Origin of the sequence: Azospirillum sp. TSH20, from assembly GCF_003115935.1 — a bacterium.
GTDB lineage: Bacteria > Pseudomonadota > Alphaproteobacteria > Azospirillales > Azospirillaceae > Azospirillum.
Genome location: NZ_LGQU01000001.1, coordinates 56858 through 112867, shown reverse-complemented (window position 1 = coordinate 112867; position 56010 = coordinate 56858). Strand labels below are relative to the sequence as shown.

Annotated in this window: 55 protein-coding genes and 6 pseudogenes (2 of these 61 only partly in view); 31 read left to right on the top strand and 30 right to left on the bottom strand. The window is 66.0% G+C overall.

The genetic code is table 11. The features are described from left to right. The 4 genes and pseudogenes from TSH20_RS00575 to TSH20_RS00560 all read right to left on the bottom strand — a co-directional run. Positions 1-1750 carry the 5' portion of a pre-peptidase C-terminal domain-containing protein gene (locus tag TSH20_RS00575; protein WP_158281928.1) on the bottom strand. The gene continues 518 nt to the left of window position 1, outside the view, so only the first 1750 of its 2268 coding nucleotides appear in the window; it begins with the start codon at positions 1748-1750; the stop codon falls past the left edge of the window. A 612-nt stretch (positions 1751-2362) separates the two neighbouring features. Beyond that, a pseudogene (locus TSH20_RS00570) lies at positions 2363-3268 on the bottom strand (IS5 family transposase); the annotation flags it as partial. Positions 3269-3331: 63 nt separating this feature from the next. Next, a complete protein-coding gene (locus TSH20_RS00565) occupies positions 3332-3511 on the bottom strand; it encodes a hypothetical protein (RefSeq protein ID WP_199231975.1) in 180 nt (59 codons plus the stop codon). A gap of 334 nt (positions 3512-3845) precedes the next feature. Further along, positions 3846-4229, bottom strand: a complete 384-nt coding sequence (locus TSH20_RS00560) for a DUF1801 domain-containing protein (protein ID WP_247871338.1) — start codon at positions 4227-4229, stop codon at positions 3846-3848. Between the two features lie 677 nt (positions 4230-4906). On the opposite strand from TSH20_RS00560, the gene TSH20_RS00550 reads away from it, so the two are divergent. The 4 genes from TSH20_RS00550 to TSH20_RS00535 all read left to right on the top strand — a co-directional run bounded on the left by TSH20_RS00550 (position 4907) and on the right by TSH20_RS00535 (position 6776). After that, positions 4907-5188, top strand: coding sequence for a hypothetical protein (locus tag TSH20_RS00550; RefSeq protein ID WP_109072878.1), 282 nt, complete (start codon positions 4907-4909; stop codon positions 5186-5188). A 183-nt stretch (positions 5189-5371) separates the two neighbouring features. Further along, on the top strand, positions 5372-5887 hold the full coding sequence (locus TSH20_RS00545; protein WP_109072877.1) for a Fic family protein: 516 nt from the start codon (positions 5372-5374) through the stop codon (positions 5885-5887). Further along, positions 5821-6072, top strand: coding sequence for a hypothetical protein (locus TSH20_RS00540; RefSeq protein WP_146205380.1), 252 nt, complete (start codon positions 5821-5823; stop codon positions 6070-6072). Before TSH20_RS00545 ends, TSH20_RS00540 begins: the two co-directional genes overlap by 67 nt. A 398-nt stretch (positions 6073-6470) precedes the next feature. Continuing rightward, positions 6471-6776: a DUF4282 domain-containing protein gene (locus TSH20_RS00535; RefSeq protein ID WP_109072875.1), complete on the top strand. Its 306-nt coding sequence runs from the start codon at positions 6471-6473 to the stop codon at positions 6774-6776. Between the two features lie 107 nt (positions 6777-6883). Here the strand turns inward: TSH20_RS00535 and TSH20_RS00530 are convergent. Both TSH20_RS00530 and TSH20_RS00525 read right to left on the bottom strand, forming a co-directional pair. Further along, a pseudogene (locus TSH20_RS00530) lies at positions 6884-7378 on the bottom strand (DDE-type integrase/transposase/recombinase); the annotation flags it as partial. A 179-nt stretch (positions 7379-7557) separates the two neighbouring features. Next, positions 7558-8025, bottom strand: a complete 468-nt coding sequence (locus tag TSH20_RS00525; protein ID WP_158281927.1) for a transposase — start codon at positions 8023-8025, stop codon at positions 7558-7560. Positions 8026-8153: 128 nt separating this feature from the next. On the opposite strand from TSH20_RS00525, the gene TSH20_RS00520 reads away from it, so the two are divergent. After that, entirely contained in the window at positions 8154-10313 is a 2160-nt protein-coding gene (locus TSH20_RS00520) for a M48 family metallopeptidase (protein ID WP_199231974.1), read from the top strand. A 207-nt stretch (positions 10314-10520) separates the two neighbouring features. Here TSH20_RS00520 and TSH20_RS00515 read toward each other — a convergent pair whose 3' ends face one another. The 7 genes from TSH20_RS00515 to TSH20_RS00485 are packed head-to-tail and all read right to left on the bottom strand — an operon-like array spanning position 10521 to position 18195. Beyond that, positions 10521-11285 (bottom strand): Asp/Glu racemase, encoded by a 765-nt coding sequence (locus tag TSH20_RS00515; protein WP_109072872.1) that lies wholly within the window; start codon positions 11283-11285, stop codon positions 10521-10523. 12 nt (positions 11286-11297) lie between these two features. Further along, positions 11298-12668: an MFS transporter gene (locus TSH20_RS00510; RefSeq protein WP_109072871.1), complete on the bottom strand. Its 1371-nt coding sequence runs from the start codon at positions 12666-12668 to the stop codon at positions 11298-11300. Beyond that, positions 12665-13819, bottom strand: coding sequence for an FAD-dependent monooxygenase (locus TSH20_RS00505; RefSeq protein ID WP_109072870.1), 1155 nt, complete (start codon positions 13817-13819; stop codon positions 12665-12667). The genes TSH20_RS00510 and TSH20_RS00505 overlap by 4 nt, the downstream gene beginning before the upstream one ends. Beyond that, positions 13816-14298 (bottom strand): thioesterase family protein, encoded by a 483-nt coding sequence (locus TSH20_RS00500; protein ID WP_109072869.1) that lies wholly within the window; start codon positions 14296-14298, stop codon positions 13816-13818. The genes TSH20_RS00505 and TSH20_RS00500 overlap by 4 nt, the downstream gene beginning before the upstream one ends. After that, positions 14295-15965 (bottom strand): AMP-binding protein, encoded by a 1671-nt coding sequence (locus TSH20_RS00495; protein WP_109072868.1) that lies wholly within the window; start codon positions 15963-15965, stop codon positions 14295-14297. Before TSH20_RS00495 ends, TSH20_RS00500 begins: the two co-directional genes overlap by 4 nt. A gap of 39 nt (positions 15966-16004) precedes the next feature. After that, positions 16005-16880 (bottom strand): VOC family protein, encoded by an 876-nt coding sequence (locus tag TSH20_RS00490; protein ID WP_109072867.1) that lies wholly within the window; start codon positions 16878-16880, stop codon positions 16005-16007. Positions 16881-16914: 34 nt separating this feature from the next. Beyond that, positions 16915-18195, bottom strand: coding sequence for an alpha/beta hydrolase (locus TSH20_RS00485; RefSeq protein ID WP_109072939.1), 1281 nt, complete (start codon positions 18193-18195; stop codon positions 16915-16917). Between the two features lie 323 nt (positions 18196-18518). On the opposite strand from TSH20_RS00485, the gene TSH20_RS00480 reads away from it, so the two are divergent. Further along, positions 18519-19232 (top strand): TetR/AcrR family transcriptional regulator, encoded by a 714-nt coding sequence (locus TSH20_RS00480; RefSeq protein WP_109072866.1) that lies wholly within the window; start codon positions 18519-18521, stop codon positions 19230-19232. A gap of 67 nt (positions 19233-19299) precedes the next feature. Here the strand turns inward: TSH20_RS00480 and TSH20_RS00475 are convergent, their stop codons facing one another. Then, positions 19300-19692 (bottom strand): DDE-type integrase/transposase/recombinase, encoded by a 393-nt coding sequence (locus tag TSH20_RS00475; protein WP_158281926.1) that lies wholly within the window; start codon positions 19690-19692, stop codon positions 19300-19302. A 229-nt stretch (positions 19693-19921) separates the two neighbouring features. On the opposite strand from TSH20_RS00475, the gene TSH20_RS00470 reads away from it, so the two are divergent. Together TSH20_RS00470 and TSH20_RS35515 are read left to right on the top strand one after the other, a co-directional pair. Continuing rightward, positions 19922-20344 carry a transposase gene (locus TSH20_RS00470; RefSeq protein WP_109072864.1) on the top strand — a complete coding sequence of 141 codons (423 nt, stop codon included), beginning with the start codon at positions 19922-19924 and terminating at the stop codon, positions 20342-20344. A 40-nt stretch (positions 20345-20384) separates the two neighbouring features. After that, a pseudogene (locus TSH20_RS35515) lies at positions 20385-20517 on the top strand (IS3 family transposase); the annotation flags it as partial. Positions 20518-20560: 43 nt separating this feature from the next. On the opposite strand, the gene TSH20_RS00465 reads toward TSH20_RS35515, so the two are convergent. Both TSH20_RS00465 and TSH20_RS00460 read right to left on the bottom strand, forming a co-directional pair. Then, positions 20561-21049 carry a hypothetical protein gene (locus TSH20_RS00465; RefSeq protein ID WP_109072863.1) on the bottom strand — a complete coding sequence of 163 codons (489 nt, stop codon included), beginning with the start codon at positions 21047-21049 and terminating at the stop codon, positions 20561-20563. Between the two features lie 137 nt (positions 21050-21186). Further along, on the bottom strand, positions 21187-21765 hold the full coding sequence (locus TSH20_RS00460) for a TetR/AcrR family transcriptional regulator (RefSeq protein WP_109072862.1): 579 nt from the start codon (positions 21763-21765) through the stop codon (positions 21187-21189). Between the two features lie 144 nt (positions 21766-21909). On the opposite strand from TSH20_RS00460, the pseudogene TSH20_RS35510 reads away from it, so the two are divergent. Next, positions 21910-22000 (top strand): annotated as a pseudogene (locus TSH20_RS35510) (IS6 family transposase); the annotation flags it as partial. Between the two features lie 82 nt (positions 22001-22082). Continuing rightward, positions 22083-22226 (top strand): annotated as a pseudogene (locus tag TSH20_RS00450) (IS5/IS1182 family transposase); the annotation flags it as partial. Here the strand turns inward: TSH20_RS00450 and TSH20_RS00445 are convergent. From TSH20_RS00445 to TSH20_RS00435, 3 genes are all read right to left on the bottom strand, one after another. After that, positions 22226-22417, bottom strand: coding sequence for a hypothetical protein (locus tag TSH20_RS00445; protein ID WP_109072861.1), 192 nt, complete (start codon positions 22415-22417; stop codon positions 22226-22228). The pseudogene TSH20_RS00450 and the gene TSH20_RS00445 overlap by 1 nt on opposite strands. A 403-nt stretch (positions 22418-22820) precedes the next feature. Then, positions 22821-23213 carry a transposase DNA-binding-containing protein gene (locus TSH20_RS35205; protein ID WP_169054890.1) on the bottom strand — a complete coding sequence of 131 codons (393 nt, stop codon included), beginning with the start codon at positions 23211-23213 and terminating at the stop codon, positions 22821-22823. A 25-nt stretch (positions 23214-23238) separates the two neighbouring features. Then, entirely contained in the window at positions 23239-24102 is an 864-nt protein-coding gene (locus TSH20_RS00435) for a LysR family transcriptional regulator (RefSeq protein WP_247871335.1), read from the bottom strand. A gap of 285 nt (positions 24103-24387) precedes the next feature. Between TSH20_RS00435 and TSH20_RS00430 the strand changes: the two genes are divergently transcribed. The 6 genes and pseudogenes from TSH20_RS00430 to TSH20_RS00405 all read left to right on the top strand — a co-directional run bounded on the left by TSH20_RS00430 (position 24388) and on the right by TSH20_RS00405 (position 29162). Further along, a complete protein-coding gene (locus TSH20_RS00430) occupies positions 24388-24666 on the top strand; it encodes an EthD family reductase (protein ID WP_247871334.1) in 279 nt (92 codons plus the stop codon). Positions 24667-24737: 71 nt separating this feature from the next. Then, on the top strand, positions 24738-25781 hold the full coding sequence (locus tag TSH20_RS00425) for an NAD(P)-dependent oxidoreductase (protein ID WP_247871333.1): 1044 nt from the start codon (positions 24738-24740) through the stop codon (positions 25779-25781). Further along, entirely contained in the window at positions 25778-26551 is a 774-nt protein-coding gene (locus TSH20_RS00420) for an SDR family NAD(P)-dependent oxidoreductase (RefSeq protein WP_109072859.1), read from the top strand. The genes TSH20_RS00425 and TSH20_RS00420 overlap by 4 nt, the downstream gene beginning before the upstream one ends. A gap of 50 nt (positions 26552-26601) precedes the next feature. After that, entirely contained in the window at positions 26602-27450 is an 849-nt protein-coding gene (locus TSH20_RS00415) for an alpha/beta hydrolase (protein ID WP_109072858.1), read from the top strand. A gap of 101 nt (positions 27451-27551) precedes the next feature. Next, on the top strand, positions 27552-28082 hold the full coding sequence (locus tag TSH20_RS00410; RefSeq protein WP_109072857.1) for a VOC family protein: 531 nt from the start codon (positions 27552-27554) through the stop codon (positions 28080-28082). A gap of 110 nt (positions 28083-28192) precedes the next feature. After that, a pseudogene (locus TSH20_RS00405) lies at positions 28193-29162 on the top strand (IS5 family transposase). A gap of 119 nt (positions 29163-29281) precedes the next feature. On the opposite strand, the gene TSH20_RS00400 reads toward TSH20_RS00405, so the two are convergent. The 5 genes from TSH20_RS00400 to TSH20_RS00380 all read right to left on the bottom strand — a co-directional run bounded on the left by TSH20_RS00400 (position 29282) and on the right by TSH20_RS00380 (position 34258). Continuing rightward, positions 29282-30013 carry a GntR family transcriptional regulator gene (locus TSH20_RS00400; protein WP_109072856.1) on the bottom strand — a complete coding sequence of 244 codons (732 nt, stop codon included), beginning with the start codon at positions 30011-30013 and terminating at the stop codon, positions 29282-29284. 109 nt (positions 30014-30122) lie between these two features. Continuing rightward, a complete protein-coding gene (locus TSH20_RS00395; protein WP_109072855.1) occupies positions 30123-31406 on the bottom strand; it encodes an ABC transporter substrate-binding protein in 1284 nt (427 codons plus the stop codon). Between the two features lie 104 nt (positions 31407-31510). Beyond that, positions 31511-32314, bottom strand: coding sequence for an enoyl-CoA hydratase-related protein (locus tag TSH20_RS00390; RefSeq protein ID WP_109072854.1), 804 nt, complete (start codon positions 32312-32314; stop codon positions 31511-31513). Beyond that, positions 32307-33422: an alcohol dehydrogenase catalytic domain-containing protein gene (locus TSH20_RS00385; RefSeq protein WP_109072853.1), complete on the bottom strand. Its 1116-nt coding sequence runs from the start codon at positions 33420-33422 to the stop codon at positions 32307-32309. Before TSH20_RS00385 ends, TSH20_RS00390 begins: the two co-directional genes overlap by 8 nt. 5 nt (positions 33423-33427) lie before the next feature. Continuing rightward, positions 33428-34258 (bottom strand): phytanoyl-CoA dioxygenase family protein, encoded by an 831-nt coding sequence (locus TSH20_RS00380; protein WP_109072852.1) that lies wholly within the window; start codon positions 34256-34258, stop codon positions 33428-33430. Between the two features lie 208 nt (positions 34259-34466). On the opposite strand from TSH20_RS00380, the gene TSH20_RS00375 reads away from it, so the two are divergent. Both TSH20_RS00375 and TSH20_RS00370 read left to right on the top strand, forming a co-directional pair. Then, positions 34467-35633, top strand: a complete 1167-nt coding sequence (locus TSH20_RS00375) for an acyl-CoA dehydrogenase family protein (protein ID WP_109072851.1) — start codon at positions 34467-34469, stop codon at positions 35631-35633. After that, positions 35630-37120 (top strand): AMP-binding protein, encoded by a 1491-nt coding sequence (locus tag TSH20_RS00370; protein WP_109072850.1) that lies wholly within the window; start codon positions 35630-35632, stop codon positions 37118-37120. The genes TSH20_RS00375 and TSH20_RS00370 overlap by 4 nt, the downstream gene beginning before the upstream one ends. 7 nt (positions 37121-37127) lie before the next feature. Here the strand turns inward: TSH20_RS00370 and prpR are convergent, their stop codons facing one another. Further along, positions 37128-39116, bottom strand: a complete 1989-nt coding sequence (gene prpR, locus TSH20_RS00365) for a propionate catabolism operon regulatory protein PrpR (protein WP_109072849.1) — start codon at positions 39114-39116, stop codon at positions 37128-37130. Between the two features lie 285 nt (positions 39117-39401). Here prpR and TSH20_RS00360 point away from each other — a divergent pair, with 285 nt between their 5' ends. The 13 genes from TSH20_RS00360 (at position 39402) to TSH20_RS00300 (ending at position 52212) form a co-directional block, all read left to right on the top strand. Then, positions 39402-40616 carry a CoA transferase gene (locus TSH20_RS00360; RefSeq protein WP_109072848.1) on the top strand — a complete coding sequence of 405 codons (1215 nt, stop codon included), beginning with the start codon at positions 39402-39404 and terminating at the stop codon, positions 40614-40616. A gap of 3 nt (positions 40617-40619) precedes the next feature. Beyond that, positions 40620-41537, top strand: coding sequence for a hydroxymethylglutaryl-CoA lyase (locus tag TSH20_RS00355; protein ID WP_109072847.1), 918 nt, complete (start codon positions 40620-40622; stop codon positions 41535-41537). Between the two features lie 103 nt (positions 41538-41640). Further along, on the top strand, positions 41641-43230 hold the full coding sequence (locus tag TSH20_RS00350) for an AMP-binding protein (protein WP_199231973.1): 1590 nt from the start codon (positions 41641-41643) through the stop codon (positions 43228-43230). Then, positions 43227-44408, top strand: a complete 1182-nt coding sequence (locus TSH20_RS00345; RefSeq protein ID WP_109072845.1) for an acyl-CoA dehydrogenase — start codon at positions 43227-43229, stop codon at positions 44406-44408. The genes TSH20_RS00350 and TSH20_RS00345 overlap by 4 nt, the downstream gene beginning before the upstream one ends. A 12-nt stretch (positions 44409-44420) precedes the next feature. Continuing rightward, entirely contained in the window at positions 44421-45302 is an 882-nt protein-coding gene (locus TSH20_RS00340) for a branched-chain amino acid ABC transporter permease (RefSeq protein WP_109072844.1), read from the top strand. Beyond that, complete coding sequence (locus TSH20_RS00335) at positions 45299-46267, top strand: branched-chain amino acid ABC transporter permease (protein ID WP_109072843.1); 969 nt, start codon at positions 45299-45301, stop codon at positions 46265-46267. The genes TSH20_RS00340 and TSH20_RS00335 overlap by 4 nt, the downstream gene beginning before the upstream one ends. Continuing rightward, the gene (locus tag TSH20_RS00330) at positions 46260-47042 is read left to right on the top strand and encodes an ABC transporter ATP-binding protein (RefSeq protein WP_109072842.1); all 783 of its coding nucleotides are present in this window, start codon (positions 46260-46262) and stop codon (positions 47040-47042) included. Before TSH20_RS00335 ends, TSH20_RS00330 begins: the two co-directional genes overlap by 8 nt. Continuing rightward, entirely contained in the window at positions 47039-47761 is a 723-nt protein-coding gene (locus TSH20_RS00325) for an ABC transporter ATP-binding protein (protein WP_109072841.1), read from the top strand. Before TSH20_RS00330 ends, TSH20_RS00325 begins: the two co-directional genes overlap by 4 nt. A gap of 24 nt (positions 47762-47785) precedes the next feature. Next, positions 47786-48949 carry a thiolase family protein gene (locus TSH20_RS00320; protein ID WP_109072840.1) on the top strand — a complete coding sequence of 388 codons (1164 nt, stop codon included), beginning with the start codon at positions 47786-47788 and terminating at the stop codon, positions 48947-48949. Then, positions 48949-49365, top strand: coding sequence for a Zn-ribbon domain-containing OB-fold protein (locus tag TSH20_RS00315; RefSeq protein WP_109072839.1), 417 nt, complete (start codon positions 48949-48951; stop codon positions 49363-49365). Before TSH20_RS00320 ends, TSH20_RS00315 begins: the two co-directional genes overlap by 1 nt. A 52-nt stretch (positions 49366-49417) precedes the next feature. After that, entirely contained in the window at positions 49418-50617 is a 1200-nt protein-coding gene (locus tag TSH20_RS00310; protein ID WP_109072838.1) for an amino acid ABC transporter substrate-binding protein, read from the top strand. A gap of 1 nt (position 50618) precedes the next feature. Next, entirely contained in the window at positions 50619-51404 is a 786-nt protein-coding gene (locus TSH20_RS00305) for an enoyl-CoA hydratase/isomerase family protein (RefSeq protein WP_109072837.1), read from the top strand. After that, positions 51397-52212 (top strand): amidohydrolase family protein, encoded by an 816-nt coding sequence (locus TSH20_RS00300; RefSeq protein WP_109072836.1) that lies wholly within the window; start codon positions 51397-51399, stop codon positions 52210-52212. Before TSH20_RS00305 ends, TSH20_RS00300 begins: the two co-directional genes overlap by 8 nt. 48 nt (positions 52213-52260) lie before the next feature. Here the strand turns inward: TSH20_RS00300 and TSH20_RS00295 are convergent, their stop codons facing one another. The 5 genes in view from TSH20_RS00295 to TSH20_RS00275 are tightly spaced (at most 46 nt apart) and all read right to left on the bottom strand, a layout consistent with a single transcriptional unit that may run on beyond the window. After that, on the bottom strand, positions 52261-53157 hold the full coding sequence (locus tag TSH20_RS00295; RefSeq protein ID WP_109072835.1) for a TauD/TfdA family dioxygenase: 897 nt from the start codon (positions 53155-53157) through the stop codon (positions 52261-52263). Positions 53158-53190: 33 nt separating this feature from the next. Next, positions 53191-53889 (bottom strand): ThuA domain-containing protein, encoded by a 699-nt coding sequence (locus TSH20_RS00290; RefSeq protein ID WP_109072834.1) that lies wholly within the window; start codon positions 53887-53889, stop codon positions 53191-53193. After that, positions 53886-54674 carry an SDR family NAD(P)-dependent oxidoreductase gene (locus TSH20_RS00285; protein ID WP_109072833.1) on the bottom strand — a complete coding sequence of 263 codons (789 nt, stop codon included), beginning with the start codon at positions 54672-54674 and terminating at the stop codon, positions 53886-53888. The genes TSH20_RS00290 and TSH20_RS00285 overlap by 4 nt, the downstream gene beginning before the upstream one ends. A 46-nt stretch (positions 54675-54720) precedes the next feature. After that, the gene (locus TSH20_RS00280) at positions 54721-55509 is read right to left on the bottom strand and encodes an SDR family oxidoreductase (RefSeq protein WP_109072832.1); all 789 of its coding nucleotides are present in this window, start codon (positions 55507-55509) and stop codon (positions 54721-54723) included. A 36-nt stretch (positions 55510-55545) separates the two neighbouring features. Then, a protein-coding gene (locus TSH20_RS00275; RefSeq protein WP_109072831.1) for a hypothetical protein crosses the window boundary here: on the bottom strand, positions 55546-56010 show its 3' portion. It continues 96 nt past the right edge of the window; 465 of the gene's 561 nt are visible here — the last part of the coding sequence; its start codon lies beyond the right edge, outside the window; the stop codon is at positions 55546-55548.

Sequence of the window (56010 nt, the reverse complement as noted above, 5' to 3'; positions counted from 1 at the left end):
CGTTCCCAGCACCGCCGAGCACCGTAATGGACCCGTCGAACAAATTGATGACGTCGTCCCCCGCCGTTCCAAATACCCGATCCGTTCGGCCCTGATTGAGGGCCTCGACATTCAGGACATAGCGCCCCACACCGAAGCCGGCAGAACCGCTGCCCTCAATGTTTGGATCGTAGTTGGAGTTCGCGAAACCACTGACGCCGACGATGTAGGTTCCCTGTTCCGGCGCAGTAAATGTAATTCGCGAGTCCAGCCCATCTGAATCGTCGTTGTAGGCGAGTTGATTGCCTTGATCGTCGAATATGCGCAGGATCGTGTCCAGATTGGACACTCCGGCATTGACCGCATCCGTATCGATCATGACCTGCTGTCCCGGTGCAAGCCGGAACTTCACCAAGTCAACCTCATTGGGCCTGCTCTCCACGCCAGCATTGTCGCCAAGGAAACCCTTCAACGAGAGTTTTCTTTCCTGTCGGAGTTCGGCAGTAAAGTCCCCCGCCTGCTGGATTGTATCATTGGGTTCCATGACATCGACTGTCTGGGACGGAATCAAGGCCGGGCGCAGAGTAGGATCCCCCTGCATGGTCATCCCGTAGAACCAGTCGACTTTCCAATCATCCGATGGGGCGTCAGTTGGCGCGAGGTTCGCGTTGAACCAGTCTTTGAATGCCTGCCCCATATTGGCAAGACTGCTTTGGGGAGAATAGAAATCCGCAAAATTCAGCATGCCGCCGGTCTTGGTACTGCCAACGGCATTGACGACATTGCCCTGCCCAAACACGTAGGCGCCGATCAGGTTGTCTGCCGTCGTATAGTCGGCACTGGAACAATTAAACATATTCAGGAAGCCAAAGCGTTTATCGATTTGAGCAACCTCTTGGCTTGTCAAAATCCCGCCGTCGACACCACTCACCGAATGGCCTGCTGACCAGCTGTGGATCTGCTCGATCACAGTTTCGGCATTCTCACCGAGCGCCTGAATATAACGGGGCAGCGTTGTCTCGCTGGGGTTCCGGATGTCTGTGACCTGACTATAAAGCGATGCCAAGCTTTGCAGGTCTCCGACATAGGGAGACCAGTCGTCATCGGCAAACCAGATCGCACGATCCTCATACTGAAGAGCGCCCGTGCGGACGTTGTGGACCTTCTGGAAGTACGAATTGATGAGGTCTGCCTCGCTTCCGGCAATGATTCCCTGAAGGTTATCCGCCGACAGCCGTGACACGTAGATCTCGCAATCGACATCGCCGGTGTGGCTGTCCAGCCCCTGCTCGTTCAAAATATAGGTGCCGTCGAGGTCCATGAAGTACAAGTCGTGGGGATAGGTTGATTGGGACGCTCCACCCCAATTGTCCTCGCTGGTGAAATCGACATGGGGAATGTTGCCGACAAACAAAGCGCCTTCCAGCCCGGACTGCTCCCATTGCGTATGCAACTCGTCACGTAGTTCCATAGCGGAACCGTTCCAAGGCCGGATAGAGACGTCATAGCCCTCGGCAGCTAGGTCCGCCGCGTAGACGTCCAGTGATCCCGCGATCTGTGGCATCAAGGAGGCTTCGACAAAAACGTCAAAGGTACCGGTGGCCAAAGCCACTGAAGGTGCTTGGCGGCTTTCCGCATCGGACAGGTTCCCATTGAGAATGCCGGCATTAACGAGGCTCTCCAGCGAATTGGGCCCGTTGCCCTTGATCGACTGAATGGAGCGGTCAATGGAAGCCTTATCGTAAAGCTCGCACTCTTGTGCTCCAGCCATTGTTTCTTCTCCGCTTGTGATACTCTGTACTGTCCAGCATAATCTTGGCATCCCACGATATGCTGCACCTGCCGGGCAACGAGTCCACCATCTGAACGGTCCCGCAATCTGCGGCCCCCAGGTCTTCACGTCGTTTGAGAGATGATTTGCCTTACAATCTTATAGCACGCATGGTGAGGATTGCGGGGCTAGGCAATGGGAGATGAGAGTTATCGGAGGGAGGTTTCGCGTATTGAAGTTGTGCATGTACTATTTTTCTCTCTGGTATTGACGAATACTACATATGGGTCGCGTCCGAAGCCATTCCCTGTACAGGTGTGACAAGATACCGCCCTTTTGTAAGACGACATGTCTCCTTCGAGAGCTGGAAGTGAATTTTTGCGAGCAAATCGGTGCCGTCGGAGGAGAGCGCGATAGGTATTCGCTGAACAACGCCAAGGATAAGCTGAACCGGGTCAGGCATCCGTACCGGGCGTTCCTTTAGCCGGGAAAATTCATGAGGTTTGGCGGAGCCTTGTTGCAGCGAGGTGAATTCGGCCGCAGGAACCCCTTTCCCGGCACTTTGGTGCAGAACTCGGCCTGCAGACGGATTTCGCCCAGAGACGATGGAGATCAGGCGACCTTCCCGGTGGTTGGCATGCCGAGTTTGGTCATGGGATTGATGACGGCGCAGGCGACCTTGGCTTCGGCATTTTGTGCGGGCAGAGTTCAGGCGCGCAGGCTGCGTCCGATTGGCACCTTGTACCGAAGCATCGCCAACTCGACCAACGATCTCCTGCCGTCTTGGACGGCTCGCTGCCAGCCCAGCCGACCACGCTCCTTGATCGTCTGGATGTGGCGGTCGCGCTGGGTGGGGGCGCTCTCGGCGGTGTCGCTCACCACCGCGGTCGCGCGCGGCGGGATGATCACCTCGGCGTCCGGCGCACGCTCGGCGACAGCGCGATAGACGGGCTCGCCGTCGTAGGCGCCGTCCGCCAGCACCGCGCCGATCGGGCGCTTGATCTGGTCGAGCAGTGGGCCGACCAGCGAGGCGTCTCCCTCTTCGTTGGACGTCGACGCCGAGGCCAGGATCTCGCCGGTGGCGGGATCGACGGCCAGGTGCAGGTTGCGCCAGCATCGGTGCGCTGTGCCGCCGCGCTTTTCCAGGTGCCACTCGCCCCGGCCGAACACCTTCAGCCCGGTGGAATCGATGACCACGGTGACCGGCCCGTCCGTCCTGGCCAGCACCGGCGCGACGGCCAGACCGGTGCTGCGCCGGGAAAACGTCGAATGATCGGGAACCGGGAGGTCCAGGCCAAGCAGGCGCATGAACGAGCCCAGCAAACCCTCGGACTGGCGCCACGGCCGACCGAACGCCAGCCGCAGCACCAGCCAGGTCTCAATGGCGATATCGGAGTAACGCGCTGGCCGGCCGCCTCGGCCCGTGGTGGGCGGCGTCCGCGCGGCGATCGCCTCCGGCGTCACCCAGATCGTCAGATCTCCCCGCCGGCGCCGCGCCGCATCGTAGGCCGCCCGGTGGTGTTGTCAAGTTGCTGGCGGGGAGTGGAATTGCGGTCAGCTGACCTGCATTCGCCTCCCATGTCAGCTGACCTCGGCAGCGCCGGTGGCCTCGCGCCATGTGGTGAAGGCGCGGGTACGGGCGGCGCGGTACTCGGAAGTGGGGATGAGGTGGCGGCGCAGTTGAAAATGGGTGTGGATCGGGCCGTGGGTGGAAAGAAGCCGGGTCTCCCAGTCGCGCACCGCCTCATGGGAGAAGACCAAGCCACGCAGGAGCAGGATTTAGGCGAGATCGCGCAGGCTCAGCTTGAATCAAAGCCGCCACAGCACGATTAGGAAACGACGTTGGAGGGCAGCTGCAGAGGTTCAGCATCGAGCTGGTACGCTCGTTGAAACCGCGCCCAGACTCCCGGCAGCGGAAACGGCGGTAGCGGTGGGCCGTCCAATCCGAACGCTCTGTCGTCGCGGTTGAAGAGCAGTGTGGGCAGCGCATCGGTCACCAACGGAGAGATGATCTTCTACGTCAGCCCCGCGCCGTCAAACAAGTTGGCGCGAAGGCTGACAGAACCCTCAAAAACATCCACTGCGAACATCTTCGTCAACGGGCGCGCGCGACAGCCGAGTTCATAGTCGCAGCCTCCCGAATGAGATCTTGTAAAGCTCTTTCATCAAAATCATCTCCTTCCATGAGATCGACCGCACGCCTTACCCCCGTGAAACTAGCGTTGAAGAGCCTGTGCTTATCCTGGAGCATGCTTCCTTTGGGGAATGTAAGCTTGACCTTGTCTTTGTATGTCTCACCCGTGCAGATGATGCCGGCATGCGACCATGTGGGCACACCGAGGGGGTTAGTCGGCTTGCGCCACTTCACATCCTCAACGACGTCCGGGACGGCGTCCCTAATCAGCTGACGGATGCGGGTGAGGAGTGCCCCACGCCAATCGGGAAGGCTGGCGATCTTTGCGTCGATGGCTTCTGACATTTTGGTCATCCTTACGGTTGAGGCGGACGTGGTTTGCACCAAGTGCGGTCCTGGTGCCGCGCCAGCATACAGTAGCCGATGACGCTTGAGCCGATGTGGTGGACGGCCCTTCCATTTTCCTGAAACGATGGCAAGCTAAAGCCTCAGGCGGAAATACCAAGCAGAACAAGGCGGTTGACGTTGTAGACGACGCCTCTGAGCAACGCCTGAGATCGTTGCGTGAGGTCTGTGCGGGCAGATAGAGCCTCGCCCCACCTCCGCTTTGCGACGGACATGACGGTTTCCACCAGCCACCTCAGCGCGTACCAGTTCACCATGTCGGTCGAGGATCAGCTCTGGCAGCAGCATGGTCACCAGTCGTCCGACAGCTTTTACAAGTCGATCCCATTCATCCACCCGAACAGCCCGCGGCATAGGATCGGGATGGCCGCGGACAGACTGCGCTGTCCAGGGCTGGGCCAGCGTGAAGGTTTTTGAGGACGACGTTCGATTCTTGAAGTTTTCGCAGGATCGTGAAGATTTCCGCAGGCGGCCGGCCGGTCGCGAAGCCTTTTGCGATCCCAGGAACCCAGCATGCCAGACACCTTGCGCGAAGGTGAGCGAGCCGAACGGGACCTTTGCCCGGCGCGCCTGGTTCTTCCACGAGTGGCTCACCGGCGTGCAGTTCGATCTCCCCGATGCCGGCGCCGTCGCGCTATACGCCCGCGCTGCTGCCGGACAAGCACATCGTGCTACCGGGCGGGCCTTCGCGGCGCCACCGCGTCACCGACAACCTACTCGGCACCCCCTCCCTCTGCCCGGTGATCCGCCGGACGCCGCAGATCGAGGCGCTGCTCCGGTCGGGCATCCGGGAGGAAGCCGCAGTTCTGGTCCGCGGCTGCGACCCACAGATCCTGGCCCGCGCGATCAACTATCTCTACACCAAGGAAACCAAGGAGACCTTCGCCGTCGAGGGTTAAACCGCAAGTGGCAAAAAGTCATAGCTCTTCATCTAAGTATTGCGGATGGTCCGCAACTTCGATCCGGCCAGCGAGAGGGACCAGACCCGGTTGCAAAACGTCATCGTCGATCACCGCTATGCGGCGGCCGGGTGACGCGATTTCCAGAACTTCGTCGGCGAATCCTCGACGGAGCACCGGGAGATCATCCACTTCATCTGCCCCAAGCCTGAAGACGTGCGCTCCCTCATGGCAGGCTTTGCGGGGCTGGTCGCGCGGCTGAAGGGGGCTGAGATCGACCCCGTCCTGGCCGCCGCCGCGATCGCCTTTGCCTTCGTGTTCACCCACCCGTTTGAAGACGGTAACGGACGCATCCACCGCTACCTGATCCACCACACGCTGGACGAAGCCGGCTTCACCCCGCCAGGCATCCTGTTCCCAGTCTCGGCGGCCATCGTGCGCAACCAAGCGGCCTACAACGCGTCGCTAGAGCGATTCTCACGTGCGATCACACGCACATCGACTGGGAGTGGGGGGCCAGCGCATCCGAGGACGGTCCGGCCATCGTCGCCCAGAACCGGACCGACCACCTCTACCGCTACTTCGATGCCACGCCGCAGGCCGAGTATCTGTACGGCTGTGTCATCGATACCGTGCGGCGCGACCTCAAGGAGGAGGTCCTCTTCGTCGAGGTCTTCGACCGCGCGATGCAGGGGGTGATGGACCGTATCGACATGCCGAACCGGAAGGCGGCGCAACTGGTGCGGCTGGTGATGCAGAACAACCGGATTGGCAAGGAGAAGAGGCTCAAGCTCTTCTCAGAGCTGTCGGATGCGGAGATTGATGATCTGGAGCGGATCGTGCGCGTCGCCAGCGCCCTGCCCTCCGACAAGGACGACGCCTGAACGCCCATCAAGCCGCCGGTCTGGAGCTGGAGTCCGGACGTCCGAGGTCGAGCATCTGGTTCGGTTCCGTTGCAATGTTTGACGGTCGGCGCGGAGAGTCGTGGCGTCGGCGTCGTCAGGCGGCCACACCGAACAGACGGGCGATGAAGGTCGTCTCGGCGGCCATGTTGCTGGTGGGAATGGCGGCGACATGCCCCTTGCGCACCATCGCCAGGACGCCGGTCCACACGTCTACCGGAGAGCAGAAGGTAGTCAAGCGGACTGCGACATAATGTCTATATTGCACCGATGATTATCTCGTCCAGACTAACCTCGGAACTGACGACTTACTGAATAATAACAAGTTTTTCCGCAAACCCTTCACCAAAAAAACTGGCTTTTTAACAGGAGATCTAAAGGTGATCAAGATTTTCTCCAGTCTTCTTTCTTTTGATCGCATGATCGCAATTCCAGTTATTAAGGTTCTCTACTGGATTGGCCTGATTGGAGGCGCCGTTGGGGGCGTTGTTTCGGCTATCGGTGGACTCGGCATGATGCGTTGGGATGCGGCGGCAGGAGTTGGCACCTTCATCGTCACCTTGGCCGGAACCGCTTTCGGTTTGCTGATGTGGCGCGTTGCCTGCGAAGGCATGATCGTCGTTTTCGGTATTCACGAACGGCTGGGCCACGTGAAGGACGCGCTGAGCCGGCAGGCGTCTGCGTAAAATGGCAATGCCTAGAGCGGTTTGACAGGCATCTGAATCGAGGGATTCCCACAAACGTCAGCCGGTCGCGGGTGATACCCTGCTTGCGTACCGTCTGGCGGATCAGCCGCTCGGGCCAGTGCCGCGCTTTCCCGGTAGGCCACTATCCAGCCCACCACGGCGCGGCTGTAGATGTCGAGGATGACGTATAGGCACAGCCAGGTGCCCTTGACCGGCCCCTTCAGCTTTGTGATGTCCCAGCTCCACACTTGGTTGGGGCCGGTGGCAAGCAGTTCGGGCTTGGCATAGGCCGGGTGCCGGCACTGTTGGCGACCCTCGCGCACTTCATCATCGTTGGCGGCGAGCAGGCGGTACATGGTGCGCACCGAGCACAGATACTGCCCTTCATCAAGCAGCGTGGCGTAGACCTGGGCCGGGGCGGCATCGACGAAGCGTTCGCCATGCAGCAAGTCAAGCACGCGATCCCGCTCACCGCCGCTCAGCGCGCGTGATGGAGAGGGCCGATGGCGGGATGGCGGTGGTGGACCGACCCGGCGCTGCCGGTCACGATGACGATAGAAGCTGGCGCGCGGCACGCCAAGCATCGGACAGGCGGTGGAGACGTCCACCCTTGCAGCCGCCTTCTCAATGGCAGCCATCACTTGCGCTCGCCGCGATCCGTCGAGGCGGGCAAAGTCTCCAGCAATTGCGCCACTTTCCTAAGAAACTCCCACGGCTTCGGGACTGGCATGGGCCTCCGTAAGAACATAGCCGAGCGCTTTGGCCCGCCTCTGGAGATTGGTCAGAACGCGCTGATGGTAACGTTCCTTGTAGTAGGAAGCCCCCCCAGCGCCGCCTCGGTGCGCCCGACGGTGATGGCGGCCAACCGCAGCAGCGAGGCCGCCCGGTTGCCGGAACGGCGGGTTCGTGAAGCCAGCACTTTTCCGCCGGGAATCATTTTATGCGGAGCCAACGACAACCAAGAGGTGAAGTGTTTGGCGTTCGGCCGGGCCAAAAGGTCGGTTCCACCTTTTGCAACCAGCTTGAGCACAAGATATGGACCCAACCCGTGGATTTGCGTCAGATCGACGCCAAGCATCGCGTGAAGATCCTTGTGCACATCGAAGGCTGGAGCGTTGACACCCCGCCTCTTGTTGCGCGGGGAAGAAAGCGGCTTGGCCGGTTCTGGAGCCGCCGCCTTCAACCGGTCAAGGACTTGCTTGATCCGCCGACCGCAGTCCGCCACCTTTGTTTGATAGGTGTCGTACAATTCAACGGACTGGGTGAGGGGGTGGATGACAGAATGACGTGAAATCGCTACCCCTTCCGGGTGGCTGGCCCCGCTTCGCGCATTGCGCGATCCTCCCGCACGATGCATCGATAAATGGGGGATTGGGCGTGGCGGACACAATCGCTTCCGGTGGGACGGCTGGCACCGCCCGGCGTGCTTTTCGTTTTCCTCTATGGGCTCTTCGCGCCGTCTGGCTTCTGATCGTTCCTCTGATGTTTGTGGCGCTCGGGATCAAGCAGGAGCAGCGGGCCGCCGCGACGCTTACCGAGTACCGGCAAGCCGGACAGGAATTGCCGGAGGCGCTTGCCCAACTCCAGCGGATCGAAACGAACAATCCGTCGGCCTTCGTGACCATGGGCGGACCGGACGGCCGCCGCATGCCGGTCTCGATGGCCATCGCCGGGGTCCGCAACGCCATCGACACAACGGACGATGGCACCGAGGTTTCACTGATCCGCTACCCGTTGAGCTGGGGCACGATGGCCGGCGGCCTGCTGGCTTTCCTTGCCGGGCTCACCGGGTTGCTGGCGGCACGGGTCGCGGCGCTGCGGGCGCAGCAGTCGCGCGACGCCCTGGTCCGGAACTTCGACCGCTTGAGGCGGGGCCTGCCCTTCGCGCTCGCCGCCGTGCTCGTCGGCCTCAGCATTGCCAGTGTTTCGGCTTCGCTGTTCGAAGCGGCGAGCTTGTGGTTCTGGGACCATTTGTCGACCGGCAGCATGAAACTCTTCGCCGCTGCCGTGACGCTCGCGGCACTCGCCGCCTACAGTGCCGTGATGGCGGTGATCGCACTGCGCCGGGTCTTCGACCTCTACACCATGCAGCCGCTCGACATCCGTGGGTTGGTGGTGAGCCGGGACGAGGCACCCGGCCTCTGGCGTTTCGTCGAGGACTTGGCGGTCCGGCACGAGGCGCTGATGCCGGACAGCATCCTGATCGGCCTGACCGAAGGCTTCTTCGTTACCGAGGCGCCGGTCCGGCCGCTCGGCGGAGCCCTGGTATTGCAGGGCCGTACCCTTCATTTGCCGGCTCCTTGCCTGCCGCTGCTCGGCGAGACCGAACTCGCAGCGGTCATCGGGCATGAACTCGCCCATTTCTCGGGCGGGGATACCACCTACAGCCGCCGCTTCGCCCCGATCCATGCCGGATTGTGGCGGACCCTGACCGCGCTCGGCGAGCGTTCCGGCACCGGCGGTTTCGTGCTCACCCCTGCTCTGCATCTCGGCTTCCACACGCTGGAGAGTTTCGACCTCGCGGTCGCCCAACACAGGCGGCAGCGCGAGCTGGAGGCTGACCGCCGGGCCAGTCTGGTCAGTGGTCGGGAGAGCGTTCCCCTTGCGCTGATTCGCAGCGCGGCACTGGCGCCGGCCATCGTTGGGACGCTGAATGATGCCTTCTCCGCCCCGGAAACGTCCGGGCCAGATCTGATGGCCGAAATCCAGCGGCGCGTCGAAGGCGGTCTCCCCGATCCCGCTGCGCATCTGGAAGAGTGCCAGCCTCATCCGACCGACAGCCACCCGCCGACCGCCCTGCGGATCAGCACCCTTGGCGTCCAGCTCGACGAGCGCCTGCTGGCACGCGCTGCCCGCGGACCGGTTGCGGAAGACACCAGCCTGCCGCATCGGCTGTTCGCCGACTGGAGCGGGATTTGTCAGGCTCTGACGGCGGCGTTCCTCGACGAGGCGCGGGAGGCACATCGGCTGGACCGGGCGGAGCTGGAGGCTGCCGCCGCCGCCGTTCCGGAGGAGCACACGGTGCTCTACGAGAACGGCAGGCCGATCATCTGGGCCATGGCGTTCATCGCGGCAATGTTCGTCGCCTTTGCCATCGGCAGCATCTTCTTCGGGCAGTCACTCGGCATCGGCAACGATCCGGGGACGACGGCATTCGTTGGAGCGGTGACGGCCCTCGGTGTCTGCATCGCTTTGGCCCACGCGGCCTGGGTCCGCCACAAGACGAAGGCGCCACTGATGACCTTGACCCCCGACGCGCTGGTGTCGGCCCGGCTGCGGGAGGCAATCGCCTGGACCGATGTGGCCAGGATGCAGGTGACGACATCGCGCCGGCTGACGCTGGTGCTGGCTCTGCATGAGGAGGCGCCTCTGCCCAACCGGATCGGCTTTTCCATTTACAACAAGGTGAACCGTCGCAAGCGGATCGTGGTGCTCGAGGCGATGGGAATCCGCGGGATGAAGGCCGCCGACTTCGAGGCGCTGGTGAGCCGCTACCTCACCGCCGCCTATGCCCGCCGCCGGCTCGCCGGCGATTGATGCGGTGAGTGGCATCTTTCGACGAGCGGGCAGAAAGTGCGTGCGCCGCCTGCCGGTAAGCTTTGCAACAGAGCCGTATCGATCACCTCCAGAGTGGACGTTATCCTCTACGTCCGCCCTGCGTCGCCGAACAGGATGACGCGAAGGCTGACAGAACATTCAGTCGGAATCTACACAGTATCAACAAATTGACGTTGCCCTTGGCAGTCAGCTCGGGACCGATCCGCCTTCCTCCAGCAACGCCCCGGCGCCAGGAACTGCGGGAATTAGACCCAGGCGGGTGAGCATGCCGTACACGGTGCAGACCGCCGTGGAGACTGTCGGGATGCCCAGCATCTCCTCGATGGGGCGGATTGCCGGAAGGGACGGCATCTGCACGCAGGCCGAGGCGACGACGACGTCCGCCCCAGCCGTCTTCAGCGAACGCACGTCCTCGACCAGCCGCATGGGATCTCGGCGGCCGACCTCCAGGTTGTCGGCGATCTCGAAACAGCGCCAGTCGATCACCTCGATCCCTTCATGCTCGATGTAAGCCACCACCAGTTCGGTCAGGGGACGGGTGTAGGGTGCCATCAGGGCGATGCGGCGCGCGCCGAGCGCCTTCAGCCCCTCGACCAGCGCGCCGGCCGAGGTCATCACCGGCGCCGCGCATTGGTTCGCGCGGGCGACTTCGGCCAGTTCCTGCTCCACAGTGCGGTGGTGGCCGAAGCCCATCGCCATGATGGCGACGAGGCAGGCCGTGCTCATCACGTCGACGCGGGCGTCGGCAAGTTCGGCGGCACAGCGCAGGCCTTCACGATTCATCGCCTCCAACTCCTCCTTCACCACCCGGTGCATGCGCATCCGGCTGGAATGGAAGGTGAAGCGCTCCGGCAGCACCGCTTCGCGGGCGCGCAGCATGGCCGGGATCTCGGTTTCCATGGTCGTGTTGGAACTGGGCACGATCTGCCCGATGCGGTAGGTCCGGGTCATGGTGCGGGCTCCTCAGGTGCGAGATCGGGCAGGTTGCGGGGGAAGCGCGCCGGCAGTGCTGCCGGCCGTGCGCGGCAGCCGGCCAAGCGCCCAGAGCAGCAGGTTGCCGGCCAGTGCGATCAGGCACGGAATGGCGGCCACCACCAGAAGGTCCGCGGTGGACCAGTTCAGCCGCATCAGTTCCCCGCCGATGACCGGCCCAAAGATCGACCCGAGCCGGCCGATGCCAAGCGCCCAGCCCGCACCGGTCGAGCGAACCGGTGTCGGGTAGAAGGCGGCGGCGAGCGCGTTCAGCGCGGACTGTCCCCCCAGGATGCAGAAGCCGGCCACCGCGATTACCACGCCCGCAACTCCCAGTGAACCAGAGACCTGCCCGATCAGCGCCACGCCGAGTGCGCCGGCCAGCAGATTGATCGCCAGCGTCGGGCCGAAGCCGTGCCGGTCGACCAGCCAACCGAGCAGCAGGTTGCCGACCAGTCCGCCGACCCAGAAGATCGTTCCCACCAGCACTGCTGCCGAAGCGGGATGGCCGGCCTCCGTCATGATCACGGGCAGCCAGTTGGCGAGGAAATAGGCGGCAAGCAGGTTCATGAAGTTCAACAGCCACAGCAGCGGCGTCGCCACCGCCATCGCGCCGCGGAACAGCTCCAGGATCGGCGCACCGCGCGCCGGACGGTCGGCCGCAGCCAGGATCGTGTCGTCGCGCATGGCCAGGCCCGGCTCGATCCGGGCAAGCCAGCGTCGCACCTGCTCCAGGTTCCGCCCCCTCACCGTCAGGTATTGAAGCGATTCCGGCAGCAGGGCGAGCATCGCCACGCCCAACAGCAGCGGGGCGGCTGCACCGGCGAGGAACACCGCATGCCAGCCATAGGCCGGGATGAGCAGGCCGGCGACGACCCCGCCCACGGCTCCGCCGAGGATGAAGCCGGATGAGGCGACCATCATCAGGGTGATGCGCACCCGCACCGGGCTGAACTCCCCGGCCAGCGCCACGGCGTTCGGCACGATCGCACCCATGCACAGGCCCGTCAGGAAGCGCATCCATCGCAACTCCTCGACGCTGGCGGCCTGCGCGGTCGCGAAGCTGGTGAGTGCCAGACACAGCATGGCGGCGATCAGCACCGGGCGGCGACCGAACCGGTCGGCGATCATGCCCATGACCAGAGCACCCAGGGTCATGCCCAGCAACGCCGCGCCGAATACGGTGCCGAGGTCCGCCTTCTGGATGCCCCAGTCGCCGATGATCGCCGGCGCCACGTAGCCCATGGCCTGGACGTCGAAGCCGTCGACGATCATGCACAAGGCGCAGAGCGCGACGACGCGCAATTGCAGGCCGCCCAGCCGGCTGCGCCCGATGACGTCGGAGACGCTGACCGTGTTCATGCCGTCCTCCCCAGGGGTTCGTCGTTGTTCTGCGCCTCGTAGGCGGCAGTGAAGTACGGATCGCGGCGGCGCAAGTCCTCGTGGCTGACCTGTCCGGTACGCCGCATGTAGTCGTAGGCGAAGTCGACGGGGTCGAGGTGGAGCTTGCCGGCCACCGTCTCGTACCAGTCCAGGCTGCGCGCCGCGGCTCCCTGGAAGCTGGAGGAGGACCGGCGGCGCTGCGCTTCGAACGCGGCGAAGGCGGCGGGCAGGTCGTCGGGGTGGTCGACGATCCCACGGTGCAGCGCGATGGCGTCCTGCATGGCCATGCGGGTGCCGGACCCCAGCGAGAAGTGCACGGTGCGCAGCGCGTCGCCCAGAAGCACGACGTTTCCGTGGTGCCAGTGCTCGTTGCGCACGACGTTCGCCTCGAACCAGTGCGACCGGTTGGTCAGCAATGGGTTGCTGCCAAGGTCGGCACGGAATATTTCGGCGCAGGCGCGGCTGCTCTCCTCCTCGCTCATCCGGTCAAAGCCGGCGCGCAGCCACGTCTCCGGAGCGACCTCGACCAGAAAGGTGCTGAACTCCGGGCTGTACTGGTAGCTGTGAGCGATGAAAACGCCCGCCGCGGTTTCGCGGAAGATCAGCGAGACGGGATGGAAGCGCTGGCGTGTACCGTACCAGGCGAACTTGTTTCGTCGCCGTTCGAAGCTGGGGCGGAACTGTTCGGCGTAGTACAGGCGCACCGCGCTGTTGGCGCCGTCGGCCCCGACCAGCAGGTCGGCGTCACGCGCCAGCGCATCGATGTCCGTGATGCGCTCGCCGTGGCGGATCTCCACCCCCACCCGCCGGCAGGCGTGCTCTAGCGTTTCCAGCATGGCGAGCCGGGCGGTGCGGGAGAAGTGATTGCCCTGGATCTGCACGCGGGTATCGCGGTGGACGATCTCCATATAGTCGCAGCACTCGTGCCCGGCGGTGAATTCGGCGAAGAAGTCCGGGTCCGCTTCCTTCAGAAAGGAAAGGCCGACGTCGGAAAACACCACACCCCAGCCGTAGGTGGCGCCTCGCGGGTTCTGCTCGAAGATTTGGATGTCGTGCGCCGGGTCGTGCTTCTTCGCGAGCAGGGCGAAATAGAGGCCGGCTGGGCCGCCCCCGATGATGGTGATCTTCATGCCGGGCCTCCTTCCGCCGCGCAGGCGGCGCGGTAGCGTTCCAACGCCTGCCGGAATGCCGGGGAGATGTCGATGGAGCGGCGTTCGCCGCGGGCGACGCAGACCGGGGTCAGATGCGCCAGGAACGCGATGTCGCCATCGAGTGTGCGGGCGCAGATCCGCAGCACGTAGGTCCGGTTCCGGATCTCGGCGACCGTGACGGTCATCTCGAACACCTCGTCCGGCCGCAACGACCGGCGGAAGTCGAAGTCGAGCGCGCGGGTGGGAGTGCCGAACCCCTGCTCGTCCTTGGCGCGCTGCGGGGTGGTGCCGAACAGGCTGCCGTAGAACAGCTCCGCGGCCGAGATGACATATTCACTGAAGGTGACCGTGTAGACGACTCCGGCCGGATCGCACTCCCCCCATTTGACGCGGCGGCGGATCACCAGCGGGGTGGTGCCGACGATGTATTCCGTTGCTGTGAAATCGTTGGGAGTCATGCCGCACCTGCCGTGGTTTCAGCCGCCAACTTGTCGGCGATCAGTGTCTTCAGCGCCGGCTTGTCCAGCTTGCCGACGCGGGTGAGGGGGAACTCGTCCAGCACTTCGACGCGCTCCGGGCATTTGTATTTCGCAAGCCCGCAACCGGTCAGGAAGGCGCCCAACTCCTGCACGTTCGGAGCCGGCATGCCTGGTCGCGTGATGATGAAGATGCAGCCCTTCTCGCCGTAGAGCGGATCGGGCATGGCGACCAGCTTGGCGTCGGCGACGCTGGGATGGCGGCTGACATAGGCCTCCACCTCCTCGCAGCCGATCTTCTCGCCACCGCGGTTGATGTTGTCGCGCAGGCGCCCTTCGAAGGCGTAGCAGGTCTGCCCATTCACGACATGCGCCGTCATGATGTCGCCCGTGCGGTAAAAGCCGTCGGATGTGAAGGCCGTAGCGTTGGCCGCCGGGTTGCCGAGGTAGCCGCGCAGGCTGGACGGGCCGCGAAAGCACAGTTCGCCCATCTGGCCCGGCGGCACCGGCGTCTCAGTTCCCGGTTCGAGCAGCCGGATCTCGTCGAACGGGCAGCCGGAGGTGCCCTGCGTGCGGTACCGCCGCTCCGTCGGGGCGTCCGCCGGCGAGCCGAGAAGCAACCCTTCGGTGATGCCGTAAAGGTTCGAGCAGGGCACGCCGATGTGCTCCTCCAGCTTGTCGGCACGGCTCATCGTCGCGAACAGGCGGAGGGAGGACAGGTCGTGCCGCCGGATGTCCGCATAGCCCATCAGCTGCGGTGCGATGGGGCCGACCGACAGTGCGTGGGTGACGCTGTGCGCCTCGATCAGCTCCAGCATGCGCCGGATGTCGACCCTCGGCATCAGGACGACGGAGGCCCCGCCGAGCATCATCGGCATCAGCGCATAAACCTGGGCGGCATTGTGCAGCAGGGGCAGCGACCACAGGATGCGGCTGTCCGCCGTCATCCCGTAGAGCCCCATCAGGTGCCACACGTGACCGAGATATTCGGCATGGAAGCGCGGAATGATCTTGGGCAGTCCGGTCGTGCCGCCGGATAGCTGGAAGGTCAGGACGTCTTGTGGACCAAAAGGCCTGTCGGCCAGCCGGTCGCGCGCCGTTTCCGCCGGAACGGCGGCGACCAGATCCTCCAGCGCCAGTCCGGCGGACGCCTCACCCCGCGCAACCACGAGATGATCCAGGCCGTGGTGCCGTTCCATCATGGACGCGGCAAAGCCGACGAGGTCGAAGCGGCTGAAATCCGCCTGAACGAAATAGCCGCGGGCTCCGCTTTGCCGGGCCAGTTCGCCGATCTCCACCTCGCGGTGCTGCGGCAGCGTGCAGACGGGGATGATCCCCGCCTTGAAGCAGGCGGCGAGCGCGACTACCGTCTCGATCGTTGTGCCCATCTGGAAGATCGCGCGGTCGCCGGTGGCAAGGCCCAGCGCCAGCAGCGCCGCGGCCAACCGGTCGCTCGCTCCGTCCAGTTCGGCGAAGGTAACGGTCCGCTCGTCGCTGATCAAAGCCGGCTTGTCAGGATGGCGCGCTGCAGTGGCACGTAGCACGTCCCCGACGGTGGAAGGGATCCAGGCCCCGTCGGCAAGGTATCGTTCGGCCTGATCGGCCGGCGTGTAGACGACTCCGCTTATGGGATTGCGGATTCCTGTCATCTCTGTCCTCCCCTAAATGCGTTTTAAATTGCAAGCCGGCTAAGCAGCGGGGGCGATGACGACGCGGTCGCGGTCGAAGATTTCGATCCGACCGCAGATGCCGCCGGTGAACAGTCCGTACCAGACCGCCGGCTTCAGCCCGAGCGCACGACGCTGGAACTCGACCGGCCCAGCGGCATCGATGCGGTCGTGGGTGTCCAGCGCGGTGACGGTGCAGTCGTCGCGCCCGCGGGCCGCGCGGGTCAGGCTGGCGAATTCCTCCAGCCGCGGCACGAAGATGCTGACCGCCGCCGCGTTGCCGCCGTCCGGATTGAGCAACGTGGACTTGCGTGCCCAGACCTCGTCAATGGCGACGACGCGCCGGCCTTCGGTGGATGCGGCATCCTCCGCGTCCAGAGCGGCCCGCAGGGTCAGGGCGGCGTCGGTGGAATCTATGGCGTTCAGCGGCCGCAGCTTGCGCGTGATTTCCACGAAATAGCCGTTGGGATCGCGCACGTAGATGGACTCGATCACCTCGTGCGTGGTCTCCACCGAGACTGTCAGACCTTCGGCTTCCAGGCGCCGCTTCCAGCCCTTCAGTTCCTCCTCACTGTCGACGAGCCAAGCGGTGTGGGTCGCGTCGAAGACGTGATCGTCCGGCAGTGGCGGCATCGATGCGCGCCCCACCAGCGCCTCCGGTTGTTCGGACCCGAGATAATAGAAGAAGGCGATCGTGCTGCCGTTGCCGCTGTCGAAGAAGAAATGCAGGAAGTCGGGATGGGTGGCCGGGCCCCAACCGCGCGCCGAGATGACATGGACGAGCGGCAGGCCCAGCTTGTCGCGGTAGAACTCCACGGTTTCGCGCAGTTTCCAGGTCGGGCGGGCGGTATGGTCCACGCCGCGCAGGCGGAGCCGCGTCGCGGGTTGTTCAAGCATGCTGGTCTCCTTGAAATCCTATCGTTCGTGGCGCTCAGCCGCCGAAATGGTCGCGCAGCCAGTCGCCGACCGCCCGGCCGGCGGCGTAGCGCCCCGGCTCCTCTTCCGGGATCAGTGCTCGACCGTGGTGGTCGCCGCGGATGCGCAGATGGGTCTTGTGTCGTGTGGCGAAGCCGTCGAACAGAGCCGCGGCAGTCGACGGGAAGGTCGAGACGTCGCCGGTGTACTCGACCAGCAGCAACGGCTGTTCGATGGCCGGCGCGGTCTTGTATAGGGCGGCATTGGATGACAAGCCTGACCACGTCGACAGCCACGCCTCCGGCGAGCAGACGCGGGCAAAGCCGACCGCGCCGTAGTTGGAGGCGAAGGGATCCCGCCCCCACAGCGTGCCGTAGCCGCGGTCGGAAGGATCGAGGGTCAAATCGAAGCAACGCAGGTCGGCGTCGGTCCGCCAGACGGTCATCAGCGGCGTGTGGGCGCCGCGCCGCCGGTCGTCAACGCTGCCGGTTTCCTTGGCGCGCTTGCGCGCCGCCAGCCGTTCCGCGATCAGGCCACGCGCCCGCTCGTCCAGGCGCGCGACCCGGGCCTGCTGGGCGGAGCGGTAGCGCTCAACGAAGTCCGGGGCATAGCGGGACGGTCCCGGAGGCTCCGCGAAGCCGTTCGCCGGGCTGAAGGGGTCAAGGGCGGGCTCCACCGACAGCGCGTCGTCTTCGTTGGTCACCGACGGGTCGATGCAGCCCATCAACAGCATGCCCTGGCCGGGGTGAGGAGCGACCAGCACCAGCCCGTCGACCACCGGCATGTCGAGCGACGCGAGGTTGGTCGGCCGGCCGCCGGGCGTGCGGGCGATCCGCCGCTCCGGCGCCAGTTGCGACTGTTGCATATAGAAGCCGTAGAGACTGCCGCCGCCGGAGTTGCCGAGCAGGACGATGCGGCGGAATCCCTGGGCGCGCAGGAAGGACAGCCCAGCGGCGACGTCGAACAGAGCCGTCTCGTGTTCTAGCCGGCTGTCGTTGCCGACGGAGCGGGGCGACTGGGACCAAGCCGCGAATCCGGCCTCCACGATGTCCGGGACAAGGTAATGGCAGGCCATGAATTCCCGCGGGTGCATGATGCACACAACCGTGTCGCTGCGCCCGCGGACATAAAGCGTGCCCCCCGTCGCCGCCCGATCGGCCGTGCGTAGCGCCACGTTGCGCGTCAGCGTGCCGTCAGGAAGGTCGCGTGGGTTCCAATCGGTGTTGAGAAATCCCGCCGTCGCCGCCTGATCCGCAGCCTGATGTGCGGCAGGCGTGGGTGTGCCCGAAGCCGGCATGTCCATCGTCTCCCTTTTGGAGGGCGGCGTGATCCGCCCATATGTTGGTCTTGAGGCAGGCCGGCACGGCTACTCACTGACGCTGCCCGCTCTGCATATTTGACATCGTGACGAATAATTGACGGTACCGTCAATAGGTGGAAATTCCTGTCAAGGCGCGTTTTGCCGCACCCACGATGTGGCCATTGCTTTTCAGCGCAATGTTTTCAAAGGCTTCGATGCCGCCGGGTACCAAAATGCTCGTCTGTCAACGCTTCAAAAATTTGACGTGTGCGTCAAAACCTCCCATCCTGCTGCGTGGAGAAACCTGGTAGGAGGACGGGGTGGGCAGAACATCGGCCAAAGCGGAAACCGGCCGGAAGGCGCTGCTGCGCCAGAGCGTGCTCGACGCGGCGGCGAAGCTATTTGCCGAACGCGGCTTCGCGGGCACCAGCTTCCAAGACATCGCGGACGCGCTGAATGTCGGGCGCACAGCGCTCTACTACTACTTCAAAAGCAAGGAGGAGGTGCTGGCTTCGCTGGTGGAGGAGGTCACCGTTGTCAGCGATCGGCAATCCGCCATGCTCTCAGCCCGCACCGACGACGATCCGGTCGAGGTGTTGCGCTCGATGGTGAGCGGCCATGTGGAGCTTCTCCTCTCGCACGCCCTCCAGTTCCGGGTCGTCGATCGGACCGAGGTGGAACTGCCGCCCGACGTGCGCGCAGTGCACGAGCGATCCAAGCGGGCCGTACTCGACCATTTCACGGCGCAAATCGCACGAGGGATACAGCAGGGCGTGTTCCGTCCCGTCGACGCCCGCGTCGCCGCTTTCGCGCTGATCGGCATGTGCAGCTGGACGACGTGGTGGTTTCATGAGGGCGGGCGCAAGACGGCCAGGGAGGTCGCTGGGATTTTAGCGGATCTGGCAGTGCACGGCCTATTGCGGTCGGACGATCAGCGCAAGACGTCCGGCGATCCCGGCGATCTGTTTCGCCAGTTGCACGAGAATCTGGATTGCCTGGAAATCCTATACAAGCAACAGGATGCAGGAGCCTGAAGGGGTTCCATCGGCTTTGTCACGGCAACTGAGTCGGCAAGTAGACCTTGCGAACTTCGCAACTGGTTCACGCCGCGGCGGTCGCGGCCTGCCAATCGGCCACGGCCTGCGCCCGGAAGGTGCGCAGGGTGGGGCGGGAGACCAAGTGGCGCTGGAGGTTGAAGGTGTTGTAGACGGCGGCATACAGACAGGCGAAGCGCTGGGCGGAACGCGTTGATTTGAACCGCTGCATCTTGCGCGCTCGTCGCCGCTCCGGCTGGTGTGAGACCTCGACGCGGTTGTTTGTTTGCCGCCGCTGTTCATGGTGGGCGGTCAGACCGAATTGGCGGAAGGCGGCCCGGTAGGACTGGAGCTTGTCGATGGTGACCTGGGTGGGCGCGAAACCGTGCTTTTTCAGCAGTTTACACATCAGCTTGCGGGTTGCCGACTTATCGTGCCGGCGCCGGACGAGCACCTCCAACACCTCGCCTTGTCATCGACAGCCCGCCACAAGTACATCAGCTTTCCGCTGACCCTGAACACCATCTCGTCCAGATACCAGCGCGGGCTGGGCTTGAGCCGGAGACGCCGCAGGTTGCCGGCGATGGCCAGCCCGAACTTCACCACACAATGCCGGACCGGCTCGTAAGACACTTCGATGCCCAGCGGCTCCGAGTTGCTTCGCGCGTGGCGTGGACGGCGGCTAGAAGATCTGCGGCGTAAAGGTCAGCATCGCCGTGGAGAAGTACGGCCTGCCGCTGGCCATCGATGCCGCGCCGGCCAATGTGCACGACACCAGAGGCATCGTGCCGGAGCTGCGCCAGTTCGCCGGACGTGGCTTCCAAGGGCCGGCCATCGGCGATCTCGGTTATAGCGGCGAACGTCTGGCCAAAGCCGCGGAAGCGTTCGGCATCACGGTCCGGCCGATCGCCCGCGGCCGCAAGGGGGTATTCATCGCCACCGAGATCGCCTGGGTGGTGGAGCGCTCCTTTAGCTGGATCAGTCGCTACCGGCGATTGAACACCATCGTCGAGCGGACGAAGGAGCACCTCATCGCTTTCGTCCGAATTGCCTTTATCTCGATCCTTGCACGGCGCCTAAAGCGGCTCGTTCCCCAGGAGGTCAGCGCATAGCTGCTGCAAACAGCTTCTCACAAATTTAGGGGGTTCTGCACGCCGGCTCTATTCCCGTGACAATGCCCCGCCGAGAGGTATTTGCCTACATCGAGACCTACTACAAACGACAGCGCACACATAGGGCCGTCGGCTATACAACGCCCGAACGAGCCGAGCTACAATCCGCGTGAACCCGCGTCTACCGAACCGGGGCAAGATCATTCCGTTGGCCTCCTACTTCGTGGCCGCCCTGCCCTGCCTTGCTAAGTGGAGGAGTTGGGCGGTCAGGCCGACCACTAAGATAGCCGCCAAGCAACCCTGGGCGCCAAGGAGCAGTGGCGACTTCAGGTCAGTCACCAATGGGTGGCCGTCCGGAACACGGCGCAGGATTTCGCTGACGGTCGGCACCAGCAGAAGAAACGCGCTCACGCTCAGACAAACGATCTCGATGTATCCGGCCGAGCGCCCTGCCCCAACAACTCCCTTGACCCCATAGCCCGCGAGCAGGAGGAGGATCGTCACGGCGCCGATGGCGTAGCTGACCGGCTGATGTGCCACGAGGAGAACCGTCGAAGCGCCGATCAGCATGGAAACGAAATAGACGGCGCCCGCCTTGGAACGGGGAACGATCCGACCATGGCGGGCAAACATATAGAAGGCCATGGGAATGGCCGGCAGGCTGCCGAGCGTATGGGCCCAGCCAAGCGGAGAAATTCCGAGCATGAAGGATTTCCTTCCTTATCCAGTGAGGCAGAGCGGCAAAGCAGGCTACCCGGCGACGACGCCATAGGCCGCCATATCTACCTATCAATCGATAGGTGAAACAGGCATGCGTTCAATCTCCCGGCGAAGTGCCGTCTTCAAGCGACGATTCGCTGCAGCAAAGGACGAGCTATCGCTCCGAAGGTCGCGGCGTCGCCATAGGCGCGAGCGGATAGCATCGCGCCATGCACGCCGGCCATGAACAGTTCGGCATCGCTCCTGGCGGTTCCGACCAGCCGGAGACGGCCTTGTGCAGCGCCTCGCTCAAAGACGGAGGTGAGCCAGTCTGCGAGCTTGCGGAAATGCGCCCGCACTTCGAGAGCGACTGCTTCGGGAAGCACCGGACTCTCGCCCGCCAGCAGCGCGCAGACGCAGAACGGGTCGGTCGTGTCGGCGAAGCACCCCTCCCAGTAGCCGAGATAGGCGCGAAGCTGTTCGAGGGGATCAGAGACGTTCCGCTCCAGTTCGACAAGCCCGGCCTCGACCTCCTGTCGGTATTGCGCAACCAGCACGCGGACCAGATCCGCCTTGGCGGGGAAATGGTGGTGGATGCTCGCGGTGCGGATGCCGACGACCTTGGAGATGTCGGCGTAGCTGAAGCTGTTGTAGCCGCCCCTGGTGATCAGGGAGCGCGCACAGCTTAGGATGTCGTCGGCTCTGGTCGATGTGTTCCTCATATCTCTGCCTACCAACTAGTAGGTATCCTGTCAACGCGAACTCGATGCATGCGTATCAACAGGTATTGTCACATAATCCGTGGGTGTGGCGAGCCAGAGGTGCGCTGGGCATGGCAGCGGGATGAGACGCGAACCTGATCCCCGGGTCCAACATTACCTATGGCGCGCCGTCGACCAGGACGGCTTGGTGCTCGATCTCCCAGGGCAGAGCCGGCCCAATACCCAAGCCGCCAAGTGATGCCTAAGGGTCCGGACCCATAAAGAGCCTTTCCCGCAGGGAATCGTTGTGACGCAAAGCCCTGGAAAGGGGCGTTGTGATGCGCAATGGCAAGTTCTGGTTGACGATGGAGCAGTTTGGGTGGCGTGAGCCGCACCTTCCGCGCGACACCCGAGGCAAGCCGCGCATGGATGATCTCCGTGTGATTAGCGGAATTGTCCATGTGCTGAAGTCGGGCGGACGCTAGGCGGATATTCCGTCGACGGTGGTGTCGCCTTCGAGGGCGAGCCCGTCGACGCAGATGCGGACCAGGAATTGTGTTCCCAACTCCTGGGTCAAGCAGAACAACTCGTAAATGTCGCTCTCGCGATCGCCGACATGGATGCAACGTCCCAGATCGCCGAACAGCTCCGTAGTTCGCCCCAGGTACTCCAACCAGCGGACGCTCTCCTGCTGCTCGATCGGAATCCGCGTCGGGTGATCCTCCTCTTGAGGGGGGCGGTACCGTTGAACTTGGTGCGGGTCGAGTACTCGACCGCGCCCAGGCCAAGCGGCAGGCCCTCAGTCGTGACCGCTAGGCTGGCGTGCTTCAGCAACCCACACACGGTGTGCATCCCAAACCGGTCATCCTGATCTTGACCGCTGTTCATCCAGACGGTCTGGCCGATCTTCTCGGGGTGCTCGCGCTGGGAGGAGAACTCCGTAATGTCCTGAATGACCAGGAGGGGCCGGTGGTCGCGGCGATACGCCGGCGTATCGAGTCGAAAGTGCCGGCGAGGATGTCCTCTTCACTTCCGCGGTCGTTGGCGAAGAATCGGTAGGCCGCCTTCGTGTTGGCTCAGTCCTGGCAAGCCAGAAGGATGCTGCCACCCATCGCCCCGGCCATCTGATCGAGCAACGTGCCCAAAAGGTAGCTCAGTCGTTCGTCGGCGAGGCGGCAGCCGGCCAGTTCATCGTTGATCCATGCGTTTGATCCTGTGGCCATCGGCACCTTTTGAACATCGTTCAGGGCCAACAGACCAATAGTCACTTTGTCTGGACCGGGAGGCGTCATCACCACCGGTCCGGCGCCAAGCTTGACGTCCACGGGATCAGCACACCGTTCCTCAAGGCCTTCCTTGATCGTTACGCGCAGCATGCGACGATGATGGAATTCACGACAACCCGGCACTGGATCCGCGAGGAGCGACCGGCCGAGACGACTGCAACGATCTTGGAATTTCTCGGGCAACCTTGAATCATCTCCGGGTCGCACATCATGCGGTCCCATTCACAAGATGGTCCGATACGGTCGAGATGAACGCACGAAGACGCTGAAGACGCCGTAGGTCCCGGTGATAGCCCATCCAGATGTCTCGCGCCGGCGGCGGCGTCGGCAGTTCCAGTCTGCGGATACCCGGGATCTGATTGCCGACCACGCGGGGCAGGACGGCGATGCCGACGCCTTGCCTGCACATGCGCCCCTGGACGTTGCGGTTGTTCGATCGCAAGACCGGTCTCGCGTTGGGGAAACTCTCGATGAGCCACGCGATGTCAGGGAAATGACCCGTGGACGTGTCGTGGGTGATCAGCCGGAAACCGGTCCCATCGCCATATTTCGGCTCCTGCGCCTCTTCCGCGATGTAAACGCCATACTCAAGGCGGAAGAGCCGTCGCTGAACAATGTCAGCAGTGTCGAACGGAACGATACGAAAAGCGACGTCGGCCTCCCGCTGGGCGAGGTTGAACTGGCGCGTGCCCGTCAGGATCTCGACGTCGACATTGGGGTGGGCTTTCGAGAAATCCGCCAGGATGGGAGGCAGGACATAGGCCCCGAACCAGTCCGCGGATGAAATGCGCAGATTGCCCTTGAGATTCTGCTCCTGCCCCGCAAGCCGGCGCTCCATCGCCAGCGCGCTTTCTTCCATCTGCTCCGCCAGCGCGATGATCCCATGGCCCTCTTCTGTCAGAACAAGACCGTCCGCGGTGCGCTGGAAGAGCGTGTGACCGATCGCCTGCTCAAGTGCGCGGAGGCGCCGACCGACGGTCGGATGGCTTGTCTGGAGGGAACGCGCGGCGGCACCGAGCGTACCGAATCGCGCAATGGCGAGAAAGACTCTGACATCACTCCATTCCATCATGCCGACCCACACAAAATTGAACGCCGAGAGTACAGTTATGTCACTTACGGAACAAATCTAAATGCCTAGATTGCTCTCATTGTTTGGAGGTGGACCCTGCTGCGGACCCGCCAGATCCATGCGGGCCGCCGCTTGGGTGAAGGAAACGTGACCCTGGCTGCGGCACCCAAGGGAAGCTCGTCCGGACTGAACAGAGAGGATTTTCCTGAGGGGCGGCGGAACGCGGCAGCCCGCCTCGAAACGCGCAAATGAGGACTTCGACGATGATCACGATGCTGGTGACCTATGCGGGCGATGAGAAAAACGCCATTCGACCGCGACCATTGGATCAACCTGCACCTCCCGTTCGTCCGGGAAAGCTGGGGACGTTATGGGCTGGTCAGCGCCGGAAGGTTCTTCCCGCAAGGTGATGGTGCTGGGCTGATCGCGGTCGGGGTCGTCAACCTCCGCGACGAAGCCGCCATGGAAGCGGCGCTCAGGTCGCCGGAAGCCGCCCAGATCATGGCTGACGTCGACATCGTCACCGCCATCAAACCGCAACGCAACATCGTGAAGCCGCTCTGAACGGCACAGCGGTGCCTGTCGATTGCGGGGGCCGCTGATCTCTCCAGGTCTGCGCCCCGGCCGGCGTCACCGTGATCGGCGGTGTCTTCTACGCGCTCAGCGGGGCGTGCGCCGATGCTGGCCAACCTGTCGGCGCAGGTTTCGGCCTCACGATCGCCCGGCAGCCTGCGTCCGATCCCGCGCACAGCCCTCATCTGAACAACAGGAGAAAGAACATGCAGATCGGGTTCATCGGTCTCGGCAATATGGGCTCGGCAATGGCCCTGAACCTCGTGAAGGCCGGCCATGACGTGCGGGCCTGGAACCGCAGCAAGGTCGCACAGGAAAGCATTCCCGGGGTAACGCTGGTCAAGCGCGCGGCGGATGCATTCCAGGCTGACGCAGTCTTCACGATGCTATCCGACGACCCTGCCATTCGGGAGGTGATCCTCGATGCCGGCCTGCTGGCAAGCGCGCAACCAGGGCTGACCCATGTTGTCACCTCGACGATCTCGGTCGCTTTCGCGCGGGAACTGGAGTTGCTGCACGAAGAGGCAGGCCTTGGCTATGTGTCCGCACCGGTCCTCGGACGACCGAACGTAGCGGCGAGTGGCCAGCTTAACATCCTGGCGGCCGGGAAGGCCGATGCAGTTGCCGCGATCGAGCCGCTGCTCGCTTCACTCAGCAAAAAGATCTGGAAGTTGGGGGAGAATCCTGCTCGGGCGAATACGGCGAAGCTCGCCTGCAATATGATGATCGCCATGGCTATCGAGGCGATGGCTGAGGGTGTCGTGCTGACCGAGAGCGTCGGCCTCGACCGTGCGGATTTCTTCGAACTCATCTTGGGCACCCTTTTTTCGGGTCGCGCCTATGAGAGCTACAGCGCGCAGATCACGGAACGGTCGTTCAAGCCGGGTTTCAAAGCCGAACTCGCGCTTAAGGACATGCGTCTCGCGACTGAGGCCGGCAACGAGATCGGACGCACGCTCCCGATGCTCGAAGCTGTCCGCGAGGGGCTCAGCAAAGCCGTCTCGGCGGGCTTCGGAAAGAAGGATTGGTCGATCATGGCCGACATGACGGTTCGCGGCGGCGACAGCATGGCCTCGTCCGAAAGCAATCCGGAGAAGACCGAATGAAGACTTGGCTCATCACCGGCTGCTCAAGCGGCTTCGGACAGCGCCTCGCGCTCGCCGCGGCACAACGCGGCGATCAGGTCATCGCGACGGCCCGCGATGTCAAAGCGATCGAAGAAATGGTCGAGACATTCGGCGGGTTTGACGTGCTCGTGAACAATGCCGGCTACGGACTGTTCGGCGTAATCGAAGAAGGCACGCCTGAAGAATATCGGCCGATGTTCGAGGTGAACGTCTTCGGTCTGATCGAAACCACCAGAGCCGCCCTGTCCGTCCTGCGACACTCGGGCGGAACGATCGTCAGCATGTCGTCCGGCGCCGGCATCGCGGGCAGCGGAGGCGGAGGCGGAGGCGGAGGCGGAGGCGGAGGCGGAGGCGGAGGCGGAGGCTATTACAACGCCGCCAAGTTCGCGGTGGAAGGAATTTCCGAAGCGCTCGCCAGCGAGCTGGCGCCGTTCGGCATCCGCGTGCTGACCGTCGAGCCTGGGCAATTTCGCACCGATTTCCTTGGCCGTTCCATCAGGATGGTGACCAACGAGATGCCGGAATACGCCGCGAGGTCGCGCAAGCACTATCGCGAAACCAACAACGGCAATCAGGCGGGCGATCCCGACAAGGCGATCATGCATGCAGTCGTCGCCGATGACACCCCGCTTCATCTGCCACTCGGCCCCATCGCGCACGCGATCGCCGAGCGAAAGTTGGCTGCGTTCCGCAGCGATATCGACGCTTGGCGCGACGTCTCGATCGCCACCGATTTCGATCAGCCCTGAGCGCTGGCCGCAAGCTCTGTTCAAACGTCAACATCGACCGGAAAGCGATTATGATCGCAACTTTGAAGGGGTTTACCCAGCAGCTGGTGCCGGTGAATGGCATCAAGATCAACGCTGTCACGGGAGGCTCAGGTCCGCCGATCCTTCTGCTTCACGGCTGGCCGGAAACATGGTGGGAATGGCACAATGTGATGCCGCTGCTGGCCGAGCATTTCAGCGTGGTGGCCATCGATCTGCGCGGCGCAGGCTTTTCCGACTGCCCGCTCGACGGCTATGACAAGGCAACGATGGCCCGCGACGCGCACGAGGTCATGATTGCCCTTGGGCATGAACGCTACGCCGTGTGCGGACATGACATCGGCGGAATGGTCGCCTTGCCGCAGGCCGCCATCTATCGGAAGGCTGTTACCCACCTGGCCGTCCTCGACGTTCCGCTTCCCGGCTGGACCGAATGGGAGGCGACGACCGCGAGGCTCTGGCACTTCAGCTTCCATATGAACCGGGATCTACCCGAACGCCTGATCCATGGCCGTGAATGTGACTATGTTTCGGCTTTCATGGCAGAGCGGTTCTACGATCACAGCACCTTCAATCCGGCGGACATCGAGATCTACGCGAAGGCGATGGCTCGTCCTGGCCGAACGCGCGGCGGCATGGAATGGTATCGCACCCTCGCCGCCGATCATGCGGCTGCTCTTGAGTACAAGAAGAACCCCCTCGAGATACCGGTCCTTGGTCTGGGTGGGGACCAGCGGTTCGGTGCGCAGATGGTGCCGATGCTCAAAGAGTTTGCCAGTCATGTAACCGGTGGCTCGATCGCGCGGTGCAGCCACTATGTCGCGGATGAGCGGCCCAACGAAGTCGCGGCCGCCCTGGTCGATTTCCTCAAAGCCAACTGAAACTCTGCGCCCGCGCCGTCGCGGGCCGGGCGGATCGCGACGCAGCGGGCGAATTGCGCCCGAAGCGGTCGCGATGGATAGACAAAATCAAGGAGACTGTCATGACCGCACCTCTCATTCGCGGCGTCAATCATATCGGCATCACAGTGCCCGACATCGAAGCGGCAAAATCGTTCCTGGTGAAAGCCTTTGGCGGCCAAGTGATCTACCAATCCTTCGGACTGCAGGATCCGCCGCGGCAGGGACCCGAATTCGAGCGGGCCGTCGGCGCTTTCCCCGGAACGGTTGTTCGTGCGCAGGCGATGGTCAAGATCGGAACCGGACCCGATATCGAGCTTTTCGAAATGCACGGCCCCGAGCAAGCCGAGCCGATCCAGGCGAGTGACTTCGGCATCACGCACTTCGCTCTCTACACCGACGACATCGACGCATCAGTCGAGCGCTTCGAGAAGGCTGGTGGCACACCCCTCACAGCGCCGCGCGCAATTCCTTATGCCACCGAGAAGGGGCCTGGAAACAAGGTCTGCTACTGCCGCATGCCCTGGGGCACGACGATGGAATTCATCACCACGCCGGACCGTATGCCCTATCATGACCAGACTGAACTGCGCAGGTGGCAGGACGAGGACTGAGCAGGGCGCGAAAAGGGGACTCGCATAGACGTTGGCGCATAAATCGTCGGGGGCTGGCGGTGTGAGGGTTCTGGCGGGTATAGAGGCGTCCCGCTGAAGCCGAGAGCCCGATGCCTTACAAGGCCAACGAAAGCCGTCGCCACAAAATCCCGAAGGCGCGCTACCCGGTCGAGAACTGGTCGAACTACGATGCGGCGCTGCGCCGGCACGGCGACCTGACGCTCTGGGTGACGCCGGAGGCGATCGCCGTGTGGACGCCGCCCGCCACGGGGCGGCCTGGCCGGCCTTCCCGCTACTCGGACTTGGCAATCGAGACCGGGCTGATGCTGCGCCTCGCCTTTGGTCGTCCGTGGCGCCAGACCGAAGGCTTGCTGGGTTCGCTGATGCGCCTGCTCGGACTGGAACTGCCAGTTCCAGATCACACGACCTTCTCCCGGCACAGTGCCAACCTGGAGGTCGCGTCGGCGCTGGCCCGGACGGACGGGCCGGTGTCGGTGGTCATCGATTCCACCGGACTGAAGGTGTTCGGCAAGGGCGATTGTCACCTCGAAAAGTACGGCGGCACGGCGCGCCGGACGCGGAGAAAGCTGCACTTGGCGGTCAATCCCAATACTGACGAGATCCTGGCCTCGGCGTTGACGTCCCACGAAGAGGGAGACACTTTGCTGGTCGGCCCACTGCTCGACCAGATCGTCCGTCCGATCGGCACGGTGCTGGCCGACGGCGCCTATGACGGCGAACCCGTCTACCGCGCCGTCGCCGCCCACACACCCGACGCCGAGGTGATCATCCCGCCGCGCTCGAGCGCTGGTGCCGAGCGACACGGCCGAGGGCGCGCCCACGCAGCGTGACCGCCACATCCAGCTGATCAACGAGCGTGGTCGGCTGGGCTGGCAGCGGGCGGTCCACTACGGCCACCGCTCCTTGGACGAGGTGGCCATGATGCGCTACAAGCAACTGATCGGGCGCAGCCTCCGTGCTCGGACTCTGCCTGCCCAGAAGGTCGAGCCCACCGTCGGCTGCAAGGTCATGAACATGATGACCAGCTTGGGCATGCCGACCACCCGCAAGGTCGCCTGAGCACCACTGACCGCCGGTGAACTCCGCTCTCGCGCCAATTCGTGCATCAAAGTCGTCCGCGCCAGCATCGGCTGAGCCGTCGCCGCGTCACCTCTGCTGCATGGCCTTGCCGGGCCGCCCTATTGCGCCGCGTGACCGTCGAACGGGTAGCGCAGGGTCTCGCGCGCATAGGCCTCGACATAGGCCATCAACCGGTCGGAGGCCGCCGCCGCTTCATCAGCGTCGCCGCGGTGGATCGCCAGCATCAGGTCGGCATGGGTTTTGGCTCCATCCTCCAGGCTGCCGGTATGGGCATGGTAGTTCTGGAACCAGAAGCGGCGGGACAGCGACCGCAGCGGCCGGATGGTTTGGGTCGCCACCGGGTTGCGGGCGCACTGATCGAGCAGCTGGTTTACCTCCTGGTCGAGATGCATGAAACGCATACCGTCGCCGGTGCGCGCCGCCTCCAGCATCTCGTCGGCGATGCTGCGGCAGCGCTCCCGCTCGGCCGGCAGGGCGAAGCGGGCGGCCCGCCGGGCGATCAGCCGCTCCAGCTCACGCCGCACATCCAGAACATAGAGTTGGAGCTTCACGTCCACCTCGGTGACCATGATCCCGCGTGACGGGACGATGGTCACCATGCCATCCAGTTCCAGCCGCTTCAGCGCCTCGCGCACTGGGGTGCGGCCGATCCCGAGTTGGGTGCTGACCTGCTTCTCCGACACGAAACTGCGCGGCGGCAGCGTGCCCGACACGATCAGCTCCTCAATGGCGGCATAGGCCTGATCGGCCATCGATCCGGCTTCGGTCTGGGCTCCCGCCTGCTGCCCCATCTGCTGACTGGCCGGCTCCGTCACCCTGTCGCCCCTCATCCATTGCCGCCGGTTCGATCCGACGCCCGCTTGCGTCCCTCGTCCTGGCTTTAGCGCGCCAGGACGGAGGACGCAAGCGGGTACAGGCGCCGCAAACTTCCCCGTCCTATTACGGTTTGCCGGCGTCGGCGGATTTGCGGATCAGCGGGCATTCGCTCTCCGCCAGCGGACGGGCCGCATCGGCGGCGGCAATGACGCCCAACTGCTTGTAATAGTCCCATTTACCTTTGGATTCCGCCGGGGTTTTCACCTCGAACAGATACATGTCGCGCAACACCCGGCCATCCTCGCGGATGCGGCCGTTTTTGGTCATGAAGTCGTTGATCGGCGTGTCGCGCATCGTCTTCATCACGGTCGGCGCATCAATGGTGCCGGCCGCTTTCACCGCCTTCAGGTAATGGGTGATCGCACCATAATTGCCGGCCTGCACCATGGTCGGCATGCGGCCGGTCCGGTCGAAGAATCGTTTGGAAAAGGCGCGGGTCTCCTCATTCTGATCCCAGTAGAAGGCCTCCGTCAGCACCAACCCCTGCGCCGTCTCCAGGCCGAGCGCATGGATGTCGGACAGGAACATCAAAAGCCCGGCCAGTTTCTGGCCCTGCTTTGTAATGCCGAATTCCGCCGCCTGCTTGACGGTGTTGATCAGGTCGCCACCCGCGTTGGCAAGCCCAATGACCTTGGCCCCGCTCGCCTGTGCCTGCAGCAGGTAGGAGGAGAAGTCGGCGCTGTTCAGCGGATGGCGGGCCGAGCCCAGAACCTTGCCGCCGGCCCCGGTGACGAAGGCGGCGGTGTCGCGCTCCAGCGACAGGCCGAAGGAATAATCGAGCGTGATGAAGTACCAGCTGTCGCCGCCCTGCTTCACCATGGTCCGTCCGGTCCCGGCGGCCAACGCATAGGTGTCGTAGACCCAGTGGATGCCGTTGAGCGAGCAGGCCTTGCCGGTGAAGTCCGATGAGCCGCCGGCGGTGCCGAAGACGATCTTGTTCTTGCGCCGGGTCAGTTCCTGGATCGCCAGCATCACCGCCGAATTGGGCAGGTCGATCACCACCTCGACATTCTTGTTGTCGTACCAGTCGGCGGCGATCTGCACGCCGATGTCGGCCTTGTTCTGGTGGTCGGCGGAAAGCACCTCCACGGGACGGCCGAGCACGGAGGCGCCGAAATCCTCCACCGCCATCTTCACCGCCTCGAGGCTGCCGCTGCCGCTGAGGTCGGCAAGCGAGCCGGACAGGTCGGTCAGCACGCCAATGCGGATGGGGCCGGTCGCCTTCTTGGCAGGCGCAGATTGAGTGGTGGTCGTCTGGGCCGCGGCCGGCCAGGATAGCGTGCCGAACGCCAGCGCGATGCCGGCAGCCGTGGCGGCCAGGAACCCGTGGGACACGAGTTTCATCATGGATCGTCCCTCCCTTTTCAGGTGATCGTCTGGTTGTCTGAAGCCTTACTCTTGGCGGGTCGGTCGTTGGGCGCCGATCCTTACAGCGGCTGAAATGCACAGAATTAAGTGGCCGGCTTCATCGTCGCCGCGATGGCCAGACGGGATTCCTCTCCCGCATGGCAGATGCCCTGCAACGCCGCCGCCATGTCCAGCATGGTGGAAAGGTCGACCCGGTCTGCCTGCTGCAGCATACGTTTGGTCATCCGAACCGCCTCCGGCGGATTCGCGGCAATCTCCTCCGCCAGAGCGAGCGCCGTCGGCATCAGCTCGGCGTCCGGCACCACGCGGGAAACCAGCCCCAGGGCCGCAGCCTCCACCCCGCCGACGGCCCGTCCGGTAAAGGCCAACTCGGCGGCGACGGCCGGTCCGGCGACGCGCGTCAGAAACCACAGCCCGCCGTCGCCGGAAATCAGCCCCAGCTTGACGAAGTTTGAACTGATGCGTGCCGACTCCCCGGCAATGCGCAGGTCGCACATGAAGGCCAGATCGCAGCCGGCGCCATAAGCCGGGCCGTTCACCGCCGCGATCACTGGGATCTCGAGAGCAGCCATGGCGCGTGGGATGCGCTGTACCCCGTCGCGGTAGGCGTTGCGCACCTGGTCGGCGGGGCCGCCGAACATGCCGCGCCGGTCACGGATGTCATGGATGTTGCCGCCGGCGCTGAACGCCTTGCCGGCGCCGGTCACCACCAGCACGCGCACCGAGCGGTCGTCTCTCATCTCCTCCAGCGTCGCCACCAGCGGGTTCAACACCGGTGGATCGGTGACGGCGTTGCGGGTTTTCGGCGCGTCCAGCGTCAGGATCGCGACGGCGCCCCGGCGTTCCAGCCGGACCGTGCCAGCGCTTTCGTCCGTATCGTCACTCATGCATCACCACCACGGCGCGGATCACGTCGCCGCGCTCCACGTCTTCGAAGGCCTCGTTGATAGACCCGAGCGGCAGGCGCCGGTCGATCAGCTCGTCCAGACGCAGGCGGCCGTCGAGATAAGCCTGTGCATAGGCCGGGAAATCGTCGGCCGCCTTCGCCCCGCCCAGGCTGGAGCGCAGGATGCGCCGTTCGCCGCTGATCGAGCCAAAGCGCAACTCGACCAGACGGTTGGGATCGGTTTTGCCGAGAATGGTGACGCTGCCGCCCGGCCGGGTGCAGTTCACCGAATCCTGTAACGAACCGATGACGCCCGCCGCCTCGAAGGCGTGGTCGGCCCCGCGCCCGCCGGTGATTGCGCGCACCTGGGTGGCCAGATCCTCGCCGCCGAGCATGGTGTGGGTGGCGCCGAAAGCGCTGGCGCGCTCCAGCTTGTCGGCGCGGCGGTCGACGGCGATGATCGCCCCGGCTCCGGCCAGCCTTGCCCCCTGCACGACGTTCAGCCCGACCGGGCCACAGCCGACCACCACCACGCTGTCGCCCAGGCCGACACGGGCGACGCGCAGCGCCGCACCGACGCCGGTGATGACGCTGCACCCCAGCAGGCAGGCACGGTCGAACGGCATTTCGTCCGGCACCGGGATCGCCGCGGCCTCCGGCACCACGGCATATTCGGCGAAGGACGAGACGCTTAGGAAATGGCCGACCTCTGCCCCGGCGGCATCGCGCAGCCGCTTGCGGCCTGCCGACAGGGTGGCGGCGCGATGGTTGGGCACCACCATGTCGCACAGCATCGGCTGGTCATGGCGGCAGTAATAGCATTGGCCGCAGGCGGCGTAGATCGTGCACACCACATGCTGGCCCGGCTTCACCCGTTGCACCGCGGAGCCGACCGCCTCGACCACGCCAGCGCCCTCATGGCCGAGCACCACCGGCGGCGGCACCGCGAAGGCTCCGGTCATCGCCTCGCGGTCGGTGTGGCACAGGCCGGCGGCATGCATGCGGATCAGCACATCGCCCGACTCCAGCGGCGCCAGGGTGAGCGGTTCGATGGACAGCGGCGCTCCCGTCTCGCGAAGCACCGCCGCCTGGAAGGTCGATCCCGCCATCCACCCTACTCCGCCGCCGGCCGTCGGATTCCGGCCTCGGCCCAACGCAGGATGCCGTCGTCGCTACCGGTCTGCAGAGGCTCGCAGTTCCGGGCCACCACCCATTCGGGGCGGGGATTTTCGACGCCATGCGGCCGGTTGGAGACCTGATTGTAGACGGTGTAGATGTGCCAGCGCGAATGGCGCGACATGTTGTGGCCGGAGCCGTGGACGATGTTCGGATGGAACAGCACCACAGTGCCCGGTTTGCCGGTGATCGCCACCGGGTCGCCGAAGCGCTGCATGATGTCGATGACCTGATCCTTGGGCACGGTCCACAGCTTGTAGGACGTCGTGGTTTCGTCCATCTCAGGATCGAGCCGGCCCAGCTTGTGGCTGCCGGGGATGAAATACAGGCAGCCGCCGATCTCCGTTGCCTCGTCCAGCATCAGCAGCGAAGTGGTCATATCCGGCCGATCGACGCCGTCGGTCTTCCAATAACCGTAATCCTGGTGCCACTGCCAGATGGCGCCGTCGATCGCGTCCTTCAGGTTGCATTTTGTGTGGTAGACATAGACCGGCTCGTCGCCCAGCACCTGGCGCGCCGGATCGATCACCCGCGGCAGCGTCGCCAAAGCCTGGAACGGCGGCGAGGCGGTCGGGCTGCGTTCGTCGTGAACGCGGAAGACCGTCCGAACGGTGCCGCTCTTCTCACGGATCACCCCTTCGGCTTCATTTCCCGTCACCCTCAGCAGGTCGCGACGCAGGATTTCCACCTCCTCGCGCGACACGAGGTCGGGAAACACCAGATATCCGCGCTCCTCATACTCCGCCATCTGCGCATCGGTCAGCCTCATGGCATCCTCCCTCGGTTCTGAATTGAAGATACTGTTGATGTACAGCCGATATATCGGTACCATATTATCGTATGCAAACGCGTTCAATGGAAATTGTCAACGATCAGCACATTGAACAAAAGGCGTGGGGGACGGACCGGCTCGTTCGGCCGCATTGAGCCGACGACCGGCGTCGATGCCGACAGGATCCAAAGGGAGGACATGGCCGATGCAGATGCCGACAGCGTTGTGGACCGATCTGGTCGAACCGGATTTCCTTGTTCCGCTAAGGCGCGCCGTCGCCGAGCATGTGGAGCCTGACGCCGACGCCGTCGATCGCGAGGACATCTATCCGGTGGCGGCGATTAAGGAACTGGCCCGTCGGGGCTACACCAGCCTGACCCTGCCGCAGGAACTCGGCGGGCGCGGTCTGGGCTTCGCCCATTGCGCGGCGCTGTTCGAGGAAGCCTCCTACGCCAGCGCCGCCGTCGGCATCAGCCTGATCACCATCCTGCAGGCCCAGACAATCATCCACCTGTTCGGCGCCGACAGCCTGAAGCGGGCGGTGCTGCCGGAGTTCGGCCGCGGACTCATCACCTCCTACGCCCTCACCGAGGCCAACCACGGCAGCGACATCCGCAGCCTCGACACCAAAGCGGTGCGCGACGGCGACCGCTGGATCCTGAGTGGGCGCAAGTCCTTCATCACCTCCGGCTCGGCGGCGGAAGCCTATGTGATCCTGGCGCAAACGCCGGTCGGCGTGTCTGCCTTCTTCGTCCGCCAGGGCATGGACGGCGTATCGACGGAGGAAGGTCCGAACGCCGCCACCTTCGGCCTGCGCAACGGTCCGCACGTCGATCTGGTGCTGGATCGGGTGGCGCTGCCTGCCGATCATCTGATCGGGGTGGAGGGCAAGGGCGTACGCCAGGCGGTGACGACGCTGGACTATTCGCGGACCATGGCCGCCGCCATCAGTCTCGGCATCGCGAGGGCTGCCTTCGACGGTGCCCTGGCCTTTGCCGCCGGGCGCAGTGCCTTCGACCGCAAGATCCTCGATTTCCAGGGAATCCAATGGTACTTCGCCGACATGCTGGCGGAAATCGACGCCGCCCGGCTGTTGACCTACGAAGCCGCGCGCAAGCTGGACGACCATGACGACATCGCCCGTTTCGGCAGCGAGGCCAAGCTGCTTGCCAGCCGGGTCGCCACAGATACCGCCGCCCGCGCCGTGCAGATCTGCGGCGCCTACGGCGTCATGGAATCGGCGCGCTTCGGACGGTACCTGCGCGACGCCAAGGCTTACGAAATCGCCGGCGGATCGTCGGAAATCCTCAAGAACACCATCGCCAAGCGGCTGCAACAGCATGTGATCCGGCAGCAGGAGGCGCTGTCGTGATCGCCGATCCGCTCTATGCCCGCGCCGCCGCCACGCCCGACCGTCCCTTCCTGCTGTTCGGGGACCGCACCATCACCTACGGCGCCATGGCGGCGCTGGTGGACAACGCCGTCGAGCGGCTGGCCACGCAGGGCGTGACGGCCGGCCAGACCGTGGCAATGATGGTCGGCAACCGGCCCGGTTTTCTCGTCGCATGGTTCGCATTGTCGGAACTCGGCGCCATCACGGTTCCACTCAACACCGCCCTGGTCGGCGAGGGGCTGCGCTATTTGCTGGAACAGAGCGAAGCCTCCCTGCTGATCGCCGAAGAGGAGTTTCTCCCCGCCCTGCCCGCCTCCGCTCCGGCGCTGTTGCCGATGAACGACCGCTTCGAGACGGCGTCCGGCCGCGAGTGGACTCCGCGCCGCCGCCTCGCCCTGCCCGGCGGCACGGCCAACGCCATCCTCTACACCTCCGGCACCACCGGGCTGCCGAAGGGGGCGGTCATCCCGAACGCCTGCTACGAGCTGGCGGGCGAGCATATGGCGGCGGCGCTGGAGCTGACGGACGAGGACCGGATCCTGCTGTTCCTGCCGCTGTTCCATGCCAACCCGCAGATGTATGGCGTGATGTCCTGCCTGCGGGCCGGGGCAACCATTGCGCTGCTGCCGCGCTTCTCGGCGTCGCGGCTGTTGGAGGATGCGCGGCGTTACGGCGCCACCGGCTTCACCTATGTCGGCACGGTGCTGAGCATCCTCGCCAAGCGGCTGACCGGGCCGGAGCGCGGCCATTCCCTGCGCTGGGCGGTCGGCGGCGGCGCGCCCCCCGGCGTCTGGCGCGAGATCGAGGAGCGGCTGGGTATCGCCGTGCGCGAACTATACGGCATGACCGAGACCGGCGGCTGGGTGTCGATGAACACGGCGCAGGCCGCCAAGTTCGGCAGCGTCGGCGCGCCACGGCCGGACACCGAGCTGTGCGTGGTCGATGCCGACGACACCCCGCTCCCTCCCGGCGAGAAGGGGGAGATCGTCGTCCGTCCCCGCCGTCCCGGCCTGATGTTCGACGGCTACTGGAAAAAACCCGAAGCGACGGTGGCGGCGACGCGGAACCTGTGGCTGCATACCGGTGACCGCGGCATGATCGACGCCGACGGCTTCCTGCATTTCGACGGCCGGATGAAGGAGTTGATCCGGCGCGCCGGGGAGATGATCGCCCCCGTCGAGATCGAAACGGCCCTGCTGAAGCATCCGGCCGTTCAGGACTGCGCAGTCGTCGGCGTTGCGGACGACATTCTCGGCGAGGAGATCAAGGCGGTGATCGTTCCCCGCCCCGGCTTCGACCCGAGGGAACTACCGGCATTCCTGACCGGCCGCATCCCCGCCTTCATGTGTCCGCGCTTCGTCGAGTTGCGGACGGAAATCCCGAAGACGGCCACCCAGAAGGTTCAGCGCCATCTGCTGCACGACCATCCCGGCGACATCGTGGATCTGGGGCGGCACAAGGGGTGATGCGCCGCTAATCCCTTGCGGCATCCTCGCCATCCGCGGAACCGCCGAGACCAAGCTGGCGCATGCGCCGCCACAACGTCGCCCGGCTGATGCCCAGAGCGCGCGCCGCCTCCGCCCGATTGCCGTGGGTGCGGGACAAGGCGCTTTCGATGGCGGCGCGCGCGTCGCCGCTGTCCTGGCCCGCAGCCCCATGCCCGTTCCCGCCGGCCGGCCTGTCCTGCCCAGGCGGTTCGAGAAACAGCTCAGGACAGTCATGACGCAGAATCCCGGCGGGAATATCCTCGACGGTGCCGAATTGCAGAACAAGCATGGTCAGACGCTCGCAGATATTCTCCAGTTCGCGCACGTTGCCCGGCCAACGGTAGCTGGCGAGCCGGGATTTCAAAGGCTCGACGACGACCGAAGGCGCCAGCCGGATCCCGGTGCGCTCCAGGCAGGCGGCGACGAACCCCTCGGCCAGCACCGGCACATCCTCCACCCGGTCGCACAGCGGCGGCAGGCGCAGGCGCAGCGTGTTCAGCCGGTAAAGCAGGTCGGCCCGGAACGCGCGCTGCGGCACCAGTTCCTCCAATGGCTGATGGGTGGCCGCGATCACCCGCAGATCGACCGGAACCGGCACGACACTGCCCAGACGCACGATCTCGCGCTCCTGAAGCACGCGCAGCAGCCGGGTTTGCAGGGCCAGCGGCATGTCGCCGATCTCGTCGAGGAACAGCGTGCCGGTGTGCGCCGCCTCGAACAGCCCGACCTTGCCGCCCTTGCGGGCCCCGGTGAAGGCCCCCTCCTCATGGCCGAACAGCTCCGATTCCAGCAGGGAATCCGGAAAGGCCGAGCAGTTGATCGCCACGAAGGGGCGGCCGGAGCGCGGGCCGAGATTGTGGATGGCCTGGGCGAACAGTTCCTTCCCCGTCCCGCTGTCTCCGGAGATCAGCACCGTCAGGTCGCTCGCCGCGAAGCGCCGCGCCGTGGCTCGTGCCTGCTCGATGGCCGGACTGTCGCCGCGGATGTCGTCGAGTGTGTAGCGGGTCGTCCGGTTGGGGCGCCGCCGGGTCTGGGACCGCAGGCTGACGTCCGCCTCGCTGATGGCGCGGGCGTCGTAGACCGTGATCATGGCACCGGTGACCTGCCCATGCTCGCGGATCGGGATGCGGTTGGCGATCCAGTCGCGGCGGCGGAACGTCAGGACACTGCCCTTTTCCGCCTCGCCGCTGCCCAGCACTCCGCGCAACGACAGTTCCGGCGCCACCTCCGCCGCGACCCGGCCGAGAATGGCGTTCGGGGGAAAGCCCAGCAGGGCTTCCATCGCCGGATTGACCGCCGTCACCCGGTCGGCCGGATCGACTGCGAGCACCGCTTCCTGAACATTCTGGAGGACGCCGTTCAACTGGCTGTAGCGTGCATTTTCCAGCCGGGCGATGCGGGCCATTTCCAGCGCGTCGTCCAGCCCCTGGCGCACGCCCGCCACCGAATAGGCCAGGATGCCCTCCATTCCCAGCCGCTCGGTCGCCTCGACCACCACGCTCGACCCGATGATGACGGGAAAGCCGCGCTCAGCCATGCCCTTGACGCAGGCGACGGCCTCGTCCGGTGTCTCGTAGCAGCCCTGCTCCACCTCGGTCCGCAGCAGCCCCTTGATGGCGTCCAGTTCCGGGATGATGCGGCGGTGCATGACGATACCGACCCGGTTCGACCGCTCCCGCGCCTTCAGCAGCGCCAGCAGGATGTCGTAGCCGCCGACCTTGATGGTGGCGACCGGCGACTTCACGGTGCTGCGCAGGTAGCTGGCATTGGCGCCGGCGCTGACGAAGGCGTCCACCGCACCCGACGCCTCGCGCTCCCGCGCCACGGCCAATGCCGCCTCATAAGCTTGGTCGATCACCTCGATCTCGGCACGTTGGGCATATTCGTCCAGAACCGCACGCGCCAGCCGGGTGAGATGGCGGTAGCTGAGAAAGCACAGCCGCAACCGCCCATTGTTCGGATAGCCCAACGTCATTGGCATGGTTCCTTACCCCCCGGCCATCCGCCCTCCGCATCCGTCCCGACGGGGCCGGCGACATCGATCCGGGACTGCCGCCGTTTCATCAGCGTTGCAAACAAATGTTTCATGACACGTTTCTTCGCAACAAGCCACCCGTTTCATGAAACGCCTCTCTCAGTCCCCCGAATCACCAATCGATTGATATTGAAAGAAAAAATCATCGGGTACCGGATTGGCACACCGCTTGCTGATTGATGAGCGAACAAACATTCCGCAAACGAAGCATCTGGGGCGAAGGGTATGGCACCACTGAACGGCATCCGGCTGATCGACCTGACGCACATGCTGTCCGGTCCCTACGGCACCATGCTGCTGACCGATCTGGGGGCCGAGACGATCAAGGTCGAACCACCGGGTCGGGGCGAAGGAACGCGGCAGTTGCTGGCCGGCGATCCCGATTATTCCCGGCACGGCATGGGGGCCTATTTCCTCACGCTCAACCGCGGCAAGCGCAGCGTCTGCATCGACCTGAAAAGCGAGGAGGGGCGCGCGGTCTTCCTCGACCTCGTCCGCAAGAGCGACGTGGTGTTCGACAATTTCAGCGCCGGTGTGACGGAGCGGCTGGGCATCGACTTCGCGTCGCTGTCGGCGGTCAACCCGCGCATCGTCACCTGCTCGGTCACCGGCTTCGGCGGCGACGGTCCCGATCCGAACCGGCCCGCCTTCGATCAGGTGGTGCAGGCGATGGGCGGCGGCATGAGCATCACCGGCCTGCCCGACGGACCGCCACTGCGGTCCGGCATTCCCATCGGCGACCTGGGCGGCGGACTGTTCGGCGCGCTGGGCGTGCTCGCCGCGTTGCAGGAGCGGGAGCGGACCGGCGTCGGCCGCCATGTGGACGTGTCGATGCTGGACGTGCAGATCTCGCTGCTCAACTACATGGGCACGATGCACCTGATGTCCGGGCATGTGCCGGAACGGCTGGGCAACGGCCATTTCGTCCATGTTCCCTACAACACCTTCAGGACCGCCGACGGCCACATCATCATCGCCTGCATCGGGGACGCCTTCTTCGAGCGGCTGCTGCCGGTCATCGGGCGGCCGGAGCTGGAAGCGCCGGACTACCGCCTGCAACCCGGCCGCTACGCCGACAAGGAGCGGATCGAGCGGATCGTCGGGGAGGAACTGGTCAAGGACAGCTCCGCCAACTGGCTCGCCCGGCTGCGCGAAGCGCGGGTGCCCTGCGGCCCGGTCAACGATTTCGCCCAGGCGATGTCCGATCCCCAGGTGGTCGCCCGCGACATGGTGGTGGAGGTGCCGCTGTCGCAGGGCGGCACGGTGCGGATGCCGGGCAACCCGATCAAACTTTCGGGGGGCAAGCTGTCCGGCCGCAAGCCCGACCGCTTCACCGCCCCGCCAGAGCTGGGCCACGACACCGACGAGGTGCTGGAAGCGCTGCTGGGCTACGGGCCCGAACGCATCGGCGAACTGCGCCGCGCCGGACGGGTGGGGTGAGCCATGGACCGCCTGCTGTTGACCGAAGTTGCCCCGCGCGACGGATTGCAGAACCAGCCGATCCTCGTTCCCACCGCCGGAAAGCTTGAGCTGATCCGGCGGCTGGCCGAGGCCGGGCTGACGCGGATCGAGGCCGCCAGCTTCGCCTCGCCCAAGGCCGTGCCGCAGATGGCCGATGCCGAGGAGATCGTCGCCGGAATCCGCTCCCTGCCGGGCGTGGATGTCTCGGCCCTTGCCATGAATGGGCGCGGCCTGGACCGGGCGCTGGCCTGCGGAACACCGCAGATCGCCACCGTGGTGGCGGCGACGGAGGAGATGAACCGGCGCAACATCAACATGACGCTGGATCGGGCGACCGCCGCCGCCGAGGAGGTGATCGGCCGCGCCCTGGAGGCGGGTATCGCCGTGCGCGCCTATGTCGCCGTCGCCTTCGAATGCCCGTTCGAAGGGCCGGTGGAGCCGGCCGCCGTCATCCGTCTGGCGGAGCGCTTCGCCGCCATCGGCGCCGACGAGGTGGTGATCGCCGACACCATCGGCGCCGCCGCTCCCGGCCAAGTGACCGCCCTGCTGCGGGCGCTGCTTCCCAGCCTGCCGGCGGAACGGATCGGCATGCATTTTCACGACACGCGCGGCTTTGGCATCGCCAACGCCCATGCCGCCATCGAGGCGGGCATCCGCCGGCTCGACGCCAGCGCCGGCGGGATCGGCGGCTGCCCCTTCGCCCCCGGCGCCGCCGGCAACCTCGCCACCGAGGACGTGGTGCTGCTGGCTGAGAAATCAGGCCTCGCCACCGGCGTCGATCTGCCTGCCCTGATCGACGCGGTGGATGTCGCCGGACGCCTGCTGGGCCGGCCGCTGGGCGGACGGGCCATGCCGTGGCTGAGACGCAGCCACGCGCAGCCCACCGGAGTTCCCGGTTGAGTGCATACCAGAATATTCGACATCATTTGCTTTGCCGATAGTTCAGACGCAAAAGGGAATAAAGTCCTCAACGATCCAATGAAAAGCAGGGAGGAGCTTGGTCATGAGTTTGACAACCGGCATGGACCGACCGGCCGCCGCACTGGTGGCGCGGGCCGCTGCCTCCACCGTGGGAAGCCTGTTCCTTTCCACCGCGCGGCTTTATCCGCAACGCATCGCCATCGAGGATGACGGCCAGGACGAGGTCCGCATCCTGACTTTCGCTCAGCTCGCCGAACGGGTGAACCGCAGCGCCTCGGCGCTGGCGGCACTGGGGGTGACGCGCGGCGCCCGCGTCGCCGTGCTGTCCGAGAACCGGCTCGAATACATCGAGACGCAACTTGCCTGCGCCCTGCTGGGAGCGATCACCGCCTGCCAGAACTGGCGCCTCAGCCCACGCGAGCTGGAACACTGCATCGGCCTCGTCGCGCCGACGGCGATCCTGGTCTCGCCCCGGCATGCGGGCATCCTGTCCGACGCCGCCACCGCCGGGATCCCGGTGATCGAATTCGGCGCGGAGTGGGAGAGGCGCCTCGCCGCCGCCTCCGCCGACACGCCGCCGGACGTCGCCGAGCCGGAGGATCCCCTGCTGATCCTCTACACCAGCGGCACCACCGGCCTGCCCAAGGGGGCGGTGCTGACCCATCGCAGCCAGCTGGCCCGCATGGCGGCGGCGCCGTTCGACCTGGGGGTGCGGCCGGGCAACACGAACCTGTGCTGGCCGCCGCTCTACCACATGGGCGGCACCGAGCCGGCGCACTACGCCCTGCTGACCGGCGGGCGGGTGATCGTGCTCGACGCCTTCGATCCCGACCGGATCGCCGACAAGATCGAGACCGAGCGGTTCGAATGGGTGTCGATCATGCCGGGCACGCTGGGCCGGATGATCGAGGTGCTGGAACGGCGCGACGTCAGACCGCGCGGGCTGCGCACCTGCGGCGTGATGGCCGACCTGTCGCCACCCGCCGAGGTGGCGCGGCTGAGCGAACTGCTGGGCGCGGACTTCCTCAACTGCTTCGGATCGACCGAGACCGGCACCCCTCCCCTCTCCGGCCGTCAGCTTCCTCGCGGCGCCACCGGCGATCTCGGCAAGGCGCCGAGCGTCGGGGCGGAAATCCGGCTGGTCGACCCGGACGACAACGACGTTCCCGACGGCGGCATCGGCGAACTCGCCATGCGCGGCCCGACGCTGTTCAGCGGCTATTGGAACAACGAGGCGGCGACCCGGCAGGACTTCCGCAACGGCTGGTTCCACATGGGCGACCTGCTCCGCCGCCGGCCGGACGGGCTCTACGATTTCGTCGACCGTGCCAAGTACCTGATCAAGTCGGGCGGCGAGAACATCTACCCGGCGGAGATCGAGCGCGTGCTGGTCGGCCATCCCGACGTGCGCGACGCCGTGGTCGTGCGCCGGAAGGACGCCCGCTGGGGCGAAATCCCGGTGGCGGTGGTGGTGTCCGCCAACCCCCGCCTGGAGGCCGCCGAGCTGTCCGCCCTGTGCCGGCGGGAGCTGGCCGGATTCAAGCAACCCAAGGCCATCCACTTCGTGCCGCCCGAGCGCATCGCCCGCTCCACCACCGGCAAGGTGCAGCGCGGCGTCATCGAAAGCTGGGTCGAAAGTTGGGTCGATAGCCAGACGGTGGAGCCATCATGAGCGACAGCCTGTCCACCTATGCCGCCGCCGCCACCGGCGACGACGCCGCCGAGCTCGACGCCCTTGTCCGCACGGTGAGCGGCTTCGTCCAGACCTCCCTGCGGCCGCACGAGGAGGCGGTGGACCGCGCCGACGACGTCGATCCCGGCCTGATGCGCGATCTGCGCCGGTCGGCCGCCGATCTCGGCATCTACGGCTACAACATGCCCGAGGAGATCGGCGGGCCAGGGTTGAGCCGGATCGCCATCTCGGCCATCGACGAGGCGACCGGCCACACCAGCATGCCACTCGCCGAAGCCTGCGGCCATCTGCCGGGATCGCTGCTGTTCGCCGACGCTGCCCAGCGCGACTGGTTCGTCGGACCGCTGATGCGCGGCGAACGCACCGTCGCCTACGCCCTGACCGAACCGGACGCCGGGTCCGACCTGAACGCGCTGCGGACGCGGGCGCGGCGGACCGACGGCGGCTGGCGGCTGTCGGGCGCCAAGACCTTCATCTCGCATGCGGAGACCGCCGACCACACCATCGTGCTGGCGGTGACCGACCGTGACGCGCCGCTGAAGGGGCGGCTGACCACTTTCATCGTGCCGCGCGGGTCGCAGGGCTTCATCGTCGAGCGCCGCTTCCGCAAGCTGGGCTGGCACGGCTACCACCTCTCGGCGCTCAGCTTCGACGACTGCTTCGTGCCGGACGACCATGTGCTGGGCGCGCCCGGCGCCGGCTTCGGCGTGATGATGGCGACCATCAACAACGACCGGCTGTTCGTGTCCTGCCGCTGCGTCGGCATGGCCCAGCGGCTGATCGATCTGGCGGTGCCCCATGCCCGCGACCGCACCACCTTCGGCAAACGGCTGGCCGACCATCAGGCCATCGCCTTCATGCTGGCGGATTGCGACGTGGAGATCGATGCCGGCCGGCTGCTCTGCGCCAAGGCGGCGCGCCTGTCGGACCAAGGGCATCCCGACGCCCGCATCGCCGCCTCGCGCGCCAAGCTCTACTGCACCGAGATGGTCGGGCGGGTGGCCGACCGGGTCCTCCAGATCTTCGGCGGGGCCGGCTTCATGGCCGACCTGCCGGTGGAACGCATCTATCGCGACGCGCGCGGCTTCCGCATCGGCGAGGGCACCTCGGAGATGCAGCGGCTCCAGATCGCGCGCAGCCTGATCGACCGGATGTGAGGACAATCGCGAATGGAAACCACGCTCCTGGCCCAATCCCTGCTGCTGGCCCTGACCACCGCCGGGCTCTACGCCGCCATCGCCTCCGGCCTCACCCTGGAATTCGGCGTCACCGGCATCATCAACTTCGCGCATGGCGAGTTCGTCATGCTGGGCGCCTTCCTGACCTATTTCCTGTACGAGACGGCGGGCGTGCCGCCGCTGGCCGGAATGGTCCTGGCCGGTCTGGCGATGACGACCCTGTCCTGGCTGGTCTTCGACGGCTTCCTGTCGAGGGTGCTGAAACAGGATGAGCACAACCAGATCCTCGCCACCATCGGCCTGTCGATCCTGCTGATCAATCTGGCGATGATCGCCTGGACGCCGGACGCCCGCGTGATGCACGCCCCGCCCCTGCTGCCGGCGTTGCATCTCGGCGATGTCATCGTTCCCGGCAACAATCTGGTCGTGCTGCTGGTCGGCATCGCGCTCTATGCCGGGATGATCTGGTTCATGCGGCACACCCGCCAGGGGCTGCTGCTGCGTCTGGCCGCCGACGACCCGCAGCTGGCGGTCCTCGCCGGGGTGGACGTGACGCGGATGTTCCGCCTGTCCTTCCTGATCGGCGGGCTGACGGCCGGCGTCAGCGGCGGCCTGGTGGCGCTGATCCTCTATGTCCAGCCGCTGGTCGGCGTCGATCTGGTGATGCGCGCCTTTGCCATTGTGGCGCTTGGCGGGCTGGGCAGCATCGGCGGCGCGCTGATCGGCGCGGTGCTGCTGTCGGCGGCGGAGAACCTGACCGCCACCTTCGTGCCGGGCGGGGGAAGCTGGGGCTACGGCGTCGCCTTCGTCATCATTGTCCTGGTGCTGGTCGTGCGGCCCACCGGCCTGTTCGGATCGGAGCGGCGCGCATGAAGACCGGACTGACGCGGCTCCTCCCCTATATCCTCATCCTGCTGGTCACGCTGGCGCTGGTCTGGATCGACAAGCCCTTCTGGATCCAGCTCGCCATCGGCGTCGCCATCACCGCGATCACCGCGCTTGCCTGGGACATCCTGTCGCGCACCGGCCAAGTGTCGCTGGGATCGGCGGCCTTCTTCGGCATCGGATCCTACACGCTGGCGATCTTCGAGCCGCTGATCGGGCTGACGCTGGCCTGGATCGCGGTCGTGGTGGTCTGCGCGCTGGCGGCGACGCTGCTCGGCCTGCTGACCCTGCGGCTGCGCCGGATGTATTTCGCCATCGCCACGCTGGGCTTCGCCCTGTCGATGCAGGTGCTGGTCGTGGTCTTCCCCGACGTGACCGGCGGCTCGGGCGGCATCGCCCCGCCGGTGCTGGCGGACGGCGATCCGCGCTGGCAGCTCGCGCTGATCGGGTTGCTGCTGCTGGCGGCGGTGGCCCTGTCGGACGCGCTGCTCGGCCTGCGCTTCCGCCCGGCCTTCTTCATGATCCGCACCAAGCCGGAACTGGCCGCGGCCAGCGGCGTGCCGGTGGTGCGCATGAAGATCTTCGCCTTCATCGTCTCGGGCGTCCTGATCGGTCTGGCCGGCGCCTGCTACGGCGGCCTCTATGGCTATGTCGTGCCGACCGACGTCTTCACCACAAACTGGAGCGTGCTGCCGCTGGCCATCGCCACGCTGGGCGGAATGGACACAACCATCGGCCCGCTGCTGGGTGCCATCGCGCTGAAGGCGCTGGAGGAGGTGGCCCGCTCGGTGATCGGCGGCACCGGCTATCAGGTGGTCTACGGCGCCGTGATCATCCTGTTCGTCATCGGCATGCCGCAGGGGATCGTCGGCCTGCTGCGCAAGGCCGGAACGCTGGCCGGACGCCGCACCACGGCCGGCGAGAAGAAGAAGGAGCGGGAACGCCATGCGTGACACAGCCTCTCCCGACATCACCCGGCGGTCTGCGCAGCCATTCGGCGGCGCGATCCTGGCGGTCGAGGATCTGACCGTGGCCTTCGGCGGCCTGAAGGCGCTCGACGGGGTGTCGCTGTCCATCGCGGCGGGTGAGATCACCGGCCTGATCGGCCCCAACGGCTCGGGCAAGAGCACGCTGGTCAACACAGTATCGGGCCAGCTTCCCGTCCGCGGCGGACGCATCCGCCTGCATGGCGGCGACGTGACCGGGCGGCGTCCCGACCGCATCGTCCGCGCCGGTATGGCCCGCACCTACCAGATCCCGCGCGTCCCCCCCACCCTGACCGTCGAGGAGGTGCTGTCGGTTCCGCTGCTCTATGCCGGGCGCGACCGCCACCGGCTGCTGGGGCTGGGCGACGCCGCCGCCATCGCCGCCTTCTGCGGGCTGGGGCCGCTGTTCCGCCGTTACTGCGGCGACCTGTCGGTGACCGACCTCAGGCGGCTGGAGATCGCCCGCGCGCTCGCCTGCGCGCCGGACCTGCTGCTGCTGGACGAGGCGATGGCCGGCCTGTCGCACGAGGATTCGGTGGAGGTGATGGGCCTGATCCGCAACGTCCACGAACAGGGGATCAGCATCGTGATCATCGAGCATCTGATGCGCGTCATCACCAGCCTGTGCCACCGCGTCGTGGTGCTGAACAACGGCCGCCTGCTGGCCGAAGGCGCGCCGGCCACGGTGCTGGCCGACCAGGCGGTGCGGGAGGCCTATCTGGGCAAGGGGTTCGCCACATGAGCCGCTTCGTCGGACGGATCGGCGGCGCCTCCTACGACCGCCTGCGCGTCCTCCACCAGCTCGACATCGCGGTGGAGAGCGGGCACATGCTCGTCATCCTCGGCTCCAACGGTGCCGGCAAGACCACGGCGCTGCGGGCGCTCGCCGGCACCGTCGCCACCAGCGGCCGCCATCTGGCGCTCGACGGCGAGGACTTGAGCGGCTGCGCGCCGTGGCAGCTTCCGGCCCATGGCGTGGTGCTGGTGCCGGACGGGGCGCGCTGCTTCCCGAACCTGAGCGTCGAGGACAATCTGCTGGGCGCCCATGGCGCTGCGGCGGGTCGGCGGCGGCAGGGGCCCTATGGGCAGCTGCGCGACATGGTGTGCGGCTATTTCCCGATCCTGCGCGACCGCAGCCGCCAGATCGCCGGCACCATGAGCGGCGGCCAGCGCCAGATGCTGGCGATCGGCCGCGCCCTGATGGCCGAGCCGTCGGCCCTGATCCTGGACGAACCCTCGGCCGGGCTGGCCCCGATCATCGTCGAGGAGCTGTTCGTGACGCTTGCCAAGATCAAGCGCGAGACCGGCTGCGCCATCGTCATGGCCGAACAGAATGTCGGCTACGCCACCCACATCGCCGACCATTGCGTCGTGCTGGAGGAGGGGCGGACCGCCCTCTCCGGACCGATGGCAGAGGTCGTCAACCATCAGAAGCTGCGCAGCGCCTATCTGGGCATCTGACGCAGCGGAAACGGAGCACACCCCATGCCGGCAGTCGGTTCCGACGTCGTCATCGCGGGCATCGGCGAAACCCCCGTCGGTCGCCTGCCCGGCTGGTCGCCGGTCGAAATCCAGGCGGCGGCGGTTCTCGCGGCGCTGCGCGACGCGGGCTTCGCCCTGTCCGATCTCGACGGGCTGATCAACCTCGATCCCTACGCCACCCCCAACAGCATGTTCTCGTCCACGCTGGCCGAGCATCTGGGCGTGGCGCCCCGCTTCGCCTGCACGGTCGATGTCGGCGGCACCGTCACCGGCATGACCATGCTGCAGCAGGCGGTCTGGGCCATCGAGAGCGGCTATTGCGAGGTGGCCGCCTGCGTCTATGGCGAGAACGCCCTGACCGGCCGCCCCGTCGGCGCCCAGGGCCTGCACATGCACAATCTGCTGGGCGGGGAGGAGTGGGAGGAGCCGTTCGGCCTGCACGGCATGGTCATCCCCTACGCCCTGCTCGCCCAGCGCTATCTCGACCTCTACGGCGCCACCGACGCGGATCTGGCGGCGGTCGCCCTGGTCACGCGCCGCCACGCGCTGCTCAACGACAACGCGCAGATGCGCAAGCCGATGACGCTGGAGGATTACCGGGCCAGCCGCCTCATCAGCAGCCCGCTGCGCCTGCTCGACTGTTCGCTGGTGTCGGACGGCGGCGGTGCGCTGGTCCTGACGCGGGCCGGACGGGCGCCGCAGGGCCGCGGCCGCGGCGTCGCCATCCGCGCCATCGGCATGAAGACCACCCACAATTCGGTGGCCCTGATGCCGGACATTCCCGGACTGGGGATGGCCGCCGCCGGTGCCGACGCCTTCGAGGCTGCCGGGTTGGGGCCGGAGGACATCCAGATCGCCAACCTGCACGACGCCTTCACCATCTCGGTCCTGGTGACGCTTGAGGCGCTGGGATTCGCCCGGCCGGGGGAGGGCGGGGCGCTGGTGCGCTCGGGCGCCATGGATCTCGGCGGCCGTTGGCCGCTGAACTCGCATGGCGGCCTGCTGTCCCAGGCCCACATCGGCGGGATGCTCCACATCACCGAGGCGGTGCGACAGCTGCGCGGCGAGGCCGGGCGGCGGCAGGTGGAGGGCGCGCGCCGGGCGCTGGTCAGCGGCAACGGCGGCATCTTCTCGGTCTGCGGCGCCATGATTCTGGAGAAACCCTGATGCTGGATCTGCTCGCCACCCCGCCGAACCCGACCGGGGCCAGCGCCCCCTTCTGGGATGCCTGCGACCGGGGAGAACTGCTGTTCCCCAAATGCGGACGCTGCGGTCATCTCTTCTACTACCCGCGCCGGCATTGCCCGCTCTGCGGCGACACCGCGCTCGGCTGGCAGCGGATGTCGGGCCGGGGCACCGTCTTCTCGCACAGCCATGTCCATGTCGCCTTCCAGGGCGGGGCGTGGGACGGCCAGCTTCCCTACACGGTGGTGCTGGTCGATCTGGCCGAAGGCCCGCGGATGCTCAGCCGGCTGATCGGCGGCGATGCCGCGGCCGTGCGGAGCGGCGATGCCGTGTCCGTCGTCTTTCCCCAGATTGATGAGCGCCGATACCCCTTCTTCGAACGCGCCGCCGCCGGCTGAACCGGCGGTGGAACCCACCCGCGGACAACGACCATAAAAACAGGAGGAAACCATGCGCTTCGTGAAACGGCTGGCGGCCGGCGCCGCAGCATTGGGCATCGCAGCACTGGCGATGACCGGCCCGACCCCGGCCGCCGCCCAGACGGCGGAGCCGATCCGGATCGGCGTGCCGCTGCCGCTGACCGGCGTGCTGGCGGTGGGCGGCCAGACCATCCTGGCCGGCGTGCAGTTCGCGGCGGACGAGATCAACGCCGCCGGTGGCCTGCTGGGCCGTCCGGTCTCCCTGCTGATCGAGGACACCAAGAGCGAGCCCAACACCGCCGCCACCATCGCCTCCAAGATGGTGACCGAGGACAAGGTCTACGCCTTCGTCGGCGGTTACGGCAGCACGGCGGACTTCGCGCTGCTGTCCAGCATCAAGCGCTACAAGCCGCTGTTCATCCACACCGGTTCCTCGTCCGTCCGGCTGGAAAAGACCTTCGGTACCGAGGACTGGTACCATCACGTCTACATCTGGGATTATCACCGCCAGAAGGCGGCTTCGAGCTTCCTCGCCTCCATCGACCCCAAGGTCAAGACGGTGGCTCTGGCCTATGAGGACGGGCTTTACGGCGCCGACGCCGCCAAATATGCCGAGGAATATCTGACCAAGGCCGGGATCAAGCTGGTGATGAAGGAGCCGTTCAAATCCGGCTCGCCCGACTTCTCGCCGGTGCTGACCCGCGTCAAGTCGCTGAACCCCGACGCCTTCTTCTCCGTCGGCTATTCGGGCGACAACCTCCAGCTCGTCCGCCAGATGAAGAGCCTGGGGATCAAGCCGAAGCTGACCATGGTGGTGTCGGCCGGCGACCGCCGCGCCGACTATGGCGACATGAGCGAGGGGCTGACCATGATCACCGAATGGTCCACCGCCGACCGCACCCCGGCCGCCGCCGAGCTGATCCGCAAGGTGGAGGCCAAGGGCCAGACCATCGCCCCCGTCTTCCCCCAGGGCTATGTCGGCATGATGACCTTGGCCAAATCCATCGAAAGCGCCGGCACGCTGGACCAGGACAAGGTGCGCCAGGCACTCTCCACCGCCACCTTCGACACCCCCTACGGCAAGATCGGCTACCGGCCGTCGGAAGGCGGCGGCCTGCACCAGCTTCTGTCCGACGAGACGATGGTCATCGTCCAGCACCGCAAGGAGGGCGAGGAGATCGTCTATCCGGCGGCCAAGGCGAGCGGCACGCTCGTCTATCCGGCCCCGTGAGATGACGGTCCGCTTCGAACGGCGCGGAACGGTCGGGCTGATCACCTTGGCGAAGCCCGACCGCCACAACGCGCTGGCCGCCGATCTGGTGGCCGACCTGCTCGCCACGCTCGACCGGCCCGAGGCACGCCAGGCCTCAGCCCTGGTCATCGCCGGCGACGGCCCGTCCTTCTGCGCCGGGGCCGACATCGGCGACCTGCTGGACGCCGGCTGGATAACGCCGGCACCCAGTGGGACGCCGCCGATTGGGCCGACGCCGATGGACCTGTTCGAGCGGCTGGACGGTTATTCCCGCCCGACCGTCGCCGCCGTCCATGGCCGGGCGCTCGGCGGCGGGTTCGAGCTGACGTTGTGCTGCGATCTGGTGGTCGCGGCGGCGGACGCCGTCTTCGCGCTGCCCGAACTGGGGCTGGGGGTGGTGCCCAACACCGGGCTGGCGCGGCTGGCCCAGATCGCCGGCCCGCGCCATGCCCTGGACCTGATCCTGACCCGCCGCCGCATCGGGGCAGAGGAGGCGGCAGCATTGGGACTGGTCTCCCGCGTCGTCCCGCCCGGAAACGCCGTGGACAGCGCGGTGGAGTTGGCACGGGCCATCACCGACGGTGCGCCGCCGGGGGCCATCGCCACGATCAAGCGCGCGGTGCGCCGCGCGGCGCCGCTCGACTGGACGGCAGTGCGGGCGATGTTGGCCGAAGTGCCTCCCGGCGAATGGACGGAAGGGCTGGGAGCCTTCCGCGACCGACGGCGGCCCGACTACAGCGATTTCTGGAGGACATCGGATGCGTGACGCCAAATCCTTCCAGGTCTTCGACCTGCATCACCATGTCGGCTCGCTCGACATTGTCGGCGGCGGCGCTTCGGGCGGTATGACTGCAGATGCCAAGCAGCGGATCGCCTTCATGGACCGCAACGGCATCGCCCAGGCCCTGCTGATGCCATCCAACGGCTATCAGGCCCCGAACGGCATCGCCGACACCCGCCGCGTCAACGATCAGGTCGCGGAGTACCGCGACCGCTGGAGCGACCGTTTCCCGGCGGCGCTCGCCACCGTTTCCCCGCTGGAAGGGGACGCGGCGCTGGACGAGATCGACCGCTGCATCCAGGTTCTCGGGATGAAGGGCATCGTCTGGCACCACCGGTTCCAGGGCTGCGCCATCGACCATCCGCGCATGGACGCGCTGCTGGAGCGCGTTCGTCATCACGGCGTGCCGGCCTTCATCCACATCATCGGCGATTCCAAGCTGGAATCCCCTTGGAAGCTGGAGGTTCTGGCCGAACGCTTCCGCGATGTCCAATTCGTCGCGCTGGACGCCTTCTCGTCTCCCGATTTCGCCCATTGGATGCCGCACATCGCCCGGCGCCATCCGAACATCCTGTTCGACACCGGGGTGATGGTTCCGGTTTCCCACATGATCGAGCGTTTCGTGCGCGAGGCGGGAGTGCAGCGGCTGCTGCTGGGTACGGATTTCTACTCCTCGCCCAAACTGTTCAGCGTTCCGTTCCCCCTGCTGGAAATCCTCGCCTCCGACCTGACCGATGGGGATTGCGCGGAGATCCTGGGCGGCAACGCCCGCCGCCTGCTGGGGCTTGCCTGAGGAGCCGGCCCCGGCGGTCGCATCGATCTGCCGCCGGGGCCGCGCACGTCACTCCGGTACGGAGCCTTTCACCACGACGCGCATCAGCACGCGGCGGTGCTTGCCCATCTCGAAGTTGGCCGTGGCCCGGTGCAGCAGGCAGCGGTTGTCCCAGAAGACGAGATCGCCGTGTTGCCAACGGTGGGTATAGACGAAACGGTCCTGCGTCGCGTGCTCCAGCAGCTCTTCCAGCAGGGCGCGTCCCTCTTCCTCCGGCAGGCCCTCGATGTGGGAGCTGTACATGCCGATGTAGAGGCTCTTGCGGCCGGTCTCGGGATGGGTGCGGACCAGCGGATGGGCAATGGGCGGAGCGGCGGCAATGTCGTCTTCGGTCGGTGGGGCGCTGCCGGTGTAGCGGCGCATGAATTCCAGGCTCTGCACCGACTTCAGTCCGTCGATCCGCCGGCGCGTGGCCTCCGGCAGGGCGTCAAAGGCGGCGGTCATGTCGGCGAACTGCGTGTCGCCGCCGTTCGGCGGCAGTTCCACCGCCTGCAGCATCGTCAGCAGCGATGGCTCGCGGAGGAAGGACTTGTCTGTGTGCCAGAAATAGTTGGAGCTGATGAAGGGCTTGGCCACCGGGTTGCCGGCAGCATCCAGGTTGGTGATGGTGTGGACCGCGTCCCACTTCGACCCGTCGGCCAGCCGGATCATGTGGCCTTCGATGGGGCCGAACAGCTCGGCGAACCGGTACATGCGCTCCTTGTCCAGCGACTGGTTGCGGATCACCAGCAGATGATGGTCGCGGAAGGCCGCGCGAACCGCCTCAACCGTCCCGCCGTCGAGCGGCCGGGACAGGTCGAGCCCGTCGGTCTCCGCCCCGATGATGCCGTCGAGCGGTATGAACAGGGAGATGGGGCGGTTTGAGGTATCGGCCGGAGAGGCGGCTTGCGCATGGAGGCTGTTCATTGGGACGGTTCCTCTTGCAGGGCGGGATGGTTTTCAGAGTGGACGGCGGCAGGCCCAAAGGGCGGCGCGCGTCAGGATTTGGCGGTGCACCGGGTGTTCCAGGGACGCACGGTCATGGCCCAGCGTGTCGGCCACTGCCCGGCCCCGGCCGACGTCGCGCGCCCACAAGGCGGGCCAGGCCCCTCCCTCCTCCGACGCCACGATCGCCAGCGGTTGGACGCCCTCGGCCAGATCAAAGTCGCCATAAGCCTCATCGGTGACCGTGAAGGGCGGCAAGCCGGCGGTCAGGGGATGGGGCGCGTTGGTAGGGACCAGGGTGACCGGGCCGCGCGGCGGATGGGCGGAGCGGCCCCACACCCAGGCCCCCCCCAGCAGATCCCTCCATTCCGCCCAGTCGTCGAAGCAGATCAGCGCAGTGTGCAGCCCGAGCAGCCCGCCTCCGCCGGTGACGAAGCGCGAAAGCCGCTCCCGTCCGGCCTGCGACAGCGAAAAGGCCCAGCGCTCGCGATGCGGGGCGTATTTCTCGCTGCCCAGCATCCGCCAGCGCAGCGCATAGACGGTGAGCAGGTCGAAGCCGCCCCGATCCAGCGCCTCCAGCCCGCCTTCGATGTCGTCGGTGACGGTCGAGACAGCCCCAGCATCGGCCAGGATCCGGTCCAGCACCGGAGCCGCGTCGGCGAAGGGATGGCCGATGCCACCGGTCAGGATCAGGTTGCGGATCGCCCCGCTCATCGGTCGCCCGCCGGGGGCTTGACCGCCGGCGCGCGGCGGGGCAGGTGCATCTTCAGGCTGAAGGAGACGCCGCCGTCGACCATCAGATGCTGGCCGTGGATGTAGCGCGCCCGGTCCGAGGCCAGGAACAGCACCGCGTCGGCGACATCGTCGGCGGTGCCGAGCGACCGGGCGGGCACGGCGGCGCCGCGCACCGCGCGCACCTCCGCATCCGCGTAGATCGGCGCCGACATGCCGGCGTCGATGAAGCCGGGGGCGACGGCGTTGACCCGCACGCCGCGCGGCGCCAGCGCCAGCGCCAGATGTTCGGTCAGCAGCGCCACCGCCGCCTTGGTGGCCGGATAGGCCCCGGCGTCCGGGCTGGGGGCGACGGCGTTCAGCGAGGTGATGTTGACGATGGCCCCCGATCCGCGATTCGCCATCCGCCGCGCCACAGCGCGGGTGACGATGAAGGTGCCGGTCAGGTTCACGTCCACCACGCGGCGGAAATCGGCGACGCTGTGCTCCAGCAGGTCGCCGAAGCGGACGATGCCGGCGTTGTTGACCAGCAGGTCGGGTCCGTCGCCGAACGCCTCGGTCATCGCGGCGACCACCGCATCGATCTGCGCCTCGTCGGTCACGTCGGCGGTGAAGGCCAGGGCGCCGGGGATCCGCGCGGCCTCCACCTCCAACCCGGCGGCATCGAGGTCGAGCAGCGCCACGCGGTATCCTTCGCCGGCCAGACGGCGCGCGATGGCCGCGCCCAATCCGCCGCCGGCTCCGGTCACCAGAGCGGTTTTGGTCATGTGATCCTCCCGGGAAAACGGGTGTTGGACGTGGATTGAGCCGGCCTCATAGCGTGCTCTGCACGACGCCGCCATCCACCGGGATGGCGGTGCCGGTCAGGTAGCTCGCGCGTTCGGATGCCAGGAAGACGATCAGGTCGGCGACCTCCTCGGGTCGGGCGAAACGGCCGAGCGGGATGCCGGCGGCGATGCCGGCCGCAGTATCTTCCGCGGTCCGGCCCTGGGCGGCGGCACGGGCGCCGACCACCTGGGTCATGCGGTCGGTCGCCGTCCAGCCGGGACAGACGGTGTTGACCAGGATGTTCTCCGGCGCCAGCTGCGTCGCCATCGTCTTGGCCCAGCCCAGCGCCGCCAGCCGCAGGCTGTTGGACAGCATCAGCTCGCCGATCGGCTGCTTGACGGAATAGGAACTGATGTTGACCACCCGCCCCCAGCGCTGCCGGCGCATGTGGGGAAGCGCGGCGCGGGTCGCATTGACCGCCGACATCAGCGTCAGGCGGAAGGCGTCCTCCCAGTCGGCACCGCTCAGCTCGTCGAAGGAGCCGGGTTTCGGACCGGCGGCGTTGTTGACCAGGATGTGAATGGTGCCATAAGCGTCGGCAACCTCACCGACCAGCCGCTCCACCGCCTCCGGGTCGCCAACGTCTGCCGGCACCGCCAGCACCGGGCCGCCGGCCGCCTCCAGAAGCGCCCTCGCCTCCTCCAGCCGGCCGGAGTCGCGGCCGCAGATGGCGACGACGCAGCCTTCGCGCGCGAACCCCAGCGCCGCCGCCCGTCCGATGCCCTGGCTGCCGCCGAGCACCAGCGCGACCTTGCCCTTCAGTCCCAAATCCATCGCTGTGGTCTTCCTTGTTCCGGATGCGGCGGCCCGTCAGCCGCGCGGACGCTTGCTGACGACGGTTCCGGCCTCGGGCTGGAAATAGCTGCGCTCGGGCTTGTAGGTGCCGCTCGCCACGGTGATGCCCCAGCTTCCTTCCTCCAGCGCCATGAAGCCGTGGATGTCGGTGGGCGGGGCGATCACCACGCTGTCGCCCGGCTCCAGCACGCGGTCCTCGACCACGGCTAGGTCGGCCCTGCCGGGAACCGAGCCGTCGTCGCGCCGCTCATAGACGGTGTGCTTCACCCGCCCCCGATAAATCGCCATGCTCTCCCAGTTGCCGTGGTCGTGGACGGCGATAGGCTGACCCTCGGGCAGTTCGAACAGCAGGATCGACAGGTCGCCGTCATAGTAGAGGTACTGGGAGTTGGCGACGTGGTTGCCGATGCGCGGCACGCCGGCCGTGCACAGGTCGGGGCGGGCGGCGAGCGCGGCCAGCGGTTCGCGCAGCGCCGCCGT

Bases quoted from the DNA above. Each gene is read 5' to 3' on its own strand.
- TSH20_RS00300 (WP_109072836.1), top strand. From the start codon at position 51,397: ATGCGTGACGCCAAATCCTTCCAGGTCTTCGACCTGCATCACCATGTC.
- TSH20_RS00375 (WP_109072851.1), top strand. From the start codon at position 34,467: ATGCAGATGCCGACAGCGTTGTGGACCGATCTGGTCGAACCGGATTTC.
- TSH20_RS00395 (WP_109072855.1), bottom strand. From the start codon at position 31,406: ATGATGAAACTCGTGTCCCACGGGTTCCTGGCCGCCACGGCTGCCGGC.
- TSH20_RS00465 (WP_109072863.1), bottom strand. From the start codon at position 21,049: ATGCTCGGAATTTCTCCGCTTGGCTGGGCCCATACGCTCGGCAGCCTG.
- TSH20_RS00505 (WP_109072870.1), bottom strand. From the start codon at position 13,819: ATGAAGATCACCATCATCGGGGGCGGCCCAGCCGGCCTCTATTTCGCC.
- TSH20_RS00285 (WP_109072833.1), bottom strand. From the start codon at position 54,674: ATGACCAAAACCGCTCTGGTGACCGGAGCCGGCGGCGGATTGGGCGCG.
- TSH20_RS00325 (WP_109072841.1), top strand. From the start codon at position 47,039: ATGAGCCGCTTCGTCGGACGGATCGGCGGCGCCTCCTACGACCGCCTG.
- TSH20_RS00380 (WP_109072852.1), bottom strand. From the start codon at position 34,258: ATGAGGCTGACCGATGCGCAGATGGCGGAGTATGAGGAGCGCGGATAT.
- TSH20_RS00560 (WP_247871338.1), bottom strand. From the start codon at position 4,229: ATGTCAGAAGCCATCGACGCAAAGATCGCCAGCCTTCCCGATTGGCGT.
- TSH20_RS00430 (WP_247871334.1), top strand. From the start codon at position 24,388: ATGCGGGCGATGAGAAAAACGCCATTCGACCGCGACCATTGGATCAAC.
- TSH20_RS00490 (WP_109072867.1), bottom strand. From the start codon at position 16,880: ATGCTTGAACAACCCGCGACGCGGCTCCGCCTGCGCGGCGTGGACCAT.
- TSH20_RS00415 (WP_109072858.1), top strand. From the start codon at position 26,602: ATGATCGCAACTTTGAAGGGGTTTACCCAGCAGCTGGTGCCGGTGAAT.
- TSH20_RS00360 (WP_109072848.1), top strand. From the start codon at position 39,402: ATGGCACCACTGAACGGCATCCGGCTGATCGACCTGACGCACATGCTG.
- TSH20_RS00420 (WP_109072859.1), top strand. From the start codon at position 25,778: ATGAAGACTTGGCTCATCACCGGCTGCTCAAGCGGCTTCGGACAGCGC.
- TSH20_RS00400 (WP_109072856.1), bottom strand. From the start codon at position 30,013: ATGAGGGGCGACAGGGTGACGGAGCCGGCCAGTCAGCAGATGGGGCAG.
- TSH20_RS00280 (WP_109072832.1), bottom strand. From the start codon at position 55,509: ATGGATTTGGGACTGAAGGGCAAGGTCGCGCTGGTGCTCGGCGGCAGC.
- TSH20_RS00410 (WP_109072857.1), top strand. From the start codon at position 27,552: ATGACCGCACCTCTCATTCGCGGCGTCAATCATATCGGCATCACAGTG.
- TSH20_RS00550 (WP_109072878.1), top strand. From the start codon at position 4,907: ATGCCGGCGCCGTCGCGCTATACGCCCGCGCTGCTGCCGGACAAGCAC.
- TSH20_RS00305 (WP_109072837.1), top strand. From the start codon at position 50,619: ATGACGGTCCGCTTCGAACGGCGCGGAACGGTCGGGCTGATCACCTTG.
- TSH20_RS00510 (WP_109072871.1), bottom strand. From the start codon at position 12,668: ATGAACACGGTCAGCGTCTCCGACGTCATCGGGCGCAGCCGGCTGGGC.
- TSH20_RS00295 (WP_109072835.1), bottom strand. From the start codon at position 53,157: ATGAACAGCCTCCATGCGCAAGCCGCCTCTCCGGCCGATACCTCAAAC.
- TSH20_RS00390 (WP_109072854.1), bottom strand. From the start codon at position 32,314: ATGAGTGACGATACGGACGAAAGCGCTGGCACGGTCCGGCTGGAACGC.
- TSH20_RS00290 (WP_109072834.1), bottom strand. From the start codon at position 53,889: ATGAGCGGGGCGATCCGCAACCTGATCCTGACCGGTGGCATCGGCCAT.
- TSH20_RS00340 (WP_109072844.1), top strand. From the start codon at position 44,421: ATGGAAACCACGCTCCTGGCCCAATCCCTGCTGCTGGCCCTGACCACC.
- TSH20_RS00315 (WP_109072839.1), top strand. From the start codon at position 48,949: ATGCTGGATCTGCTCGCCACCCCGCCGAACCCGACCGGGGCCAGCGCC.
- TSH20_RS00310 (WP_109072838.1), top strand. From the start codon at position 49,418: ATGCGCTTCGTGAAACGGCTGGCGGCCGGCGCCGCAGCATTGGGCATC.
- TSH20_RS00320 (WP_109072840.1), top strand. From the start codon at position 47,786: ATGCCGGCAGTCGGTTCCGACGTCGTCATCGCGGGCATCGGCGAAACC.
- TSH20_RS00485 (WP_109072939.1), bottom strand. From the start codon at position 18,195: ATGCCGGCTTCGGGCACACCCACGCCTGCCGCACATCAGGCTGCGGAT.
- TSH20_RS00335 (WP_109072843.1), top strand. From the start codon at position 45,299: ATGAAGACCGGACTGACGCGGCTCCTCCCCTATATCCTCATCCTGCTG.
- TSH20_RS00460 (WP_109072862.1), bottom strand. From the start codon at position 21,765: ATGAGGAACACATCGACCAGAGCCGACGACATCCTAAGCTGTGCGCGC.
- TSH20_RS00515 (WP_109072872.1), bottom strand. From the start codon at position 11,285: ATGACCCGGACCTACCGCATCGGGCAGATCGTGCCCAGTTCCAACACG.
- prpR (WP_109072849.1), bottom strand. From the start codon at position 39,116: ATGACGTTGGGCTATCCGAACAATGGGCGGTTGCGGCTGTGCTTTCTC.
- TSH20_RS00435 (WP_247871335.1), bottom strand. From the start codon at position 24,102: ATGATGGAATGGAGTGATGTCAGAGTCTTTCTCGCCATTGCGCGATTC.
- TSH20_RS00330 (WP_109072842.1), top strand. From the start codon at position 46,260: ATGCGTGACACAGCCTCTCCCGACATCACCCGGCGGTCTGCGCAGCCA.
- TSH20_RS00385 (WP_109072853.1), bottom strand. From the start codon at position 33,422: ATGGCGGGATCGACCTTCCAGGCGGCGGTGCTTCGCGAGACGGGAGCG.
- TSH20_RS00495 (WP_109072868.1), bottom strand. From the start codon at position 15,965: ATGACAGGAATCCGCAATCCCATAAGCGGAGTCGTCTACACGCCGGCC.
- TSH20_RS00500 (WP_109072869.1), bottom strand. From the start codon at position 14,298: ATGACTCCCAACGATTTCACAGCAACGGAATACATCGTCGGCACCACC.
- TSH20_RS00345 (WP_109072845.1), top strand. From the start codon at position 43,227: ATGAGCGACAGCCTGTCCACCTATGCCGCCGCCGCCACCGGCGACGAC.
- TSH20_RS00350 (WP_199231973.1), top strand. From the start codon at position 41,641: ATGAGTTTGACAACCGGCATGGACCGACCGGCCGCCGCACTGGTGGCG.
- TSH20_RS00355 (WP_109072847.1), top strand. From the start codon at position 40,620: ATGGACCGCCTGCTGTTGACCGAAGTTGCCCCGCGCGACGGATTGCAG.